49 protein-coding genes and 4 pseudogenes (1 of these 53 cut by a window edge) are annotated in these 56533 nt (G+C 60.8%); 32 read left to right on the forward strand and 21 right to left on the reverse strand.

The annotated features are described in order from the left end of the window. Positions 1–359: 359 nt before the first annotated feature. Positions 360–989: a response regulator transcription factor gene (locus tag KW838_RS27510; RefSeq protein ID WP_007978139.1), complete on the reverse strand. Its 630-nt coding sequence runs from the start codon at positions 987–989 to the stop codon at positions 360–362. A gap of 259 nt (positions 990–1248) precedes the next feature. On the opposite strand from KW838_RS27510, the gene hpaC reads away from it, so the two are divergent. Next, on the forward strand, positions 1249–1761 hold the full coding sequence (gene hpaC, locus KW838_RS27515) for a 4-hydroxyphenylacetate 3-monooxygenase, reductase component (RefSeq protein ID WP_008002569.1): 513 nt from the start codon (positions 1249–1251) through the stop codon (positions 1759–1761). Between the two features lie 473 nt (positions 1762–2234). Then, positions 2235–2531 (forward strand): DUF6124 family protein, encoded by a 297-nt coding sequence (locus KW838_RS27520; protein WP_218504159.1) that lies wholly within the window; start codon positions 2235–2237, stop codon positions 2529–2531. Positions 2532–2791: 260 nt separating this feature from the next. Here the strand turns inward: KW838_RS27520 and KW838_RS27525 are convergent, their stop codons facing one another. Continuing rightward, positions 2792–4357 carry an aldehyde dehydrogenase (NADP(+)) gene (locus KW838_RS27525; protein ID WP_218504257.1) on the reverse strand — a complete coding sequence of 522 codons (1566 nt, stop codon included), beginning with the start codon at positions 4355–4357 and terminating at the stop codon, positions 2792–2794. Further along, positions 4357–4989: an isochorismatase family cysteine hydrolase gene (locus KW838_RS27530; protein WP_218504160.1), complete on the reverse strand. Its 633-nt coding sequence runs from the start codon at positions 4987–4989 to the stop codon at positions 4357–4359. The genes KW838_RS27525 and KW838_RS27530 overlap by 1 nt, the downstream gene beginning before the upstream one ends. 99 nt (positions 4990–5088) lie before the next feature. Between KW838_RS27530 and KW838_RS27535 the strand changes: the two genes are divergently transcribed. After that, entirely contained in the window at positions 5089–5583 is a 495-nt protein-coding gene (locus KW838_RS27535) for a helix-turn-helix domain-containing protein (protein WP_218504161.1), read from the forward strand. A 163-nt stretch (positions 5584–5746) separates the two neighbouring features. Next, positions 5747–6199, forward strand: coding sequence for a cupin domain-containing protein (locus tag KW838_RS27540; RefSeq protein ID WP_218504162.1), 453 nt, complete (start codon positions 5747–5749; stop codon positions 6197–6199). 187 nt (positions 6200–6386) lie between these two features. Here the strand turns inward: KW838_RS27540 and KW838_RS27545 are convergent, their stop codons facing one another. Then, entirely contained in the window at positions 6387–6806 is a 420-nt protein-coding gene (locus KW838_RS27545) for an organic hydroperoxide resistance protein (RefSeq protein WP_218504163.1), read from the reverse strand. Between the two features lie 186 nt (positions 6807–6992). Then, positions 6993–7877, reverse strand: coding sequence for a LysR family transcriptional regulator (locus KW838_RS27550; protein ID WP_218504164.1), 885 nt, complete (start codon positions 7875–7877; stop codon positions 6993–6995). 216 nt (positions 7878–8093) lie between these two features. Here KW838_RS27550 and KW838_RS27555 point away from each other — a divergent pair, with 216 nt between their 5' ends. From KW838_RS27555 to KW838_RS27580, 6 genes are all read left to right on the forward strand, one after another. Next, positions 8094–9491 (forward strand): MFS transporter, encoded by a 1398-nt coding sequence (locus tag KW838_RS27555; protein WP_218504165.1) that lies wholly within the window; start codon positions 8094–8096, stop codon positions 9489–9491. 157 nt (positions 9492–9648) lie between these two features. Continuing rightward, the gene (locus KW838_RS29740; protein WP_218504166.1) at positions 9649–11652 is read left to right on the forward strand and encodes an aminotransferase class I/II-fold pyridoxal phosphate-dependent enzyme; all 2004 of its coding nucleotides are present in this window, start codon (positions 9649–9651) and stop codon (positions 11650–11652) included. A 27-nt stretch (positions 11653–11679) separates the two neighbouring features. Further along, entirely contained in the window at positions 11680–12462 is a 783-nt protein-coding gene (locus KW838_RS27565) for a transporter substrate-binding domain-containing protein (protein WP_007999835.1), read from the forward strand. 170 nt (positions 12463–12632) lie between these two features. Further along, complete coding sequence (locus KW838_RS27570) at positions 12633–13346, forward strand: ABC transporter permease (RefSeq protein ID WP_007977785.1); 714 nt, start codon at positions 12633–12635, stop codon at positions 13344–13346. A gap of 18 nt (positions 13347–13364) precedes the next feature. After that, positions 13365–14063, forward strand: a complete 699-nt coding sequence (locus KW838_RS27575; RefSeq protein WP_015095644.1) for an ABC transporter permease subunit — start codon at positions 13365–13367, stop codon at positions 14061–14063. Then, positions 14063–15067, forward strand: a complete 1005-nt coding sequence (locus KW838_RS27580) for a DMT family transporter (RefSeq protein ID WP_104447603.1) — start codon at positions 14063–14065, stop codon at positions 15065–15067. Before KW838_RS27575 ends, KW838_RS27580 begins: the two co-directional genes overlap by 1 nt. Here KW838_RS27580 and KW838_RS29680 read toward each other — a convergent pair. Continuing rightward, positions 15023–15508: pseudogene (locus KW838_RS29680) on the reverse strand (TetR family transcriptional regulator C-terminal domain-containing protein); the annotation flags it as partial. The gene KW838_RS27580 and the pseudogene KW838_RS29680 overlap by 45 nt on opposite strands. Positions 15509–15679: 171 nt before the next feature. Here KW838_RS29680 and KW838_RS27585 point away from each other — a divergent pair. Continuing rightward, positions 15680–16696 (forward strand): succinylglutamate desuccinylase/aspartoacylase family protein, encoded by a 1017-nt coding sequence (locus KW838_RS27585; RefSeq protein ID WP_218504167.1) that lies wholly within the window; start codon positions 15680–15682, stop codon positions 16694–16696. Positions 16697–17078: 382 nt separating this feature from the next. Here KW838_RS27585 and KW838_RS27590 read toward each other — a convergent pair whose 3' ends face one another. Further along, positions 17079–17432: a DUF6124 family protein gene (locus KW838_RS27590; RefSeq protein WP_218504168.1), complete on the reverse strand. Its 354-nt coding sequence runs from the start codon at positions 17430–17432 to the stop codon at positions 17079–17081. Positions 17433–18042: 610 nt separating this feature from the next. On the opposite strand from KW838_RS27590, the gene KW838_RS27595 reads away from it, so the two are divergent. The 3 genes from KW838_RS27595 (at position 18043) to KW838_RS27605 (ending at position 21576) form a co-directional block, all read left to right on the forward strand. Next, a complete protein-coding gene (locus KW838_RS27595; protein ID WP_218504169.1) occupies positions 18043–18504 on the forward strand; it encodes a hypothetical protein in 462 nt (153 codons plus the stop codon). Between the two features lie 719 nt (positions 18505–19223). Next, the gene (locus KW838_RS27600) at positions 19224–20852 is read left to right on the forward strand and encodes an RNA-directed DNA polymerase (RefSeq protein ID WP_218504170.1); all 1629 of its coding nucleotides are present in this window, start codon (positions 19224–19226) and stop codon (positions 20850–20852) included. Further along, positions 20815–21576, forward strand: coding sequence for a hypothetical protein (locus KW838_RS27605; RefSeq protein ID WP_218504171.1), 762 nt, complete (start codon positions 20815–20817; stop codon positions 21574–21576). Before KW838_RS27600 ends, KW838_RS27605 begins: the two co-directional genes overlap by 38 nt. Positions 21577–22004: 428 nt before the next feature. Here KW838_RS27605 and KW838_RS27610 read toward each other — a convergent pair whose 3' ends face one another. Continuing rightward, positions 22005–23024 (reverse strand): FRG domain-containing protein, encoded by a 1020-nt coding sequence (locus tag KW838_RS27610; RefSeq protein ID WP_218504172.1) that lies wholly within the window; start codon positions 23022–23024, stop codon positions 22005–22007. Positions 23025–23495: 471 nt separating this feature from the next. On the opposite strand from KW838_RS27610, the gene KW838_RS27615 reads away from it, so the two are divergent. After that, on the forward strand, positions 23496–24821 hold the full coding sequence (locus KW838_RS27615; RefSeq protein ID WP_218504173.1) for a hypothetical protein: 1326 nt from the start codon (positions 23496–23498) through the stop codon (positions 24819–24821). Positions 24822–25017: 196 nt separating this feature from the next. Continuing rightward, a pseudogene (locus KW838_RS27620) lies at positions 25018–26358 on the forward strand (IS1182 family transposase). 276 nt (positions 26359–26634) lie between these two features. On the opposite strand, the gene KW838_RS27625 reads toward KW838_RS27620, so the two are convergent. The 9 genes and pseudogenes from KW838_RS27625 to KW838_RS27665 form a co-directional block, all read right to left on the reverse strand. Beyond that, positions 26635–27426, reverse strand: a complete 792-nt coding sequence (locus KW838_RS27625) for a PDZ domain-containing protein (protein ID WP_218504174.1) — start codon at positions 27424–27426, stop codon at positions 26635–26637. A gap of 335 nt (positions 27427–27761) precedes the next feature. Then, entirely contained in the window at positions 27762–28529 is a 768-nt protein-coding gene (gene phnE / locus KW838_RS27630; RefSeq protein ID WP_218504175.1) for a phosphonate ABC transporter, permease protein PhnE, read from the reverse strand. After that, entirely contained in the window at positions 28526–29353 is an 828-nt protein-coding gene (locus KW838_RS27635; RefSeq protein ID WP_095967569.1) for an ABC transporter permease, read from the reverse strand. The genes phnE and KW838_RS27635 overlap by 4 nt, the downstream gene beginning before the upstream one ends. After that, positions 29347–30144 carry a phosphonate ABC transporter ATP-binding protein gene (locus KW838_RS27640; RefSeq protein WP_218504176.1) on the reverse strand — a complete coding sequence of 266 codons (798 nt, stop codon included), beginning with the start codon at positions 30142–30144 and terminating at the stop codon, positions 29347–29349. The genes KW838_RS27635 and KW838_RS27640 overlap by 7 nt, the downstream gene beginning before the upstream one ends. Further along, on the reverse strand, positions 30141–30992 hold the full coding sequence (locus tag KW838_RS27645; protein WP_102702713.1) for a putative selenate ABC transporter substrate-binding protein: 852 nt from the start codon (positions 30990–30992) through the stop codon (positions 30141–30143). Before KW838_RS27645 ends, KW838_RS27640 begins: the two co-directional genes overlap by 4 nt. A gap of 270 nt (positions 30993–31262) precedes the next feature. After that, positions 31263–31505 (reverse strand): annotated as a pseudogene (locus KW838_RS27650) (PLP-dependent transferase); the annotation flags it as partial. A 134-nt stretch (positions 31506–31639) separates the two neighbouring features. Beyond that, positions 31640–31834: pseudogene (locus KW838_RS27655) on the reverse strand (PLP-dependent transferase); the annotation flags it as partial. Between the two features lie 122 nt (positions 31835–31956). Continuing rightward, positions 31957–33135: a PLP-dependent aspartate aminotransferase family protein gene (locus tag KW838_RS27660; RefSeq protein WP_218504177.1), complete on the reverse strand. Its 1179-nt coding sequence runs from the start codon at positions 33133–33135 to the stop codon at positions 31957–31959. After that, positions 33132–34508, reverse strand: coding sequence for a pyridoxal-phosphate dependent enzyme (locus KW838_RS27665; RefSeq protein WP_218504178.1), 1377 nt, complete (start codon positions 34506–34508; stop codon positions 33132–33134). The genes KW838_RS27660 and KW838_RS27665 overlap by 4 nt, the downstream gene beginning before the upstream one ends. Before the next feature lie 274 nt (positions 34509–34782). Here KW838_RS27665 and KW838_RS27670 point away from each other — a divergent pair, with 274 nt between their 5' ends. The 7 genes from KW838_RS27670 (at position 34783) to KW838_RS27700 (ending at position 43284) form a co-directional block, all read left to right on the forward strand. Next, the gene (locus tag KW838_RS27670) at positions 34783–36144 is read left to right on the forward strand and encodes an NAD(P)/FAD-dependent oxidoreductase (RefSeq protein WP_173900871.1); all 1362 of its coding nucleotides are present in this window, start codon (positions 34783–34785) and stop codon (positions 36142–36144) included. After that, positions 36144–36554 carry a RidA family protein gene (locus tag KW838_RS27675; protein WP_003201555.1) on the forward strand — a complete coding sequence of 137 codons (411 nt, stop codon included), beginning with the start codon at positions 36144–36146 and terminating at the stop codon, positions 36552–36554. Before KW838_RS27670 ends, KW838_RS27675 begins: the two co-directional genes overlap by 1 nt. Positions 36555–36564: 10 nt before the next feature. Continuing rightward, a complete protein-coding gene (locus tag KW838_RS27680; protein WP_218504179.1) occupies positions 36565–37239 on the forward strand; it encodes a DUF1028 domain-containing protein in 675 nt (224 codons plus the stop codon). Further along, positions 37232–38401, forward strand: coding sequence for an acetylornithine deacetylase (gene argE / locus KW838_RS27685; RefSeq protein ID WP_218504180.1), 1170 nt, complete (start codon positions 37232–37234; stop codon positions 38399–38401). Before KW838_RS27680 ends, argE begins: the two co-directional genes overlap by 8 nt. Positions 38402–38436: 35 nt before the next feature. Then, complete coding sequence (locus tag KW838_RS27690; RefSeq protein WP_015095629.1) at positions 38437–39477, forward strand: ABC transporter substrate-binding protein; 1041 nt, start codon at positions 38437–38439, stop codon at positions 39475–39477. A gap of 1227 nt (positions 39478–40704) precedes the next feature. Continuing rightward, positions 40705–42120 carry a cytosine permease gene (locus KW838_RS27695; protein ID WP_218504181.1) on the forward strand — a complete coding sequence of 472 codons (1416 nt, stop codon included), beginning with the start codon at positions 40705–40707 and terminating at the stop codon, positions 42118–42120. Between the two features lie 123 nt (positions 42121–42243). Beyond that, positions 42244–43284, forward strand: a complete 1041-nt coding sequence (locus tag KW838_RS27700; protein WP_256358989.1) for a GGDEF domain-containing protein — start codon at positions 42244–42246, stop codon at positions 43282–43284. Between the two features lie 182 nt (positions 43285–43466). On the opposite strand, the gene KW838_RS27705 is transcribed toward KW838_RS27700, so the two are convergent. The 4 genes from KW838_RS27705 to KW838_RS27720 form a co-directional block, all read right to left on the reverse strand. Further along, positions 43467–43826 carry a cupin domain-containing protein gene (locus tag KW838_RS27705; RefSeq protein ID WP_218504183.1) on the reverse strand — a complete coding sequence of 120 codons (360 nt, stop codon included), beginning with the start codon at positions 43824–43826 and terminating at the stop codon, positions 43467–43469. A 13-nt stretch (positions 43827–43839) separates the two neighbouring features. Beyond that, positions 43840–45237, reverse strand: a complete 1398-nt coding sequence (locus tag KW838_RS27710) for an FAD-binding oxidoreductase (protein WP_218504184.1) — start codon at positions 45235–45237, stop codon at positions 43840–43842. Between the two features lie 70 nt (positions 45238–45307). Beyond that, positions 45308–46582, reverse strand: coding sequence for a glycosyltransferase (locus tag KW838_RS27715; RefSeq protein WP_218504185.1), 1275 nt, complete (start codon positions 46580–46582; stop codon positions 45308–45310). 99 nt (positions 46583–46681) lie between these two features. Further along, the gene (locus KW838_RS27720; protein ID WP_015095624.1) at positions 46682–47614 is read right to left on the reverse strand and encodes a GntR family transcriptional regulator; all 933 of its coding nucleotides are present in this window, start codon (positions 47612–47614) and stop codon (positions 46682–46684) included. Between the two features lie 309 nt (positions 47615–47923). On the opposite strand from KW838_RS27720, the gene KW838_RS27725 reads away from it, so the two are divergent. From KW838_RS27725 to KW838_RS27765, 9 genes are all read left to right on the forward strand, one after another. Continuing rightward, on the forward strand, positions 47924–48979 hold the full coding sequence (locus KW838_RS27725) for a spermidine/putrescine ABC transporter substrate-binding protein (protein ID WP_102702764.1): 1056 nt from the start codon (positions 47924–47926) through the stop codon (positions 48977–48979). A gap of 82 nt (positions 48980–49061) precedes the next feature. After that, positions 49062–49922, forward strand: coding sequence for an ABC transporter permease (locus KW838_RS27730; protein ID WP_056727353.1), 861 nt, complete (start codon positions 49062–49064; stop codon positions 49920–49922). Continuing rightward, positions 49919–50725, forward strand: coding sequence for an ABC transporter permease (locus tag KW838_RS27735; RefSeq protein ID WP_218504186.1), 807 nt, complete (start codon positions 49919–49921; stop codon positions 50723–50725). The genes KW838_RS27730 and KW838_RS27735 overlap by 4 nt, the downstream gene beginning before the upstream one ends. Then, the gene (locus KW838_RS27740) at positions 50718–51797 is read left to right on the forward strand and encodes an ABC transporter ATP-binding protein (RefSeq protein ID WP_007976116.1); all 1080 of its coding nucleotides are present in this window, start codon (positions 50718–50720) and stop codon (positions 51795–51797) included. The genes KW838_RS27735 and KW838_RS27740 overlap by 8 nt, the downstream gene beginning before the upstream one ends. Before the next feature lie 32 nt (positions 51798–51829). Next, the gene (locus KW838_RS27745; protein WP_218504187.1) at positions 51830–53113 is read left to right on the forward strand and encodes a glycosyltransferase; all 1284 of its coding nucleotides are present in this window, start codon (positions 51830–51832) and stop codon (positions 53111–53113) included. After that, positions 53106–53474 carry a cupin domain-containing protein gene (locus tag KW838_RS27750; RefSeq protein ID WP_053161121.1) on the forward strand — a complete coding sequence of 123 codons (369 nt, stop codon included), beginning with the start codon at positions 53106–53108 and terminating at the stop codon, positions 53472–53474. Before KW838_RS27745 ends, KW838_RS27750 begins: the two co-directional genes overlap by 8 nt. Before the next feature lie 166 nt (positions 53475–53640). Then, the gene (locus KW838_RS27755; RefSeq protein WP_007976122.1) at positions 53641–53985 is read left to right on the forward strand and encodes a cupin domain-containing protein; all 345 of its coding nucleotides are present in this window, start codon (positions 53641–53643) and stop codon (positions 53983–53985) included. Positions 53986–53990: 5 nt separating this feature from the next. Beyond that, positions 53991–55058 (forward strand): aminoglycoside phosphotransferase family protein, encoded by a 1068-nt coding sequence (locus KW838_RS27760; RefSeq protein WP_218504188.1) that lies wholly within the window; start codon positions 53991–53993, stop codon positions 55056–55058. Then, on the forward strand, positions 55045–56533 hold the 5' portion of the coding sequence (locus KW838_RS27765) for an aldehyde dehydrogenase (protein WP_218504189.1). 20 nt of this gene lie beyond the right edge of the window; 1489 of the gene's 1509 nt are visible here — the first part of the coding sequence; its start codon is at positions 55045–55047; the stop codon falls past the right edge of the window. The genes KW838_RS27760 and KW838_RS27765 overlap by 14 nt, the downstream gene beginning before the upstream one ends.

Here is a 56533-nt window from a genome sequence, read left to right on the forward strand (position 1 = left end):
GAACACAAAGCCTGTGTACGGCCGGGATCAAAAAATGTGGGAGCGAGCTTGCTCGCGATGGCGTCGTGTCAGTCGCCTTCAATTTCGGATGTGCCGGCCTCATCGCGAGCAAGCCCGCTCCCACAGTGGATCTCCAGTGAACACAAAGCCTGTGTACGGCCGGGATCAAAAAATGTGGGAGCGAGCTTGCTCGCGATGGCGTCGTGTCAGTCGCCTTCAATTTCGGATGTGCCGGCCTCATCGCGAGCAAGCCCGCTCCCACAGTAGATCTGCGGTGAACACAAGATCTGTGTACGGCCGGGATCAACCTGTGGGAGCGAGCTTGCTCGCGATGAGGCCCGACGGCGAATACAAAATGCTCAGTGCCGCACCGGCTCATCCACCGGCAAATGCAGCACCTCGCGCACCAGCATGGCGATGCTGGTCACGCCCATCTTTTCCTTGATCTTGGTGCGGTGCACGTCAACGGTCTTCACGCTGATGTTCAGCTCCCGCGCGATCACCTTGCTGGCCTTGCCATCGATCACCAGCATCAACACTTCCCGCTCACGGCTGGTCAGCAACGCCAGTTTGCCCTGCAGGTTCTGACGCTGTTGCTGATCGGCTTGGGCGTGCACGGCGGTCTTCAGCGCGGCCTGGATGCGGTCGATCATCTGTTGCGGGTTGTAGGGCTTCTCGACGAAGTCCAGCGCGCCGTTCTTCATCGCCGTGACCGACATCGGAATGTCGCCATGGGCCGAGACGAAGATGGTCGGCAAGGTACTGCCACGCTGGTTGAGGATTTCCTGCAACTGGAAACCACTGGTCTCCGGCATGCGCACGTCGAGCACCAGGCAGGCGGGCTGCCTGGGGTCGTATTGGCTGAGGAACTCTTCGGCGCCGGCAAAGCACTGCGCCTGCACGCTGACCGACTCCAGCAACCAGGCCAGGGAAGTGCGCAGGTCCTTGTCGTCGTCAACGATATAAACAATCGGTTTGCGGGTTTCCATCGGGGCTGCCACGAAAGTTTTCTAATTATTGTTTTCGCACGCGAACGCGCGGCACGCATCGGCTCGTTTTTCTGGAGCCTGTAAGCAGAATACCCACTGTGGCCGGCCCTTGCGATAAAGAAACCACCTAGTCGACTAGCGGAAACCCAACCTCGCCATGGGGATCGTCAGAATGGTTGTGCCGCGCCCGCAGCCTTAGTCTTGTTCCATCACCTACGGGCCGCAAGATGGCGGTCCTCCTGAAGGAAGGGGCATCGACATGGCCGACCTGAGCCAGCAGCAAATCGACTTTCGCAACGCCATGGCGCAGCTGCCTGCGGCGGTGAACATCATCACCACCAACGGCCCCGGCGGGCGCTGCGGCATCACCGCCAGCGCCGTGTGCTCGGTGACCGACTCGCCGCCCACCGTGCTGGTGTGCGTCAACCGCAACAGCGCCACCCACGACGTGTTCCGCACCAACGGCCACCTGTGCGTCAACGTGTTGTGTGGCGAGCAGGAAGAACTGGCCCGACACTTCGCCGGCATGACCCAGGTGCCGATGGCCGAACGTTTCGCCTGGGACCTGTGGGACGACGGCGCGGCCGACGTGCCGGTACTGCGCGATGCCCTGGTGCAGCTCGAAGGGCGCATCAGCGAGTGCAAGGAAGTGGGCTCGCACTCGGTGATGTTCGTGGAGCTGACGAAGGTCGGCGTGCGCGAACCACGCGACAGCCTGGTGTATTTCAACCGCCTGTTCCATCGCCTGGAGCATGCTGGCGCGCATTGCTGATAGACCGCGTTATCGTTCAATCGCGAGCAAGCTCGCTCCCACAGTGGATTTGAGTCGAACACAGATGTTGCGTTCGCTGAAAGTCCCTGTGGGAGCGAGCTTGCTCGCGATGGCGGTGCCAGTTTGGAATGCTTGTTTAACGGCTGTAGGAGTAACTTCCTGCAAGCTACAAAACCTTGCGGCATTGCCTACAGCTACGCCAGAATCCGCCGGCTTGTGCGCCTTGAGGTCCATCGGTAACTTGATTCGCGTCACTGATTTCCAGTGATCGGGTTTAGCAGCCCGTGGTGACACGAGGCGCATTGGCAGTCCACACAGTCAGGTATTTCCCATCCCTGCACTTGATGGCAGCTGTGCGCAGGGCGCCCTCGGGCGCGCCGGTTTCGTGTCTCCCCGGTCTGCTAACCTGCGTACAGCCGCCACCCTTCGTTTAGCAGCGAATCGGTGACGGCTCCAGTTCTGGAGACCGAACGATGTTGAAGGTTACCCCTGATCCACCGCAAGACGACGTTTGCCCAAACCCGGCCCTGCACATCATGGCCACCCCGCACAAACCCTCCACACTGTTCACCATCAACCCCGACATCGACACCGAAACCCTGCTGGCCCACGCCTGCGAATCGCTGGCCTCGGCGAGTGTCATGGCCAATGACCTGGCGGGCTTCCTGGAAGGCACGCACCGCAACACCCTGCTGGGCATCGCGCAAGTGATCATGCTGGGGGAGTTGGCGGTGAATCGGGCTTTGGATCAGGTCGATCGGCCCGGCTAACCACTGAACACTGTGGGAGCGGCGGTGCGGCGATCCGACTTGCTCGCGGTGTGTCAGTCAACATTGATGTTGGAAGTGATGGCCTCTTCGCGAGCAAGCTCGCTCCCACAGGTTTAGTGGGTGTACGCAGTATTTGTGGACTACCGAATCTACTGTGGGAGCGGGCTTGCCCGCGAAAGCGGTAGTTCAGCCACCGATGATGTTGGCTGTGCCGGCCTCTTCGCGAGCAAGCTCGCTCCTACAGGGTTGACGGTATGGCGCTAATGACCGTCGACAAGACGCGGCAACCCCAAGGGATTGCCCTCGCGCAAAACCTCCGGCAACAAGGCATCCGGAAACCCCTGGTAAGCCACCGGGCGCAGGAAGCGTTCGATGGCGGTCATGCCCACCGAGGTGAAGCGACTGTCCGAGGTGGCCGGAAACGGTCCGCCATGCACGGTGGCAAAACATACTTCCTGTGGATGAGCAAAGGCGTTGACCACGATGCGCCCGGTGCGTCGCTCCAGGGTTGGCAGCAGGCGACGGGCCAGTGGCAGGTCGTCCTGTTCAAGGTGCAGGGTCGCGCTGAGTTGCCCCTTGAAAGCGCGCGCTACCCGCAACAGCTCTGCTTCATCCCGGACCTTCACCAGCAGCGCGGACGGGCCGAATACCTCCTGGGAAAGCGCCGGCTCGGCGAGAAAATGTTCGCCATCGACTTCGAACAGCGCCGAACGGCCATCGACTTCAGCGGTGGCGCTCGAGCCCACGGCGACGAGGCGGGCGCCGGCGTTTTCCAGGGTGCGCAGCCCGTTCAGATAGGCCCCATGGATGCCCGGTGTCAGCATCGTGCGCGCCGGTGCTGCGCTCACGCGTTGGCTCATGGCGTGGCGCAGTGCTGCAAACCCAGCGCCCTCGACGGCCAGCAGAATCGCCGGCTTGAGACAGGCTTGCCCGACGTTGACCAGCATGCGCTCGACAAAGCCATCGCCAATCGCCGCGCCGCGTTCGGCGAGTGCCCGGGGCAGAATGAAGGTCGGGTTGACGCTGGTCATCTCGGCGAAGACCGGAATCGGCTCGGGACGCAATTGCGCGCGCCGATACAGCGCCATGCCACCCTGTTCGGAACCGGTGAAGGTCACGGCCTTGATCAGCGGATGATCGACCAGCGCTTCGCCGATGGCATTGCCGCTGCCACGCACCATGGAGAACACGCCTTCGGGCAATCCGCTGTCTTGCACCGCCTGGCGGATCGCCCGGGCCTGGATTTCCGAGGCGCCGGGATGCGCGTTGTGCGCCTTGAGAATGACGGTCGATCCCGCCGCCAGCGCCGACGCGGTGTCGCCACCGGCCACCGAATAGGCGATGGGGAAGTTGCTCGCACCGAAAATCGCCACCGGGCCGATGGCGATTTTTTGCAGGCGATGATCCATGCGCGGGCGTGGCTGGCGCTCGGGTTGCGCCGGGTCGATGGCCAGTTGCAGGAAACGCCCCTTGCGCACCACATCGGCGAACTGGCGGAACTGGGTGGCCGCCTTGATGGCCTCGCCTTCCAGTTGCGCCTCGGGCACGCCGGTTTCCAGGGCGGCCCGTGCCGCCAGCGCCGCGCGAACGCGGTCGAGGTTGTCGGCGATGCGTTCGAGAAACGCCGCCCGCACGGCGAGCGAGGTATGGCTGTACACATCGAATGCTTCATCGGCCAGGTTCGCCGCCCGGTCGACATCGGCCACGCTACCCAGCGCGAATGCCGGTTCAATCGGCTGGTTGGTCGCGGGATTGAGCGCCTTAAGAGTGCCTTCGCTGGCGCTGACTTCACGGGCGCCGATCAGCAGGTTGCCGGTCAACTGCATCACGCACCTGCCTGTGCCAATGCGGCAACCAGTTCATCGGTGGTCAGGATGGCGTGGGCGAAGGTCGGGCCGTTCAGCTCATGGGCCGAATGCATCATCTCCGGCTTGAAGGCCGCGGTCGCGTCCCGTACCAGGGTGACGTGATAGCCGAGTTCCTGAGCGTAACGGGCGGTGGCCTCGATGCAGGTGTTGGCCAGCAGGCCGACGATGATCACGTGGGTGATACCCTTTTGCTTGAGGCGAAAATCCAGGTCGGTATTGGCAAAGCCGCTGGAGCCCCAATGTTCCTGAACGATGATGTCGCCGTCCTGCGGCGCGAAGTCGGGGTGCCATTCGCCGCCCCATTCCCCGCGTGCGAAGTGGTGCATGTGCATGATCTTGCACTGGGTGGGGCTTGGGTGATCCCAGTTTTCGTAGTCGCCTTTTTCCCAGCGGTGGTGCGGTACGATGACCACCGGAATGTCGAGCCCGCGAACGGTGCGATCAAGCGTACGCAGGTTGTCGAGCAGGCCGACGCCCTTGGCAATGGGCTCGATCAAGGGGTAGATCTTTCCGCCTTCCGACAGGAAATCGTTGTAGGGGTCGACCAGCAGGTAGGCCGTCCGATCAAGAGGGTAGGTGGCGTTGGACATGGCGGTGCTCCGCAAGATAATCCGTGGATGATGAAGTGTAGTTGCCAGCAATTCACGTAGATATGATAATCATAGTAACTAGGCAAGAGGCAATACCGCATGTCGGTGAAAGCAACCGTTTCTGAAACCCTGTGCCCGATTTCCCGGGCCGAAGCCGTCGTCGGCGACCGCTGGACGGTGCTGGTCCTGCGTGAGTTGTTCATGGGCAGTCATCGCTTCGATGAAATCCAGGCGCAGACCGGCGGTACGCCGCAAATGGTCGCGGCGCGCTTGAAGAGCATGGAGGCCGACGGGCTCCTGGAGCGACGTGCCTACAGCGAACGGCCCAAACGCTACGAATATCACCTCACGGAAAAGGGCGATGCGTTCTACTCGGTGGTGCTGGCGCTGCGGGCCTGGGGCGAAACCTGGTGCAAATCGCCCGGGGAAGATTTGGCGGTGGTCTATACCCACCGCAGTTGCGGCGAGCCCGCCGGCCTCGGTCCGCTGTGCGCCCATTGCGGGCAGCCCTTGCGCCGCGCCGACCTGATCAGTGAACCGAGTGCCGCCTATGTCGCCGAACGCAGCGCCCGGCGCGAAGCGTTCAAGGCCTAGCGGCGGGTTTGTATCGGCAGGTATCCGCAACGCCCGCCGTTACCCGGGCATACAAAACCGGGGTTTCCAGACACCCTGGCGATACACGGCGGCCTTCAAATGCAACCACCGGCACCGTGTCATTTTCGGCGCGGCTGGCCAGGGTTCAACTGGAGGAAAGGCAATGTTGCGTATCAACACCCGTCACACCATCGGCAAGCTGGGCATTGCCCTGGCCGCCGCAGGGCTTGCGACCTTCGCGAGCTTCTCTCAAGCCCAGGAAACACAGGCGGCCCCGGCGATGAAAAGCTGGCAGCAGGGCCTGCATCGCACCGACCTGGTACGCGAAGACCTGGGCGCCGCCGACCGTGAAGTCACTCAGGTGCTCGTGGACTTCGACCCGGGCGTGGTCTCGCCCAGGCATGCTCACCCTGGCGTAGAAGTGGCGCACGTGATCAGCGGTACCTTCGAGTATCAGCTGGAAGGGCGGGCACCGGTGACGCTCAAGGCCGGTGATTCGTTGTACATCCCCGAAGGCGTCGCCCATGTGGCGAAGAACGTGGGCCAGGACAAGGCCTCGGAACTGGCCACCTACATCGTAAAGAAAGGCCAGCCGCTGCTGATCCTCAAGGAGTAGATGAACTGTGGGAGCGAGCTTGCTCGCGATGGTCTCGAGAGCGCTGTGTTTAACCAGGAAACACGCGTTATCGTTAACGACCATCGCGAGCAAGCTCGCTCCCACAACAACAACAACAACGATTGCGGTGTTCAGTAAGCCTGGCCTGACCGGTATCAAGACGTCAGGCCAGGCTTTTCCGCGTCGATCAAACCAGATTGATCTCGACATCGATATTGCCGCGGGTCGCTTTGGAGTACGGGCAAGTCTGATGCGCCAGTTCCACCACACTGCGTGCGATGGCCGGGTCCAGGCCCGGCAGGCTGACATTCAGGCGGGCTTGAAGGAAGAAAGCGTTTTCGGACTTGCCCAGATCTATTTCGGCATCCACCGCAACATCGCTCGGCAAGGCCACTTTCAGCGCGACGCACGCCTTGCCCATCGCCCCGATGAAACAGGCCGACCAACCCGCCGCCAGCAGTTGCTCAGGATTGGTGCCGGCACCCGAAGCGCCGGGAGGCGAAAGCTTGATGTCCAGGCGTCCATCGGTGCTGCGCGCCTGACCGTCGCGGCCGCCGGTGGTGTGGGTCTTGCCGGTGTACAGCACGGTATCGATTGCATTGATCATGGTGGTATTTCCTGTCAGTGGGTCGCGGGAATGCTCGGAAAACCTGCGCTTTCCGATGCGCCCCACTGTTTCATTTCCATGTAGTGCCCATATGTCCTGAACCTGGGGGATGTGTATCGCTGTGTAAGGTGGCCGGGGGGACATACAGTTCGATACAAAGCGCTGGAATGCGCGCGGCGCCTGAGTTTATTGACTGCAAACCTCCCACACACAACCGCGCAGCCAGCGATGGGCCGGGTCGGCGTCCATGCGCGGGTGCCACAGCATCGACACCGTGATCGGCGGCGTGGGGAAGGGCAACGCAAAGCAATGCATGCCCTGGCACAGGTTGCCGACGTGCCGCTGCGGCACGCTGGCGACCAGGTCTGAAGCCCGCGCCAATGCAATCGCGGACGAAAAACCGGCGACAATGGTGATGATCTCCCGCTTCAGCCCCAACTCAGTCAAGGCGTCGTCCATGACGCCTTTTTCGTGGCCCCGGCGTGAAACCAGGATGTGCCGGGCCTCGGCATAACGCACCGGTGTGACTTCACCCTGAGCCAGTGGATGACCCTCGCGCACGACGCCAATGAAGCGGTCGCGAAACAGCATCCGGGTCCGCACTTCCGGGCTGGTGGATTCACCGATCACGCCGGTCTCCAGGTCCACCGAACCGTCGCGCAGCAGGGTGCTGTCCTTGTTCAGCTTCTGCACGAAGTTCAGGCGGACACCGGGCGCCTCGCGGTGGATGCGGGCTATCAGTGGCGCGCCGAAATTTTCCACGAAGCCATCGCTGGTGCGCAGGGTGAAGGTGCGTGCCAGTTGATCGAGGTCAAGTGCCTCGGCGGGGCGCAGGACGGATTCGGCGTCCTGCACGAGCACGCCGACGCGTTCACGCAGCTCCAGCGCCCGGGGTGTGGGAACCAACCCGCGTCCGGCCCGCACCAGCAACGGATCGCCCGTGGTTTCGCGCAACCGCGCCAGCGCCCGGCTCATGGCCGACGGGCTCAGGCGCAATCGCTGCGCGGCGCGGGCCACGCTGCCTTCCTCCAGTAACACGTTCAGGGTGATCAGCAGATTCAGGTCGGGCATGGAATGGGTTCCTGTGGGAGCGGGCTTGCTCGCGAAGGGGCCATCAGCCTCAACATCAATGTTGGCTGACACACCGCTTTCGCGAGCAAGCCCGCTCCCACACTGGGTTGTGGGTGGGTAGCGTCTGGTGCATGTATTCAGTGCAAACGCTGCGTCTTCCGCCATGTTATGGCTGGGCTTAGGCTCGGGACAACCTGTTTGCGGAGTCGCGAGAAAATGAAGTCGATATCTATTCGAGGCGCGCTGGCCAGCCTGTCGCTGTCCATGCTGCTGTCATCCCTGGGCACGAGCATTGCCAATGTCGGTTTGCCGACACTGGCCGCCGCGTTTTCGGCCTCTTTCCAGCAAGTGCAATGGGTGGTGCTCGCTTACCTGCTGGCGATCACGGCGCTGATCGTCAGTGCCGGGCGGCTCGGCGACATTGTTGGTCGTCGGCGTTTGTTGTTGATCGGAATTTGTGTGTTTACCGTCGCTTCAGTCCTGTGCGCCGTCTCATCCGGTCTCGGGTGGCTGATTGCCGCCCGGGCCCTGCAGGGCATCGGCGCGGCCATCATGATGGCGTTGACCCTGGCGCTGGTGAGCGGGGCGGTGCCCAAGGAAAAGCTGGGCAGTGCGATGGGCCTGCTCGGCACGATGTCGGCGATCGGCACCTCGCTCGGCCCGACCTTCGGCGGTTTCTTGATTGCCAATTCGGGATGGCAGGCGATTTTTCTGCTCAATGTGCCCTTGGGTGTTTTGGCGATGGGGCTCGCGCAGCGTTTTCTACCGAAAGATGACCCTGAGAAAAGGGCGGATCGAGCGGGTTTCGATGTCCTCGGCACCCTGGTATTGGTCCTGACGCTGCTGGCCTATGCGCTGGCGATGACCCTCGGGCGCGGCTTTGCTCCGCTGAACCTGGCACTGCTGCTGGTGGCCGTGGTGGGGGCGGCCGTGTTTTTGTTCGTCGAGCGCACCGCCGAGTCACCACTGGTTCGACCGGCGATGTTCCGCAATTGGCAACTGAGCGCAGGTTTCGCCATGAGCCTGCTGGTGACGACCGTGGTCATGGCCACCCTGGTGGTGGGACCGTTTTATCTCACCGGCGCACTGGCGCTGAATGCAGCGAGCGTGGGCCTGGTGATGTCGACGGGGCCGCTGGTCGCCGCACTGGCCGGGGTCCCGGCGGGTCGATGGGTCGACAGATTGGGCGCACATCGATCCGGCACGCTCGGATTGCTGGCCATGCTGACCGGCGCTGGCATCCTGCCCGCCGTGCCGACGGGCTTTGGCGCGCTCGGCTACATCGTGCCCCTGGCGGTCATGACCGCCGGTTATGCGCTGTTCCAGGCGGCCAACAATACCGCCGTGCTGGCGGACATCACGCCGCAAGAGCGCGGCGTGGTCTCCGGTCTGCTCGGGTTGTCGCGCAATCTGGGCTTGATCACCGGCGCTGGTGTGATGGGCGCCGTGTTCGCCTTCGGCACCGCCAGCCACGATGTTTTGCAGGCGCCACCTGAGGCCATCGCGCAGGGGATGCGCTTGACCTTTGTGGTGGCGGCGGGGCTGATCTGCATCGCCCTGGCGATTGGCGCGGTCAGCAAAATCGTTTCACGTCGCCTGATTGCGTCGTGCTGAAAAACGGCGCGACTGTCGTGAAAACGACCTGTTTGCGCTGAACGCGAAGCCTTGTGAGTTTTCTGTTGAACGAGTGTTCAGTCTGGACTATGTTGAGGGCCACCTTCCCCCGGCTGGTTGCGGGCTTGCGTTTCTTCAATTCGAACGAGGCACTGGCATGCGGTTTTCACCCTTTGTAGAGCGGATCAGTGGCCAAGGCGTTGCCGCCTGGGATATTCACTACGCGGCCAACGCGGCACAGCGCAACGGCGAGGACGTGATCATCCTCAGCGTCGGCGACCCGGATTTTCCCACCCCGGATTTCATCACCGATGCCGCCATCCACGCCTTGCGCGAAGGGGATACCCACTACACCGAAATCGCCGGCCGCCAGGCCCTGCGCGAAGCCATCGCTGGCCGCTACAGCCAGTTGATCGACCGCGAACTGCAGGCGTCCAACATCATTCTCACCGCCGGTGCGCAGAACGCCTTGTTCGCCACCTCGATGTGCCTGCTCGGTGCCGGCGACGAAGTGATTGCCTTCGACCCGATGTACGTCACTTACGAAGCCACGCTCAAGGCGTCCGGCGCCACGCTGGTGCGGGTGCCCTGTGCGGCGGATTCGGGGTTCCGCCTCGATGCCGCCGTGTTGGCCAAGGCCATCACCCCGCGTACCCGGGCGATTTTCTTCTCCAACCCGAACAACCCCACCGGTGTGGTACTGGGTCGCGAAGAGCTGCAAGCCATCGCCGATCTCGCCATCGCCCATGACCTGTGGGTGGTGGTGGACGAGGTCTACGAGAGCCTCGCCTACGAGCGCGAACACCTGAGCCTGGCGGCGTTGCCGGGCATGGCCGAGCGCTGCGTGGTGATCGGCAGCCTGTCGAAATCCCATGCCATGACCGGATGGCGCATCGGCTGGGTCGTGGCCAACGAAGCCCTGGTCAACCATGTCGAAACCCTGGTGCTGAGCATGCTGTACGGCTTGCCCGGGTTCGTCATGGAAGCGGCGCTCAAGGCCGTGCAGTCCCATGATGAAGTCACCCACGGCATGCGCGAGATCTATCGCCGGCGCCGCGACCTGGTGGTGTCCGGCCTGGCCGATTGCCCGGGCATCAGCGTGCTCAACCCGGACGCGGGCATGTTCGTGCTGGTGGACGTGCGCGGCACCGGCCTGACCTCGCTGGAATTCGCCTGGCGCCTGCTGCGCGAGGCCGGTGTCTCGGTACTGGATGCCGCGGCATTCGGTGAGCCTGCCCAGGGTTTTGTGCGGCTTTCGTTCACCCTCAGCGAAGAACGACTGGCCCAGGCCTGTCAGCGTATTCGCGGCTTTGTCCAGGTACTCAACGGCGAAGCGCCGAGGCCGGTGATCGGCACGGTGACCAGTACCGCCACCGTCGAACCGGCCGCGGCCAGGACCATGATCGAGGTCGATCGCCTGCACAAACGCTTCGGCAATATCGAAGTGCTCAAGGGCGTCTCCCTGACCGCCCGCGAGGGCGAGGTGATCTCCCTGATCGGTGCCAGCGGCTCGGGCAAAAGTACCTTGCTGCGCTGCATCAACATGCTCGAAGTGCCGGACCAGGGGCGCATCCTGGTCGATGGCGAAAGTATTCACCTCAACCAGAATCGTCCCGGCGCACCGCTGGTGTCGGACGCTAAACAGCTGGTGCGTATCCGTTCCAGCCTGGGCATGGTGTTCCAGAACTTCAACCTCTGGCCCCATCGCACGGTGCTGGAAAACCTCATCGAAGCGCCGACCCAGGTCCTGCGTGAAAGCCGTGCGGAGGCCACCGAACGGGCCGAAGCCCTGCTCGAACGCGTCGGGCTTGCGGCCAAGCGCAACGAGTACCCGGCGTTTCTCTCCGGGGGACAGCAACAACGGGTGGCCATCGCCCGGGCCCTGGCCATGCGGCCCAAGGTCATGCTGTTCGATGAACCCACCTCGGCACTCGACCCGGAACTGGTCGGGGAAGTGCTGCGGGTGATCCGCTCCCTCGCCGAAGAAGGCCGGACCATGATCCTGGTGACTCATGAAATGGCTTTCGCACGCGATGTCTCTTCCAAAGTCGCCTTCCTGCATCAAGGGCTGATCGAGGAAACCGGTTCGCCGGACGAAGTGTTCGTACACCCACGCAGCGAGCGTTGCCGGCAATTCGTCAACGCTCATCAGACTCGCTAACTCATCATAAAAAGACGGGAAAACAACATGGGAAATCGACGTTTTGCAAACTGGTTGACCGGTGCAGCCTGCGTACTGCTGGCCGGCATGAGCGCGGCTCAGGCACAGCCCATCCGTTTCGCGGTGGCCGCCGAACCCTATCCGCCGTACACCGAAAAGCAGGCCAACGGTGAGTGGAAGGGCTTTGAAGTCGACCTGATCCACAAGCTGTGCAGCGAAATGAAAGCCGATTGCGAGATCAAGGAAGTGGCGTGGGACGGCATCATTCCGTCGCTGCTGGCGAAGAAGATCGACGTGATCTTTTCCTCGATGTCGGTGACCGAAGAACGGGAAAAACAGATCGCCTTCAGCAAGGCCTACTACGATTCGGCGATTGCCGTCGTCGGCCCGAAAGAGACGTCGGTGAAGAAGTACCCGGATGACCTCAAGGGCAAGATCATCGGCGTGCAGAACTCGACGGTGAGCGCCAGCTACCTGAAGACCTACTACGAAAAAATCGCCGACGTTAAGTACTACGACACCCAGGACTCGGCCAACGCCGACCTGATTGCCGGGCGCATCGACCTGATGATGGCCGACGGCACCGCCATGGCTTCGTTCGTCAAGACCCCGGATGCCAAGGACCTGGCCTACCTAGGCACCGTGCCCTATGACCCGATCTTCGGCAAAGGCGTAGGCGCCGGCCTGCGCAAGGACGACACCGAACTCAAGGCGAAACTCGACAAGGCCATCCAGGAGTTGCTGGCGAGCAAGGACTACGACGACCTCTCCCAGAGCTACTTCGGCACCAGCGTGAAGCCGGCGTTCTGATGACGGGCTAAACGCAAGTCCTGAGGAAAAGCAGATCCCTGTGGGAGCGAGCTTGCTCGCGATAGCGGTGGTTCAGTCAGCATTGATATTGACTGGCATGGCCTCATCGCGAGCAAGCTCGCTCCCACAGAATCCGGCGGTGTGTTCATGACCGCATACTGGAGACTGATATGCCGGCAATGTTCGATCTGATCAATTTCACCGAACAGGGATGGGGCAGTGCGCTGTTGAAGGGGCTCTGGATGACCCTGCAGATTTCCGCCGGGGCCTTTGTTCTCGGGCTGGCCATCGGGCTGGTGGTGGCGTGCCTCAAGCTGGGTGCGCCGAAGCCGATTGCAGCGCTGATGCGCGGCTACACCACTTTGTTCCGCGCGGTGCCGGAGTTGCTGCTGATTCTGTTGCTGTACTACGTCGGCTCCATGCTCCTCAATTCGCTGATGACCAAACTCGGGTACGGCGTGGTGAACGTCAGCGGTCCGCTGGCGGCCATCGTCGTGCTGGGGCTGGTGCAGGGCGCCTACGCCTCGGAGATTTTCCGCGCGGCGATCCAGGCGATTCCCTTCGGCCAGATCGAAGCGGCCAAGGCGTTCGGCCTCAACGGTTTCGGTCTGTTCCGCCGGGTCACGCTGCCGATCATGGCGCCATACGCCATGGCCGGGATGGCCAACCTGTGGATCAACCTGATCAAGGACAGCGCACTGATCAGCGTGGTCGGCACCAACGAGCTGCTGTACACCGCCAAGCAAGGCGCGGGTTCGACGCGCCACTATCTGTTGTTCTACCTCACGGCTGCCGCGCTGTACTACGCGGTGACCTTGGCGTCGAACTATCTTTCGGGACGGTTGGAGCGACGCATTCGTCGCTGGATGCCTCTTGTTGACTGAACCGGCAGAGAGAATGAAATGATTCCAGCGTGGATAGTTGAATACGGGGCACTGTTAGGCCGGGGGCTGCAAACCACCCTCATCATTCTGTTGGTCTCCAGTGTGTTCGGTTACCTGCTGGCGGTGCTGGTGGCGCTGGCGCGGATCTCGAAAAACAAGGTGATCGCCAAGGTCAGCCTGTTCTATACCAGCGTCACGCGCGGCACGCCGTTGCTGATCCAGATCTACATCTACTACTACGGGCTGGGCAGCCTGTTTGCCCAGTTCCCGCTGATTCGCGGCAGCTTCCTCTGGCCTTACCTGCGCGATGGCTACTGGTACATCGTGTTCGCCCTGGTGGTGTCGATGGGGGCCTATGTCGGCGAAGTGATTCGCGGTGGCCTGCTGGCGGTGCCCAAGGGTGAGATGGAAGCCGCGTCGGCCTTTGGCATGACCGCGCGCCAGTCGTTGCTGCGGGTGCGCTTGCCCCGGGCCCTGCGCCTGCTGTTGCCGACCCTGGCGGGGGAAACCGTGATGCTGCTCAAGTCCACGGCACTGGCCTCGACCATCGCCGTGATCGACCTGCTCGGCGCCGCCAACGTGGTCCGCGCGCAAACCCTGCAAGTGTACGAGCCCCTGTTGCTGGTGGCCGGTGTCTACGTCTGCCTGACCTTCCTGATCGAGGCGCTGTTTGCCTTCGCCGAGCGGCGCGGAACGCCTGTGCGCAGGTCGGCCTGATGAGTTCGTCCAACGTCGACCGCTCGCTGCAGGGCATTGGCCTGTGCACCCTGGGCTACGCGTTCCTGTCATTGCAGGATGCAGTCATCAAGTGGCTGGTGGCCGATTATTCGGTGGTCACCATTCTGTTCTGGCGCGCCGCCGTGGTGGTCGTGGCCGTGCTGCTGGCGGGACGTTCGCGCGTTATCCAGCGCGCCTGGCATTCACCGAGCCGGCGCCTGCTGGTGGTGCGCGGCTTGCTGTCGATTGTGGCCTGGGTGCTGTACTACACGGCGGCCCGGGACCTGACCCTGGCCGAGATGACCACCCTGTATTTTTCCGCGCCGATCATGGTCACGGTGCTGGCGGCGGTGATCCTCAAGGAGCGCGCCAGCGGCTGGCAGTGGTTCAGCCTGATCGTCGGATTCGTCGGGGTGGTCATTGCCTGTCGCCCCGACCACATGACCGAGCCGTTGCCGATCGTCCTGACCCTGCTGGCGGCGATGTGCTGGGCGTTCACTTACATCCAGCTGCGTCAGGTGGATGACCAGACCTCCGTGCTGGAACAGATGCTGATCACCAACGTGGTGTTTGTGATTTGCATGGCGGTGGCCCTGCCGTGGACCTACACACCTTCGCCGACACCGGCCTGGCTGGGCATGCTCGGCGCCGGGCTGGTGGGCGGCATCGGCCAGTTCCTGCTGTTCGCCAGTTTTCGCCGCGCCACCGCGACCTTGCTCGCACCGTTCGAATACACCGGCTTGATCTGGGCGTTTGCCCTGTCGAGCCTGGTCTGGGGCACGTTGATGGACACGTCACTGATGATCGGCGCCGGGTTGATCGCCGTCAGTGGCACCCTGGCGATGATCTTCGGCCGGCACCCGTCACAGGACGTCGTCGGTGCTGAATGCTCCGTGACGCAGCCCCTTTATCCAGCAACGGCAGATATGCAGTCCGTTGGCGGCGCTGAAGGTCTCGGGGTTCAGGCACCACTCGAGCCAGAGACCGTCGAGCATCGCCGATAGGCCGATGGCGGCCAGGCGCGTGTCGTGAATCACGAAGCCTTCGCTGGCCGCCAGGCCGTCGAGCAACTGGCGGATCAGATCGAGGTAGGCACGGTAGCTTTTTTCGTGGGACTGGCTGACGTGCTCGGAGTGACGGATCAGGCTCCAGAACACCACCCACACCCCGAGCAGTTTCGGGTCCATGACCCTGGGTGAAAACGAGCCTTCCAGAAAGGCATCGACCTTCTGCGCAGGTGTCTGTGCCTGTTCGATTTCCTGGAGCAGGGCAGTGGTCAGTTCGCTCGCGAGCCGCTGGTAGGTGTCGGCGATCAGTGCCTCGATGCTGCCGAAGTGATGGTTGAGCAAACCCACGGACACCCCGGCTTCGGTGGCGATGCGCCGCACGGAGATCCCGGCGTGACCGTCGCGGCCCAGGCAGCGCAGGGTGGCGGCCACCAGCATTTCGCGGCGGTCTTCGGGTTCGGCGCGACGGTTTTTCGGGGCATCGGTTTTCACAAGGCTGTCCCTGGATGAGCTTCCACGCTGTCGAGCTTAGTTGAACACCTGTTCAATCACCAGCCTCGACAGCCGCGATACAGCGTTTTTCAACGGTCATGACAGGAGGGAAAACCAATGCCGCAGGATATTTCGTTCAGTGTCAGCAACAACAACGGCGATGCCGTGCGGGTCGGCGCCTGGCGCTATGCCGGCGACGGCAGCGGGCCGAACGTGCACCTGCAGGCCGGGGTGCATGCCGATGAAATCGCCGGGATGCTGGTCCTGCATGTGCTGATGCAACGGCTACAGATCGCCGAAGCCCAGGGCCGGCTCAAGGGCCAGGTGACCGTGGTGCCACAGGCCAATCCACTGGGCATCGGCCAGTTTCGCCAGGGCCGGATACTCGGGCGTTACCACGACGCGACCGGGCACAACTTCAATCGCGCGTTCGACCAGTCGGCGGCCATGGCGCGACCTTCGACCTGCGTCCAGCAATGGCAAAAAAAACTGGTGCAACTGGCCGCCCCGGCCGACGTGATGCTCGACCTGCACACCGATGACGAGGCCCTGCCGTACCTCTACGTGCACCGCCGTTTCTGGCCCCGCGGTCGCGAACTGGCGGCGGCGATGAAGATGGACGTGGCGATCATCTGGGATGACGGCGGCGACGGTTCCTTCGAAGAAACCATCATCGCCCCATGGATACGCGACGGCGTCACAGCAGGGCGCATGGCCGCGACCCTCGAGCTGCGCGGGCAGGGCGACGTCAACGACCGCTTCGCCGAGTCGGATGCCGAAGGGCTGTACCACTGGCTGTGCGCGTTCGGCGTCATCGATGAGCCTGTGGCGCCGGCGGACTGGCCTGTCGAGGCCGTGGAAATGGGCCACATGGAAACCCTCATCGCCCCGCAACCCGGCGTGCTGATCTTCGAAAAAGAGCTGGGGGATTTCGTCGAAGAAGGGCAGCGCTTTGCCCGGATCCTCAGAACCCCGGGCGACCCGACTTCCGAAGTGGTGCTGCATGCCGAACAAGCGGGGCGCCTGGTCACGCGCTATCGCGACCGACTGATCGCCCAGGGCATGGGCGTGGCGAAATTCACCGGCAGCCGGGTGTCGCGTCACTGGAGCGGCGGCTTACTCGACCCGAACTAGCCATCCCCCAACATCAAACACACACCCTGTGGCGAGGGGGCTTGCCCCCGTTGGGCTGCGAAGCGGCCCCCGCTTTTCTCCAGTCAAATAGTGCAGTCAGGTTCTGCGACGGCTTCGCCGCCGAACGGGGGCGAGCCCCCTCGCCACAAAGCCGGTGTTAGCTCCAGAGTTAGCGTCCACCAATGATCCAGTGCGATCTATGTGTTGTTGCGCCAATTGAGCCTGCCAACATTTGTGGCGAGGGAGCTTGCTCCCGCTGGGCTGCGAAGCGGCCCCCGCTTTTCTTCAGTCAAATAGTGCAGTCAGGTTCTGCGACGGCTTCGCCGCCGAGCGGGAGCAAGCTCCCTCGCCACAGGGTCAGCGTTCGCCACAGAGTCAGTGTTTATTCACGCGGATCAATCTGATCCAACACCCGATTCGCCGTAATCTCCGCCAGCATCACACTATTTGAAATCCCCAACAGGGCATTGCGCGACCCACCATCCAGATGATCCACCAACTGATGCACCATCACATCGACCGAGGCCAGCGTCTCGACCAGATACACCATCAGCGTTTCGGTATCGGCCTCGGGGTCGACGGTAAACAGAGTGCCAGGCGTGCGCGGTGCGGCTTTGATGTCGGCGGTGGAGGGGACGTGGAACGCGGATTCGGCGGCTTCGTTGAGCCTGTTTGAATCGGGTTCGCAGGGGGATGTCGGATCGGTGTCCGGCGGGTTGGGGGTGACCTTGAACATTGGCTCTAACCTCATATGAGTGAGGCTGCAACCAGCTCGCGACTAAACGAAAAGGAGGCAGCTGTGCACAGGTTAGTCGACCGATGAGCCAAGAAATCGGCGCGCCGAAGCGCCCTGCGCACAACCGCCATCAAGCGCAGGTATGGGATACCTGATTGATAGATATATTGTGCGTCTTGACATCGACGGGCGACTAAACCCGATCACTGATGAGCAGTGACGCGAATCAAGTTACCGAGTGGCCCCAAGGCGCACAAGCCGGCGGATTCTGGCGTACCCGTAGGCAACGACGCAAGGTCTTGTAGCCCGCCGGAAATACCCTACAACCTTTTTAAACAAACGCTCTTGGGCAATCCCGAGCGATCCCCACGCAAGCAAAAAACATCCCCGGTCAACCGAATACCAGCTTTCGTGTATCGCTGTGTATCAGCGCACGAAATCCGACTACAACCCTACAAAACCCACTCATCACGGATACAGCCCGGATACACCACTGGGGCCAAATAGACCTGCCAAAGCGAGAAGCACAACGCAACTCGCAACCAGGTTCATCAACCCTTGTGGTACGACCAAAAGTGGTCCCGCCACGTCATTGATCCGGAGTATCAACATGTCTCGTATCCAGTCGAACAAAACCCGTATTGGCCTGATCGCTGTAGCACTGGTCGGCGGTATCAACTTCGCATCCTCCGCCTTTTCCGCCGAAGCCTTGCCTCAGGGCTATCAACTGGCCTCCGCCGAGAAGACCAGCGAAGGCAAATGTGGCGAAGGCAAGTGCGGTGCCGGCGAAGCCAGCGCGCAAAAGACCCAGGCCGAAGGCAAGTGCGGTGAAGGCAAGTGCGGCGACGCGTCTTTCGCACGCACCGACGCCGACCACGACGGCCGCGTGTCACTCAAGGAACTGCTGGCCGTGGCGCCCAAGGGCACAGAGGAATTCAAGGCGATGGACACCAACGGCGACGGTTTCCTGTCCGAGGGGGAGGTGTACAAGTTCCGCACCAACCAATACACCTCCAACGGCAAGAAAGTGCCGACCGAGTTGTTCACCAAGTTGAGTCAGGCTAAAGACTGATCAGCCGCAAACGAAAAACCCTTCCTGCGTTAACGCGCAGGAAGGGTTTTTTTCCGTGGGCAGTACTGGTTTGGTTGTCAGGTGCGGAATTGCACTCTACTGGACCACCGGTTGCATCGGATTTGACCAGCAGGATTTGTAACTATGACCGGCAGAGAACGGCCAATCGTGTTGAAAAAGTCGACCATGGTTTCCGCAGTAGAAAAGTACGCGTCCGAGATTGAAATCTTTACTTTCGGCAGAGGCTTCCGGACTCGGATTTCACGTGTCAGTGTGCAAAAAAAGCGTTTTAACCAGTCAATGACCAGGCTGTTTGGGCGAACCGACTTCTTCAACAGAATCGGCCAATAGCGGCCACACCGAACAATTACTTTCGCTTTGCGCTAACGTGACGCACACAATCGCCGAGTCAAAAATCCTTGTACCTTGTCAGCTCCTACCGTTAAGCGCTTTATAGCGCTCATTAATTGTTTACGCATCCATTAGCCCAGACCTAGACCTGCGGCGCCAGTGCGACAGCCTGGAATAGGCTTTTCACCAGAACAATGACGGTGATCCTGTTCACTCATCAGCGGAAAGCGCAAAGCTGACTTCAGATCGCTGCGTACGCCACGAAGCGTCTATCGACATGCACCGGGCGTGCTGAGATGATCGCTGGATGAGGGAATGTCGGTGCACTGAGCCCGGCTAACAAAAAGTCGTCGGCCGGGGAAAAGGACATGTCTGAAGTAACACTGGAGCATTTTCTGCGTGCAGCAGCTGATATCGGAGCGCACGGTGACAACGACACTCTACCCTTCGATGTCGACACGAATTTCGTTTCAGCTAAGCAAAATGAGCTAGCAGAGGTTGCTTTCGGTTTTTCGGAGGAGCTTCGCAAAGACGGTGCGTCCAACAGTAAGAACAAAATTGCAGCGTTAACCGTATTCAGCGAGCGCCTTTTGGTCGCAACCGGTGCTTCAGGATTCAGGGTGACTACAAAGCTCCACCCGTTTTGGAGCATTTATTTCAACGGACTCGGTGTAGCTATCGCAGATATGTTAGAGCCGAAACGTGATCAGCGAACGTTCTCATACAGGTTTCAAGCGGAGGGTGGGTCTGAGCTATTCGACCGAGGCTCATCTTGGAGAGTGTTCAGAGAGGAAACGTCGAAAGAGGCTGCGCTCGCTCCCAAGGGGACAGTAGTTGTCCAAACCGACATTTCAAGCTTTTACGAACACATCTCGCATCATTACTTAGAAAACCTCATCGATGACCTGTTCCCGGATGGGAGGGTCGGTAACCAAATCACCGCACTGTTATCAAAATTTTCAGCGGGGCGTTCCTTCGGATTACCTGTTGGCGGACAGTGCTCGCGAATTCTGGCGGAGCTGTTTTTGAACTCTGTCGACCATCGAATGACGCATGACGGCTTACGTTGGTACCGGTATGTTGACGACTATGTGCTCATTGCAGATTCGAATTCCGCCGCCTACGCAGGACTAGCATTTTTATCACACGCACTCGCGGACTATGGGATTACGCTAAATAAATCGAAAACTATAATGATGACAGCTAAGCATTATGAGGAGTACGTTACTACTCAGCTTGGTGGGGACGATACCAACGCCGGAATTTTGAGACATATCGACCTACATTATGACCCTTATTCTGATAACCCAGAGGGGGATTATGAGTCGCTGAAAATGACTGTCGAAAATCTAGACGTTCAGAAATTGCTCGGTAACGAATTGCAAAAGTCGCTCCCGGATAATTTCTTGATCACCCAAATAGGTAGGACCCTGAAGTTCCATAGCCCACTCGTAGCCTTGCAACTCGCGTCGACGCTACTGGAGCCGAATAACTTACATGCCTTTCGCGCTTCGTGGTCAACCATCATGCGAGGTGTGGCTAACCTTAGAGCTGGCGCGGAATATGAGGAAATCCACTCCGATCTGGATGCGGTGATCGATAGAGTGGCTGTCCACTCTGCTCATTTACTGCAAGCTGAGGCCAGCTTGTTGCACTACCTACGGGGGCTGAAATTTGTTAAAACTCCAGCCAGAGCTGCTTTCGTCCAAAGAACCTATCAATACAATTCATCCCACACAGTCAAAAGAGCGTGCATAGACTGCTGGCGGTTATGGAAAGACAGGTCCGGTTTCAGTTCTGTCTCAAGCCGATGGAGTGAAATCAACGCTGAATGTCAGAGACTGACATGGCTTGCAGCCGAGTCCTTTGGAGACCAGGGGGATGGCCTGCGTCGCCAGATGGGGCCGAGCCTGGAGCAATCATGGAGGCTAGGAATAGAGCGCCAGGATCGCCCGACCTTTGCCGGTCTATATCGGAGCTGGTGCGATGACAAGTAGTGCAGGACGTGATCCCAGAACGATTGCTCGAAATATTCCCGGGATACTGAATGCTATTTTTCCAGGACTAACGCCAGGCATCGTGTCCTTTTATAACAAGTCGGCTATCGCTTGTTCAGTGATTGTCGTGCCAGCAGAAGCGATACAAGCAAGTGAACTGCAAAAATCGCTCCTATTCGAGCTGGCCTTTGCCGTCGGTGAGCAGCTCGTCCTTGGTAACAATCCGACGTGGGGTGAATGCGTTGCCACCGCTACAGGCAGGCAAAGCAGGTTCTTCGATGCAATCAGCCCATCGGAAATTTCTGAGAATGATCAACGTATCGCCCGGCGCGTAGCTAACAACTTGGTGACTATGGTCAAGCAGGTAGCCACTGATTGTAACTCGACTTATGGCGCGGCGCCGGTGATACCCGGCTTTCGCTGGATCGCCTCCGGAACCGGCGATTTTTTTGCCGGGTCGACGCTAATCGAGGTGAAATGCATAGCCGGTAATTTCTCCGCTGCCGATTATAGGCAAGTCGTTATGTACTGGCTGTTGAGCTATGCGGCTGCTGTAGAGACGGGAAATGATGAGTGGAGGTCGTGCGTCTTGATGAATCCGAGAACAGGCAAGCTCGTGAACATTGATTTTGATGAGTTCATCCACCTCACCGGCGGCGGCCGAAGCAAGGTGGAGATTCTTCAGGCATTTACTGCGACCCTCACTGATATCCAGAAATTCTAGTTCTATCGGCTCTTCACTGACCTCCGGCGACCAACACAACTCCGTCCCACTGATTATTTCTCGCGAGAGCAGGGAGCTCCGGATGGCAGTCGGTTCAGGTTGCAGCAGGGTGAGTGCGCGCTGAGTCCTTAGAGAGACGCTGTCTTACCTATCTGCGAAGCAGGACTACTGAGATGCACTCGGGTTGGTCATCCCCGCGAGTGGAAGTCCAGGGAGGACGTGACATACAGCCAAATACTCACAAAGGTCGTGAATGGACCTGTCCCTCCACACTTCCGCCTTGATCAAAAGATCCTCAAGGACGGTAGGAGTGGCTAAAGGCGAACGTCCGCTTCTGGCCATAGCTGCCGCTCGCGGACGACTGCATTCAGCCGAAGCCGTTCTTGAGAGTTCGGTGGCGTGGTATTCGGAATACTTGACGCTTACGATTAGAGGCGCTCATCCGTCCGCTTACGGGTAAAATGCGTCCGCTCATTTATTTCCCGTGTTGCCCCCTCGTAACCCGGAAAGAGCCTTGATGGGCCATAGCCTAGGTCTCTGAGGTAGCGGGCTACCTTCTCAGCCTCGGTGTTTGCCAAAGTTACCTTGAGGAGCATATGGTCAATGCCGGTGAAATTTAGTGACGCAAAGAATTCTTCAATCTGTTTCTCCAACCCTTGATCGGCTCGGTTCAAAATATACGGCACGTTACTGACCAGGGATTTGATACTGCCTGGCTGGCTAATCCAATGCGTAAACAGTCCTTGTTGCGCAGCTAAGTTTGCATTTCCTTCATATGGTGGAGTTACAAACTTCAACGGAAACTCAGGAAAGGGTACGGACATCGGCTCTAACTTCGCGGCTTCATAAACTTGATGCAATGTTCCCACTGCCTCCGTATTGAGCCCCCATATACAGAGATTGCCTTCGCGCTTGAATCCTGAGTCCCGTCCCTCCAGTTTGGGGAGGGTTGCAAAAAAAGCGGCTATAAAAGGATTGTAACTCCAATCGAGTAAGCGAGTTGGTACACCATAATGCTGTGCCAATGCAGCAGCTTCCAACATGTCATCTGGTAGCCAAACTGCATCTTCAATCCAGTTTGTCATGGTGGTGAATTCAGTTTTTTTATAGTGGAGGTTGCGTAACGTCTTTGAGGCTGGTACCGGAAGCCCATGCATGTCAGCTTGCCGATAAAAATCTCTAATGAGTTGGTACTCGACTAGTGCCAATATGTAAGGTGAATTCGTATGCTCTGGATGAGTCTCCAAAAAAAGGTTCATCTTTTTTCGCATTTCTTGCCGCGCGTCTTCTCTCAGTGCAAACGGGATCAGCGCATGATCGGCATTTCGCTGCCCTCGAAAAATATAATTTTTGAAATCAACATCTGCATGTTGTGCAGACCATGGCACTAAAAAATCCATGAACTCTTCTGCTGTGTCGAGGTGGCGAGCGTAAATAAGCTTGCTCATTCGATTTCCTTATCAAGGGGTCATTTATGAAGTTGTAGTGCCATCAATGCTAGCGTTCAGTGGTAACGGAGACAAGCAATCCTGATGGAAAAACAACGCCCAGCGGATAGCCCTTCTTTTTCGATTTACGCCAGACTGCGCGGATTCATTACCTGCCTGAGAGACGTCTATTGGCCACTTTCTGCCTGCGCCGACAGGCTGAAAGCGACCCAAAGCGAACACCCAAGCTCAATGTTGACTCGTGCATCCGGCCCTTATTGCAGCGCACTCCTGGCAATCCCTAGCCATTTCTCTCCATTGGGCCTGAGTTTTGAATGCAGGGTGCCAGAGGTACGACCTGTACCGTAACGAATTTGTGATCCTTCGCAGCCATCTGGCAGTATCGATCGCCCGCCAAATTCGCCATACTCGTTAACGCCTTGAGGGCCACTCTATGAGTCACTTTGAATATAGGAAAGCAGGTCATACGGAATGAAATTTCTTGACGATATAATGCAGTCAATCTCTGGAAGCACGAAAACAAAAGTTGAAGATCCATTTATTGGCGCATTCATAGGGTCATGGATAGTCTGCAACTGGAGTCATTTGGCAATCCTAATATGGGGTGATGGAACCGCCGCAGAACGAATTAATGCTCTTAGCAAGTACTTTAAAGAGACCGACATAATTGGATTAAATACAATACTTATAATCCCTGCATGTATGGCGCTGTTATTCTTGTTTGCTTTTCCTTGGGTATCACTCGCACTGAAATCGATACAAAAATTTGCCAATGAACGTTTGCATCAGCAAGCCATATCAATCGAGATCGGCAAAGTTAAGCAACAGGAATTACTGAATAGACAAAAGCTGTTGGCAGATCCTGATAAGAAATTTTTGGAGCAAAACGTCCAATTAGAGATTGACCGTAGAAAAGAAATAATCGAACAATTGAAACTCAGAAGTGTAAGGCTGAAAGAAAAAGCCGAAGCGGCTATAGCCTCAGCGGCGGAAGCCAAGAGCCGAGCGAGTCAAGCTGAGTTAGAAGAAGAGAAAAAACAGAAAAATGCTACACTTGAACGACAACGGTTTAATGTGGCAAGTGCTCAGCTAAAATCAGCACAGGCATCAAATCGTTTTCCATCATCTTACAACTTTATGCTGGCAATCGAAGAAAGCCTGAAAGCAGATGGTGTTCAATTGTCTTTAGCTGGGCTAGGTGAGATCGTAGCGATGACTTTTGGCTACGAGAACTTTCACACTTTAGTTCATGACGAAAACTTTAATAACGAAAGGCTGTCACAAGTTCTATACATCTACTACGACCCTAAAGAGTTTGCTTCAAGCCTCGAAACGATCGCGCAACACGAAGGAACCGATAACGAGGATCTAGGGCCCGACCTTCTATTTGATCATGTGATATCAGTCTTCGAAAACCTAGGATATAAATTACTAACCGTGGATCAAGTAGAGGAGATTTGTAGAGATTTCTGCGAAGATCTTAAATATGATTTGCTTAATAGTGATGAGTTCTCAGGTCCCATCGCAGAATCTGATACAATCTTCGACGAAATTGAAGTTGGCGATTTGGACTCTATTATATTTAATGATGGCTTTAATGTTACTTTTACTGGTTCAGCAAGCGGCTCTCATAGAAGGGACGATGATATTCCCGGTCGCGATATTGGATTCAATATAGGAATTAAAAATACTGTGCTGCTCGGCACGAAAGCTTTAGGGGAATTTGAGCTTGGTGAAGTGTCGGCTAGCTTGACTGACTACGATTATGAGGGCGAAGACGAAGCTGGTGCACCTTAGATATTACGCAAATTGACTCCAGGCAGTCGGGGGCATTCCGTGAGAATCCCCTCCGACTTTGTCTTCAGTAAGTGTCCGCTTTTGGCCGACTCTGTTGAAAAAGTAGCTCCCCTGTCTGGCCTGCGGCAAAATCTCTACATTGGCCAGCAGGAAAGCACGCAGCATGATGTGACAGTTATCGAGTGGGCAGGAACGACTGTTTTACTCGTTCAACCTTGAAGATCACTTCCCAGCCAATCACCTTCTGCGCAGCATCGATCGGTGTCTCGATCTGAGTGACTTGCGCCATTACCTCGCCGATTTTTACAGCCCAATTGGGCGACCCTCGATTGACCCTGAGCTGATGATCCGCATGCTGATCGGAGGCTATTGCTACGGTATTCGCTCCGAGCGGCAGCTGTGCGAAGAGGCCCATTTGAACCTTGCGTATCGCTCGTTCTGCCGGTTGAGCCTTGAAGATGAAGTACCCAATCACTCGACCTTTTCCAAAAATCGACACGGCCGCTTTCGGGACAGTGATCTGTTTCGCTGGTTGTTCAATGAAGTGCTGCGTCGCTGCATGGACGCAGGCCTGGTTAAAGGCGAAGGATTTGCCGTGGACGCCAGCATCATCAAAGCGGATGCGAGTCGGCAGCGCGGCATACCGGGTGATGAACAGGTCAACTGGAGCGATCCGGCCCTGAGCAGCCGCACCGTGCGTAAGTACGTTGAAGGTCTCGATGAAGAGGCTTTGACCGAAAGGCTACCGAAGCGCATGTCGCTGAAGGATCCTCAAGCTCGCTGGACCGCTGCTCCAGGCGGCCCAGCTTTCTATGCATACTCCACGAATTATCTGATCGATACCGAGCACGGCGTCATCGTGGATGTGGAACCCACACCGGCTCATCGAACCGCAGAAGTCTAGAGCACCAAGACGATGATTAATCGGATCGCAGCGCAGTTCGACATCAAGCCAGAACGCCTCATTGGCGACATCGCTTACGGCACAGCGCCGATGCTAGGCTGGATGGTGGAGGAAAAAGACATCGAACCGCATGTGCTGGTGTGGGACAAAACTGAGCGCAAGAGCGACAGCTTTTCGAGTAACGATTTCCACTGGAATGAAGAGACCGAGCAATACCACTGCCCAGCCGGCAACGTATTACGCAGCGAATGGCGAGCCTTCAAGAACGAGCGTTCACACGTCACAAAAGCCAACACCATCATCTTCCGATCCAGGCAGACCGACTGCGTAGCGTGTCCGATGAAAGCCAAGTCCTGCCCGAACACTTCGATTCGCAAGATCGTCCGCAGCGTCCATGAAGCCGCTCGTGATGTGGTTCGGCGCATTGCAGTAGCACCAGCTTATCAGCGCTCTCGCCACGAACGTAAAAAGTTCGAAATGTTGTTTGCCCACCTCAGGCGCATCCTGAAACTGGATCGCTTGCGACTATGTGGCATGAATGGCGCGACCAATGAGTTCACGCTGGCCGCCGCGGTGCAGAACCTACGACGGCTGGCCAAATTTACATCTCAGGGGCCACCCGTCAAAGGATAGGTGCGCCTGCACTAAGCAAAAAACCTCAAACTAGTCCAATAACCGAGCAGCAAAGGCCAACGAAGGGCCGAAAAATCACTCAATGTGGTGAGTAGGTTCTCCGGTGGTGGTCGTGTCTGAGTTCAGGCGATCTGAAAATCTGACTTTTTCAACAGAATCGGTCGTTCACTGCCGTTCATGGCCACGATACATGGTGGTTAAACCTGACGTAAATGGCTGGTCAGTTCGATTGCAAACGGGAGAGTAAACCTGTGCAATCACCACATGGGCCTTGAGCTAAGGTATTGTTAGTTTCTTTATTATGGATTTGTCATTACGGATCAGCATGACGTCGACCGACTTTCCTTGACGGGCGCGTACAAAATCGGCAACGTTGGGGATTTGGTCAACGGAAAGGTTATCAGCTTTAAGAATTGTATCTCCAGGAAGCAGATCCGCTTGATAGGCAGCAGAACCGCGCACAATGGAGGTAATCACAACAGCACGCTGTGTGCCAAGAGCTTGAGCTTCCGCAGTAGTAGGTGCGCGGAAATGCAGTCCTAAGGGCTGGTTGGTCCTGACGTAGTACGTGGCGGTCTGAAAATAGCTATCCCGACTAACTTGGATCGCAGTCCATTGTTGCCCAGAAACAGTCGCATACGAAGAGCCATATGCAGTGGCTGATCCTCCATAGTTATTGTAAGCAGTCGCTTGCCCATAACTAGTCACAGTTTGCTGAGTGGGAAGTGATACCGGTACAGCTTGGGTGTTGGTGCGCTGGTAAATGGGTTCGTAGTAGACCACCAGATCAGCACCAACTTTCCGACCTTGCTCAATTGCTTTCTGCTGTGTCGATAATTCGTCGCTGAACATACTAAACCCAAGTGCTTCAAAGCTATTTTCATAGTACGTCTGAACGTCCTGGACCGGGTTTGTGCCGAGCGCCAGGGTCGGCTCCGCAGGAGCGGGAGCGGTTCGATAGGCGGCGATATATTCCGGATCAGAAAGTGACTTGTAGCTTTTGGCGTAGGGGTTTGCGCAACCAGCTAGAGCGAGGAAGCCAACGATCATCAATACGTTCTTGATCACAGCCATTTTCCCTATGAGCTATTTGATAGATGCCGCTTGTTCGAGAGCAGACCGAGCCTAGAGCGTCGTCTAGCTCGGTGGCAAGGAAATCCTCTAAAAAATCAAAAGCTGTGCAACTATGAGGCTTTTGAGGGTGTACCGTTACGGTGGTAGTTGTAGAGCGTGGAATTAAATGTAGACCCGAGCAGCTGCTTCTGGCTGTTTTTGACTATCGCCAACCGACAGCAATGGGTCGTTTTCTGCCGATCATAGCCATAAAACGCGTTAGTCAACTCCTTACAAATGGTTTCGTAGCTCGAACGCCATCAGCTGATCAAATCCATCCACCCCCCCCATCAAGCCTTAACCCAACGCTGCCGACTCCAACTACTCAACCCATCAACAGCAAACACCAGCACCAACATCGCCAAAATCACCGTACTAGCCTGAGCCTCCTGAAACAGGCTAAGGCTGACATAAAGCATCTGCCCCAACCCCCCAGCCCCAACAAACCCCAACACGCTGGCAATGCGAATGTTGTTCTCCCAGCGGTACAAAATGTACGCCAGCAGCTGCGGAAACAGGTTAGGCAAGGTGCCGTAACAGAAGGCCCAGACAACATTACCGCCCTGCAATCGAATGGCTTCGGCAGGTTGCGGCGGGGTGTTTTCCAGCGCTTCGGCGAACAGTCGACCGAGTACCCCGGTGGTGTGCATGGCCAGTGCCAGGGTGCCGGCGTTCGGGCCGAGGCCGGCGGCCAGTACCATCAGCGCGGCCCACACCAGTTCGGGAATGGCGCGCAGGCCATTGAGCACAAGTCGCGACGCGCTCTGCAGCAGCCAGCCGAAGCGTCCGGCCGCCGGCAGCGCCAGCAGCAGGCCAAACACTGCCGCGAGCAGGGTGCCGAGGGCGGACATTGCCATGGTTTCCACGGCGCCACGGCCGATGGCTTGCAGGTGGCCGGCGCTCAGGTCCGGGCTGAGAAAGCGCAGCACGTAGGCGCCCATCTGCTTCAGGTTTCCGCTGCCTGTCAGTTCGCCGAGGTCGATGCCCAGGTAGCGGAACGAGGCGACGACTGCGGCGCCGATGCAGAGGATCAGCAGCAGGTTGATCAGGCGATTCATGCGAACCTCCAGCGCAGCAGGCGGCTGATCTGGTCGGCGAACAGCACCAGGACGAAGAAGGTCAGCAGCATGCTCGCCACTTCACCGCCGGCGAACATGCGCAGTGACAGGTCGATCTGCTGGCCCAGTCCGCCGGCGCCGACGAAGCCCATCACCACCGAGGCGCGAATCGCGCATTCCCAGCGGTACACGGTGTACGACAGCAGCTCCGCCGCGACATTGGGCAGGATGCCGTAGCAGAACGCCGCCAACCGGCCACTGCCGGCTTGCAGCAGTGAGTGGGCGGGGCGCTGGTCGACCGATTCGAAGATTTCCGCGTAGACCTTGCCCAGCATGCCGCTGTAGGTGATGGCGATGGCCAGCACCCCGGCCGTTGGGCCAAGGCCGACGGCGCGCACGAACAGCAGGGCCCAGACGATTTCCGGCACGCTGCGCAGGAAGATCAGCAAGCCGCGCACCGGCCAGCGCAACAACCGGCCCAGGGCGCTCGGGCGACCACCGCGCGAGGCGGCCGACAGCGACAAGGCGCGGCTGGCGAGCAGGCTGGCCGGCACGGCCAGCAGCAAGGCGAGGGCCATGCCGGCGGTGGCGATGGCCAGGGTCTGCAAGGTGGCTTGCCACAGCAGCTGGAGGAACTCTTCGCCATGGGCCGGCGGCCAGAAGGCCGAAACGAAACGGCCCATTTCACTCTGGCTGTCGGCCTTGAGCAGCACGCCCAGGTCCAGTTCGCTGAAGTGGATGCCGGGCCACAGCAGGGCCAGCGCCAGCAGACTGAGCAGCAGGCGGGGCAGGGTGGCCGGGTCTCGTGTATCGCGCGTCAGCATCGGGGAATCTGCAGGCTCAAGGGCGCCACCGGAGCGGGCGGGGATTGCAGTTGCTCGTTGGCGTAGAGCCGGTCGAGCAAGTCCTGGTCGATGTCGGCAGCGGGAAGATCGAAGAGGATCTGGCCGTCGCGCAAACCGATGATGCGCGAGAAGTTGCTCAGCGCCAGCTCCACCGCATGCAGGCTGGCGACCAGGGTCACCTTGTGTTCCCGGGCGTGGCGGCAGAGGATCGACAGGGTGTGCCCGGCCAGCACCGGGTCCATCGCCGATACCGGCTCATCGGCCAGCAGCACGTCGGGGGCCTGGTACAGCACGCGGGCAATGCCCACGCGCTGCAGTTGGCCACCGGACAATTGCTGGCACTGGGCGAACAGCTTGTCGCCCAGGTCGAGTTTGACCAGGGCCGCGCGTGCGCCGGGCACATCCACCGGATGCAACAGGCTCAGCAGGCTTTTGGCAAAACCCCACTGGCCCAGTTTGCCGGCCAGCACCGCCGTGACCACGCGCTGGCGCGGTGGCAGTGGCGGTGCCTGATGCACCAGGCCGATGCGCGCGCGCAGGCGCTGGCGCTGTCGGGCGCCGAGCTGCCAGGCTTGCTCGCCGAGCACTTCGACCGTGCCGCTGCCGGGGCGCAGGGCGGTGGCCAGCAGGTTCAGCAGGCTCGACTTGCCGGCGCCGGACGGGCCGATGATCGCCACCTGCTCACCGGCGCTGATGTGCAGGTCGATCTCATGCAGCGCCCGCACGCCCGTGTCGTGGGTGAGGCTGACCCGGTTCAGATGCAAGGTCATTTCAGCAGGTCGGCAGCGCGCGCGGCTTCCTCGATGCCCTTGTAGTTCTCAGGCTTGGTCTCGATGAAGCGGCTGGCGGCCTGCAGGTCGAGAATCGCCTTTTGCTCCGGGTTGGCCGGGTCGAGCGCGAGGAAGGCGGCCTTGATTTTCTCGGCAAGGGCCGGGTCGAGGGTGCCGCGCACGGTCCAGTTGTAGTCGAAGTAGGCTGGCGTGGTGGCGAAGACCTTGACCTTGTCGGTGTCGACCTTGCCGGCCTTGACCAGTTTTTCCCAGACGCTGGCGTTGAGCACGCCGGCATCCACTTTGCCCGCCTGAACCCAGGCGACCGTGGCGTCGTGGGCGCCGGAGTAACCGACGCGGCTGAAATAGGTTTCCGGCTTGATGCCGTCCTGCAACATGAAATAACGCGGCATCAGGCTGCCGGAAGTCGACGAGACCGAGCCGAAGGCGAACGATTTGCCCTTGAGGTCGGCCAGGGATTTGACCGCTGGATCGGCGGTAATGAATTTGCTGGTGAACTGGGCATCCTGCTCACGCTGTACCAAGGGAATGGCATTGCCGGTTTTCAAACGCGCCTGCACGAAGGTGAAACCGCCCAGCCAGGCCATGTCGATACGGTCGGTGGCCAGCGCCTCGACCACTGCCGGGTAGTCGGACACCGGTACGAACTCGACCTTCATGCCCAGTTGCTTTTCCAGGTATTCGCCCAGTGGCTTGAACTTGCGCAGCAATTCGGTGGGGGCTTCGTCGGGAATGGCGCTGACCTTGAGGGTCTCGGCAGCCTGTGCCAGCAGGGTGGAAAGGGACAGGGTCAGGCCGACGGCCATAGCCAGGGTACGTTTGAGCATGGAAGTTCTCCGGTTCAATAGCGGAAAAATGTCGATGCGCCCCGCACAAGCTGATTGCTGCACGACGCTTCGTGAGGGTAGACGAAAACGGCGCGATTATAGGGGCTACGGCGTACTTGACCAGCCTGCAACATGAGAGATGCGCAAAACCTGTGGGAGCGAGCCTGCTCGCGAATGCGGTATGTCATTCAACATTGATGTTGACTGAACTGACGCTTTCGCGAGCAGGCTCGCTCCCACAGGGTTACGGTACTCAGGACTTTGGACAACTCACATCCGCGCCAACGCCTGCGCCAGGTCCGCGCGCAAGTCTTCGACGTCCTCAACCCCCACCGACAACCGCACCAGCCCATCGCCAATCCCCAGCTCTGCCCGGGTATCGGGCGGGATGGTGGCGTGGGTCATGATCGCCGGGTGTTCGATCAGGCTTTCCACGCCGCCCAGGCTCTCGGCCAGGGCGAAGATCTGCACGTTCTCGAGGAAGCGTTTGGCGCCGGCCAGGTCGCTGTTGAGATGGCGCAAAACCTGTGGGAGCGAGCCTGCTCGCGAATGCGGTATGTCATTCAACATTGATGTTGACTGAACTGACGCTTTCGCGAGCAGGCTCGCTCCCACAGGGGGTTACGGTACTCAGGACTTTGGACAACTCACATCCTTGCCAACGCCTGCGCCAGATCCGCGCGCAAATCCTCCACATCCTCAACCCCCACCGACAACCGCACCAACCCATCACCAATCCCCAGCTCTGCCCGGGTATCGGGCGGGATGGTGGCGTGGGTCATGATCGCCGGGTGTTCGATCAGGCTTTCCACGCCGCCCAGGCTCTCGGCCAGGGCGAAGACCTGTGGGAGCGAGCCTGCTCGCGAATGCGGTATGTCATTCAACATTGATGTTGACTGAACTGACGCTTTCGCGAGCAGGCTCGCTCCCACAGGGGGTTACGGTACTCAGGACTTTGGACAACTCACATCCGCGCCAACGCCTGCGCCAGATCCGTGCGCAAGTCCTCGACATCCTCAACCCCCACCGACAACCGCACCAACCCATCGCCAATCCCCAGCTCTGCGCGGGTATCGGGCGGGATGGTGGCGTGGGTCATGATCGCCGGGTGTTCGATCAGGCTTTCCACGCCGCCCAGGCTTTCGGCCAGGGCGAAGATCTGTACGTTTTCGAGGAAGCGTTTGGCACCGGCCAGGTCGCTGTTGAGGTCGAGGGAGATCATCCCGCCGAAACCACGCATTTGCCGCTGGGCCAGTTCGTGCTGCGGGTGCGAGGGCAGGCCGGGGTAGTAGACCCGGGAGACTTGCGGCTGGCGCTCCAGCCACTGCGCCAGCTCCAGTGCGTTGCTGCAATGCCGTTCCATGCGCAGGGCCAGGGTCTTCACGCCGCGCAGGGTGAGGAAGGCGTCGAACGGCCCGGCGATGGCACCCACGGCGTTTTGCAGGAAGCCCAAACGCTCGGCCAGTTCGGCGTTCTGCCCGACCACGGCGATGCCGCCGATCACGTCGGAGTGGCCGTTGAGGTATTTGGTGGTCGAGTGCAGCACGATGTCGAAACCCAGTTCCAGCGGACGCTGGATCCACGGGCTGGCGAAGGTGTTGTCGGCCACGCAGATGATGCCGCGCGCGCGGCAGGTGCGGGCGATGGCGGCGAGGTCGGTGAGGCGCAGCAGCGGATTGCTCGGGGTCTCGACCATGACCATGCGGGTGTCGTCCTGCAGGGACGCCTCGAACGCCGCCAGGTCGGTCAGGTCGACGAAGCTGAAGCGGTGCCCGGCGCTGCGCTGGCGCACCTTGTCGAACAGGCGGAAGGTGCCGCCGTACAGGTCGTTGCCGGAGACGACGTGCGAACCGGCATCGAGCAGTTCAAGCACCGTGGAAATGGTCGCCAGGCCCGAGGCGAAGGCAAAGCCCCGGGTGCCGCCTTCGAGGTCGGCCACGCAGCGCTCCAGCGCCCAGCGCGTCGGGTTGTGCGAGCGCCCGTAGTCGAGGCCCTTGTGCACCCCGGGGCTCTGTTGCAGGTAGGTGGAGTTGGCGTAGATCGGCGGCATCAAGGCCCCGGTGGATGGGTCCGGCGTTTGCCCGGCATGGATCACCCGGGTGGCGAAGCCCTGAGGCGGGGCGTTTTTGTCCTGTTGACTCATGGCAGGGATCTCCGCAAGTGGTTGAGCATGTCGGTTCGGGTAATCAGGCCGTGGAAGCCCGAGGCATCCTGGATGATCGCCACCAGGCCACGGCCCAGCTCTGCCTCCAGTTCCGCCAGGGTGGCAGCAGGGGACAGGGTCTGCAGTTTGTCGGTCATGGCGCTGGCCACGGTTTTACGGAAGTGCGCAACGTCCTCGTGCACCCCCAGCAGGATGTCGGACTCGTCGATCACGCCGACCAGTTGCTGACCCTTCACCAGCACCGGCAGTTGCGACACGTCCGCCAGACGCATGCGCTGAAACGCGGTGAGCAGGGTGTCGTCGGGGCCGACGCTGATCACCCGGCCATCCTCGAAACGCCGCGCGATCAGGTCGCGCAGGTCGCCGTAGTGCTTGCGTTGCAGCAGGCCCTGATCGTTCATCCACTGGTCGTTGTAGACCTTCGACAGGTAACGCGTACCGGTGTCGCAGACAAAACTCACCACCCGTTTCGGCGCGGTTTGTTCGCGGCAGTAACGCAGCGCCGCCGCCAGCAAGGTACCGGTCGACGAACCGCCGAGAATGCCTTCGGCGCGCAGCAACTGGCGGGCATGGTCGAAGCTTTCCTCGTCGCTGATCGAATAGGCGTGGCGCACGCTCGACAGGTCGGCAATCGACGGGATGAAGTCTTCGCCGATGCCTTCCACCGCCCAGGAACCGGGGGTGGGGAGGGTCCCACCACGGCTGTATTCGGCCATCACCGAACCGACCGGGTCGGCCAGGACCATTTCCAGGTCCGGCTGCACCCGTTTGAAGAAGCGGGTCAGCCCTGTGAGGGTACCGGCCGATCCGACGCCGACGACGATGGCGTCCACATCATGCTGGGTTTGTGCCCAGATCTCCGGCGCGGTGCTGCATTCGTGGGCCAGGGGGTTGGCCGGGTTGTTGAACTGGTCGGCGAAGAACGCATCGGGAATTTCCGCCGCCAGCCGCGCGGCAACGTCCTGGTAGTACTCGGGATGGCCCTTGCCGACATCGGAGCGGGTGATGTGCACCTCGGCGCCCATGGCCTTGAGGTGCAAGACCTTCTCGGTGGACATCTTGTCCGGCACCACCAGCACGACGCGATAGCCCTTGGCGCGGCCGACCAGGGCCAGGCCCAGGCCGGTGTTGCCGGCGGTGGCTTCGACAATGGTGCCGCCGGGCCTGAGGCGGCCGTCGCGTTCGGCGGTGTCGATCATGGCCAGACCGATGCGGTCCTTGATCGAACCGCCGGGGTTCTGTGATTCGAGTTTGAGAAACAGCGTGCAGGGACCGGTATCGAACCGGCTGACGCGTACCAGCGGGGTATTGCCAATCAGTTCGAGTACGGCAGGACGGGAATAGTCGGGCATGTCATCACTCCTTGCGTGAATCCGCACTGGATGGACAGCAATCCGCGCCGGGTCTTCGCGCCGGTCGCGGGCAATGCATCGCTTGGACCATAGGCCGGGATCGGGTCGACCGCAACCTCGCACGGCCAGCCGGTCACCTCGACGCTTTTTCCTCGCCAGCAACCACAAAAAACATAATTTCGCTATTTCCCGGCTCCGAACAGAATGCGGCCAACACCCCGATACCGATAGCCGCAGCAGAAGAACAACAGTGATCAGAATCGAGGCGGCAGCCATGACCGACCTGAATCAAACCACCTTTCAGAAGTGCACAGCCATGACAGTTGATAAAACCGTAATTGATACGCTTGTTGTTGGCGCCGGCCAGGCCGGCGTGGCCATGAGTGAACACCTGAGCAAACTCGGTGTGCCCCACCTCGTGCTGGAGCGCAACCGTATCGCCGAAGCCTGGCGCACCGGCCGCTGGGATTCGCTGGTGGCCAACGGTCCTGCCTGGCACGACCGCTTCCCGGGCCTGGAATTCGACGGCCTGGACCCGGACGCCTTCGCCGGCAAAGAGCAGGTGGCCGAGTACTTCGAAGCCTATGCCCGCAAGTTCAACGCGCCGATCCGCACTGGCGTTGAAGTCAAGAGCGTACAACGTAATGCCGACCGTCCGGGTTTCACCGTTGAAACCTCTGATGGCGTGATCGAGGCCCGCCACGTGGTGGTCGCCACCGGCCCGTTCCAGCGTCCGGCCATCCCGCCGATTGCCCCGCCAATGGCCGGCATCAGCCAGATTCACTCCGCCCAGTACTACAACCCGCAGCAACTGGCCGAAGGCGCGGTGCTGGTGGTGGGCGCCGGTTCTTCGGGCGTGCAGATCGCCGATGAGCTGCAACGTTCGGGCAAACAGGTCTACCTCTCGGTCGGCGCCCACGACCGTCCGCCGCGCGCCTATCGCAACCGCGATTTCTGCTGGTGGCTGGGGGTGCTGGGCGAGTGGGATGCCGAGGCCATGCAACCGGGCAAGGAACACGTGACCATCGCCGTGAGCGGTGCCCGTGGCGGCCACACCGTGGACTTCCGGCGCCTGGCGCATCAGGGCATGACCCTGGTCGGCCTGACTCAATCGTTCAATGGCGCTGTGGTCAGTTTTGAAAACAACCTCGCCGACAACATCCGCCGGGGCGATGAAAACTACCTCGCGCTGCTCGACAAGGCCGACGCCTATATCGAGCGCAACGGCCTCGACCTGCCGCTGGAACCGGAAGCCCGGGCCATGCTGGCCGATCCGGATTGCGTGACAAACCCAATCCTGGAACTGGACCTGCTCAAGGCCGGCGTGACCACGATCATCTGGGCCACCGGTTACTCCACCGACTACAGCTGGCTGAAGGTCGATGCCTTCAAGGAAAACGGCAAGCCACAGCACCAGCGCGGCGTGTCGGCCGAGCCGGGGGTGTATTTCGTCGGGTTGCCGTGGCAGTCCCGTCGTGGCTCCGCGTTCATCTGGGGCGTTTGGCACGACGCCAAGCACATCGCCGATCACATCGTTAAGCAGCACACCTATTTCAACTATCGGGATGCGACCCAGCGTCAAGCCGACGCCGCCCGTGCACCCGTTCAGAAAGCCAGCCTCATGGGAGTTCGTTAATGCCTACTCATACCCGCATCCGCATGTTCAACACCAAAGACACCTACCCGAACCAGACGCTGGACAACGATTTGTGCCAGGCCGTGCGCGCCGGCAATACCGTGTATGTCCGTGGTCAGGTCGGCACCGATTTCAACGGTCAGCTGGTGGGCCTCGGTGATCCGCGCGCCCAGGCCGAACAGGCCATGCGCAACGTCAAGCAATTGCTTGAAGAAGCGGGCAGCGACCTGAGCCACATCGTCAAGACCACCACCTACCTGATCGACCCACGCTATCGCGAGCCGGTGTACCAGGAAGTCGGCAAGTGGCTCAAGGGCGTGTTCCCGATTTCCACCGGCCTGGTGGTCAGCGCCCTCGGCCAGCCGCAGTGGCTGATGGAAATCGACGTGATTGCCGTTATCCCTGAATAAGGACTTCGCCATGACTTTTTCCATCGTGGGTCGCTGCGCCGAGACCGGCCAGTTGGGCATTGCCATCAGTTCTTCGAGCATCGCCGTCGGCGCGCGCTGCCCCTGGCTGCGTGCCGGGGTCGGCGCGGTGTCGAGCCAGAACATCACGCTGCCGGCCCTTGGCCCGCAGATCCTCGATGAGCTGGCCAACGGCTCGGCGCCGCCCCAGGCGCTGGACCACTCGTTGACCCGCAACGGCTACAGCCAATACCGCCAGGTGGCGGTGGTGGATGCCCAGGGTCGCACGGCGGTGTTCAGCGGCAACCATGCACTGGGCATCAACAACGCGGTGGCCGGTGACCAGTGCGTGGCGGCCGGCAATCTGCTGGCCAACAGTGGGGTGATCGAGGCGATGGTCGCGGCCTTCGAAAACAGCGAAGGCTGCCTCGCCACCCGCCTGATGAACGCCTTGCAGGCCGGGCAGGATGCCGGCGGTGAAGCGGGTGCGGTGCACTCGGCGGCATTGTCGGTGGTCGGTGACCTGACCTGGCCGATTGTCGACCTGCGGGTGGATTGGGCCGATGAAAACCCGATTGGCGAGCTGGGCAAACTCTGGACGGCCTACGAGCCGCAATTGCAGGACTACCTGACCCGCGCGCTCAATCCGACCCTGGCCCCCGCGTATGGAGTGCCCGGCGATGAGTGAGTTGCGCAGCCGCGCCATGCTCGCGCGGTTGATCGGGTTCGCCACGGTCAGCCGCGACTCGAACCTCGAGCTGATCGAGTTCGTGCGTGACTACCTGCACGGGCTGGGCGTGGATTGCGAACTGATCTACAACGCCGAGCGGACCAAGGCCAATCTGTTGGCCACGGTCGGCCCGAGCGTGGCCGGCGGCATCGTGCTGTCCGGTCACACCGACGTGGTACCGGTGGACGGCCAGGCCTGGACGGTCGAGCCGTTCAACCTGAGCGAGGCGGGTGGCAAGCTGTACGGTCGCGGCACTGCGGACATGAAAGGCTATCTGGCCTCGGTGCTGGCCGCCGTGCCGGTGTTTCTCGCCAGCCCTTTGAAGCGCCCGGTGCATTTGGCGTTTTCCTATGACGAAGAGGTCGGCTGCCTTGGCGTGCGCGGTTTGCTGGAGGTGTTGCCCCAACGCATCCCGGCACCGGCGTTGTGTTTGATCGGCGAGCCGACCGAGCTCAAGCCGGTGCTTGGCCACAAGGGCAAGCTGGCGATGCGTTGCCACGTGCGTGGTGCGGCCTGTCATTCGGCCTATGCGCCTTATGGGGTCAATGCCATCGAGCAGGCCGCGCGCCTGATCGGTCGGCTGGGCGACATCGGCGCCACCCTGGCCCGGCCACCGTTGCACGACAAGCGCTTCGACCCGGCGTTCTCGACCGTGCAGGTCGGCGTAATCCAGGGCGGTACGGCGCTGAACATCGTGCCGGCGGACTGCCGTTTCGATTTCGAGATCCGCGCCTTGCCGGACTTCGCTCCGCAAGTGGTCGTCGATGAGCTGCAGGACTACGCCGAGCACACATTGCTGCCGGCCATGCAGGCCGTGGACACCGATACCGCGATCCGCTTTGAAAAAATCTCGGCCTATCCGGGCCTGGCGACACCCGCCGACAGCGCCGCCGCCCGGCTGATTGCCGAGCTGTGCGGCAGCGATGATTTCGGCACCGTGGCCTTTGGCACCGAAGGCGGGCTGTTCAATCAGGCCGGGATTGCGACCGTGGTCTGCGGTCCCGGCAGCATGGACCAGGGGCACAAGCCCGATGAATTTGTCAGCGTCGATCAGATGGCGGCCTGTGACCGCCTGATGGATCGCCTGGCGGCTTACTTGAGTGAATCCGAACACCCATAACAACAGCGGGCCGACCAGCCCCGAGGAAGCGATCCATGTCCAGATCCTTGCGTTGCAGTGTTCCGTTTGCCCTGGCGTTGTTGAGTGCCAGTGTGTGGGCGGCCCCCCAGGACCTCACCGTGATTTCCTTCGGTGGTGCTACCAAACAGGCCCAGGATAAAGCCTACTTCCAGCCCTTCAACGCCAGCGGCGCGGGCAACATCATCGCCGGTGAGTACAACGGCGAGTTGTCGAAGATCAAGGCCATGGTCTCGGCCGGTCACACCAGCTGGGACGTGGTGGAAGTCGAAAGCCCCGAGCTGTTGCGCGGCTGCGAGGAGGGCCTGTTCGAGAAGCTCGATGCCGGGCGCTTCGGTGATTCGGCGAACTTCGTGCCCGGTGCGCTGACCGAATGCGGGGTGGCCACTTACGTCTGGTCGATGGTCATGGCCTACGACCAGAGCAAACAGGCCAAGGCGCCGCAATCCTGGGCGGACTTCTGGAACGTCGCGGACTTCCCGGGCAAGCGCGGCCTGCGCAAGAGCGCCAAGTACACCCTGGAAATCGCGCTGCTGGCCGACGGTGTCAAGGCGGACGACGTGTACAAGGTCTTGAAAACCCCGCAAGGCGTGACCCGGGCCTTTGCCAAGCTCGACCAGATCAAGCCGAACATCCAGTGGTGGGAGGCGGGCGCGCAACCGGCGCAATGGCTGGTGGCCGGCGACGTGGTGATGAGCGCGGCCTACAACGGCCGGATTGCCTCGGCGCAGAAGGAAGGCATGAAGCTGAGCATCGTCTGGCCGCAAAGCCTGTACGACCCGGAATACTGGGCGGTGGTCAAAGGCACGCCGAACAAGGCGTTGGCGGAAAACTTCATCGCGTTCGCCAGCCAGCCGCAGACACAAAAAGTCTTCTCGGAAAACATCCCCTACGGGCCGGTGCATCGCCAGACCTTGCCGTTGCTGCCCAAGGACGTGCAGGAACAACTGCCAACCGCCGAGGCCAACCTGGCCGGCGCACGGGCGGTGGACGCAGAGTTCTGGGTCGACCATGGCGAAGAGCTGGAACAGCGCTTCAACGCCTGGGCTGCGCGCTAACCCAGCAACCCCATAACCCCCTGTGGGAGCGAGCCTGCTCGCGAAAGCGGTATGTCAGTCACATCGATGCAGGATGTGCCGCCGCCTTCGCGAGCAAGCCCGCTCCCACAAAAAACAGTGCGATACCTCGGGTTTGTGCAGTGGTGATGGTAGTCAGTTAAAACGCAGGACCCTGTGGGAGCGAGCCTGCTCGCGAAAGCGGCATGTCAGTCACGTGGATGCTGGATGTGCCACCGCCTTCGCGAGCAGGCTCGCTCCCACAAAAAACAGTGCAATACCTCGGGGTCGCGCAGTGGTGATGGTAATCAGGTAAAGCACAGAACCCTGTGGGAGCGAGCCTGCTCGCGAAAGCGGCATGTCAGTCACATCGATGCTGGATGTGCCGCTGTCTTCGCGAGCAAGCCCGCTCCCACAAAAAACAGTGTGATACCTCGGGGTCGCGCAGTGATGATGGTAGTCAGGTAAAGCACAGACCCCTGTGGGAGCGAGCCTGCTCGCGAAAGCGGTATGTCAGTCACATCGATGCTGGATGTGCCACCGCCTTCGCGAGCAAGCCCGCTCCCACAAAAAACAGTGCGATACCTCGGGTTCGCGCAGTGGTGATGGTAGTCAGCTAAAACGCAGGACCCTGTGGGAGCGGGCTTGCTCGCGAAAGCGGTATGTCAGTCACATCGATGCTGGATGTGCCGCCGCCTTCGCGAGCAAGCCCGCTCCCACAAAAAACAGTGCGATACCTCGGGGTCGCGCAGTGGTGATGGTAATCAGTTAAAACGCAGGACCCTGTGGGAGCGAGCCTGCTCGCGAAAGCGGTATGTCAGTCACATCGATACTGGATGTGCCACCGCCTTCGCGAGCAAGCCCGCTCCCACAAAAAACAGTGCAATACCTCGGGTTTGCGCAGTGGTGATGGTAATCAGTTAAAACGCAGGCCCCTGTGGGAGCGGGCTTGCTCGCGAAAGCGGTATGTCAGTCACATCGATGCTGGATGTGCCACCGTCTTCGCGAGCAGGCTCGCTCCCACAGGGATTTCGTTGTTCGGAATTTTATTGGTTTTTCCTGCTGATAAATGGCCATTACTGCGCAATCTTTTTTAAGGTTTAAAGGCACAAATTAACTAATTTTCCTCCCCGCGCTCTTTGTCCATGATCGCCTCCAACAAGAAATGCGCCGTCCCGTCTGCGCACACCGAAGTACGAACACGTACTCATCCTTGCCTTGGAGTTCGTCATGTCCACCACCGCTTCATCCGCCCCGCTCATCGAGAAACACACGATCGGGTATGTCCCTCCTGAGGATCGCCACGGAAAGGTCAAAGATCTGTTCACCCTGTGGTTCGGCGGCAATATCGCGCCGTTGCCCATCGTCACCGGTGCGCTCGGCGTGCAGTTGTTCCACCTGAACCTGGTCTGGGGCATTGTCGCGATCATCGTCGGCCACCTGGTCGGTGGTGTGCTGATGGCGCTGCACTCGGCGCAAGGCCCGCAGATGGGCATTCCACAGATGATCCAGAGTCGCGCGCAGTTCGGTTCCCTGGGGGCGTTGCTGGTGGTGGTGATTGCCGGCGTGATGTACATCGGCTTCTTCGCCTCCAACATCGTCCTGGCCGGCAAGTCGTTGCATGGCGTGGTCGAGAGTGTGCCGGTGTCGGTGGGCATCGTCCTCGGCGGCCTCGGTTCGGGGATCATCGGCATCATTGGCTACCGCTTCATCCACGTGCTCAATCGCATCGGCACCTGGGTGCTGGGCCTGGGCATCGTGCTGGGCTTCGGCTACATCCTGACCCACGTGCAGACCGATGACTTCCTCACCCGCGGCAGTTTCAACATCTCCGGCTGGCTGGCCACGGTGTCGCTGGCAGCGCTCTGGCAGATCGCGTTCGCGCCGTACGTGTCCGATTACTCGCGCTACCTGCCGAAGGACGTCAAGGTCAGCTCGACCTTCTGGGCGACCTACCTGGGTTCTTCACTGGGCTCGATCCTGTCCTTCGTGTTCGGCGCCGTCGCCGTGCTGGCCACGCCCGTGGGCATGGACACCATGGACGCGGTGAAGCTCGCCACCGGTGCCATTGGCCCGTTGATGCTGGTGCTGTTCCTGCTCAGCGTGATCAGCCATAACGCCCTGAACCTGTACGGCGCGGTGCTCTCGGTGATCACCTTGCTGCAAACCTTCGCCCACCGCTGGATTCCGACCGCGCAGAGCCGGGCGGTGCTGTCACTGATCATCCTCGCCGGTTGCTGTGTGGCGGCCATCGGCGCCTCGGCGGATTTCATCGGGCACTTCGTCGACCTGGTGCTGGCGTTGCTGGTGGTGCTGGTGCCGTGGACCGCGATCAACCTCATCGACTTCTATGCCATCCACAAGGGTGACTACGACATCGCCTCGATCTTCCGCGTCGACGGCGGCATCTATGGCCGCTTCAATCCGCAGGCGCTGTTGGCCTACGCCATCGGCATCGTGGTGCAGATTCCGTTCATGAACACGCCGATCTACACCGGCCCCGTGGCGGTGCATATCGATGGCGCGGATCTGTCGTGGCTGGTGGGCTTGATCGTCACGACGCCGCTGTACTACTGGCTGGCGAACCGCGATACCGCGTATCGTCGCCGGCAGAACGTGGCGGGTCTGATGTCGGGCAACATATAAAGGACGCTGGAACAGGCGTACCGGGTTGAAATGAGGCTGTAATTCGGGATAGCCGTTTGTCGGGCGTATGGTTATGCTCAGCGAGCCTGCCAATCGCCAATGATAAACAACCACAGTGAAGCCATGAGCCAATCCGACACGCGTGCGACTGTTCTAGCGCTGTATCCAGAAGACTCCCGTGAGGCAGCGGCGTTGCTCAAGCAGGCAGTGCCGCTGATGGTTCGTCACAACATTCCGCCCAACCCGGTGCACTACGCGCTCTGGTACACCTACAGCAAGGGCCAGGAGCCGGAACTCAACCGGCACCTGGACCGGGTGGTCAACGATTTCGACGCTTTCCCGCCGGAGTCGGCAGCCAGGCTGTTTCGCGAATACATCATCCGCGACGAACTGGCGGACGCCCGTTCCGGGCAGCAGGACGCGATCAACCTGGTCGACGACATGGAGCGCGATGTCTCGCGCAGCGTGAAGGGTAACCAGAACTTCCAGGCCAGCCTTGGCCAGTACCTGCAAATGCTCGAAGAGCCGACCAGCGAGCGCTTGCCAAGCATCCTGATCCAGCTGCAACAGAGCACCCGGCTGATGCAGGGGCAGCAGGAACACTTCCTCGCCCAGTTGCAGTCGGCGCAACACGAGATCAAAAGCCTGCGCGACAAGCTGGAGCGCGCCCAACTGGCCGCGACCCTCGATGGCCTGACCGAATTGCTCAACCGCACCACCTTCAACCGCAAGCTCGAGCAGGCGATGAACAACGCGGCGTCCGGCGTGGCGCTGGTGATGCTGGATATCGACCACTTCAAGCAATTCAACGATCAGTACGGGCATCCATTGGGGGACCGTGTTCTCCAGCATGTTGCCCGGGTGTTGCGTGAATCGCTGTCGGGCGAAGCGTTCGCGGCGCGTTACGGCGGCGAGGAGTTCTGCGTGGTGCTCAAGGACTGCCCGGACCTGGCGGCTGTGGGTGCGTTTGCCGAGCGCCTGCGCCTGAAAATCCAGTCGCTGCGGGTCAAGGCCCGGGGCACCGATACCGTGCTGGACACCATCACCGCATCGTTCGGCGTGGCCCATGCACAACCCGGCGACACGCCCGAAAGCCTGCTGACCCGCGCCGACGACGCGCTGTACCAGGCCAAGCGCAATGGGCGCAACCAGGTACGGCAGTAACACCTTAAAGGACGAACCACCGGCACCTGTGGCGAGGGAGCTTGCTCCCGCTGGGTCGCGCAGCGGCCCCAAAACCTGATCATTCAGGTAGCACCGAGCAAACGGGGTTTGCGACTGCTGCGCAGCCGAACGGGAGCAAGCTCCCTCGCCACAGGTTGTTTGTTGCTCGTTCCATCGAGCGGTTAGCCGAGGATGAAGTAGACCTTGCGCACCGGGGTGAGGTTTTCCCAGGTGCCCTGGAATCCGCTGGCGACCACGAAGGAATCGCCGGGGCCGAATGTGCGCGCGACGCCTTCGGCATCGGTCAGGCGCACCGTGCCCTCGAGAATGTGACACAGCTCATCGTAATCGCACTGGCAACGCTCCCGGTGCGGTCCCGCCTCCCAGATGCCGGCCACGGCGTTTTTCCCGGGCGCCACAAAGTGCCGCCAACTCTTGCTGCGATAAGGCGCGTCGACCACGGCCAGGTCGTCGATTTCGGTTTCACGGGGGGCAAGCTCACTGGCGAAGTCGATGACGTGCCGGGGCAGGGCTGTGGACATGTTGGTCTCCGGATCAGGAATCGAAACCGATGCCAAAGGCATCGAAGGTCTTGAGCAGCAGGTCGCGGTGACCGTCGCGGTCCTCCCGCGCCAGAGAGCGCTGGGCCAGTTTCACGCCGACATAACGCAACGGCTCGGGCGGAAAGCGGAACGGCGCCTTGGAGGTCATCAGCAACTCCGTTCGTTCGGTGCGTTCACCGGCCAGCAGGTCGAGCATGTTCAACGCGGCAAAACGGCTGGCCGATACCCCTTGCCCGGTGAAGCCCAAGGCATAGGCAACGCGGCCCTGATGTTCACAACCGGTGAACATCGTGGTGCGTGCCGAGGTGTCGATGATGCCGCCCCAGGCATGGCTGAAGCGCACATCGCCCAGGGCAGGGAAGGTCTGTTGAAACTGTTCGGCCAGGCGCTGGAAGCTTTGCGGGCGCTGGGTCAGGGCTTCGTCGCGGCGCCCGCCGAAATGGTAGATGGCATCAAAGCCGGCCCAGAGAATGCGGTTGTCGGCGGTCTTGCGCAGGTAGTGGAACTGATTGCCGGAATCGGCGATGCCGTAACGGCCGGTCCAGCCGATGGCGGCCAGTTGTTCATCGCGCAGGGGCTCCGTGACCAGCGAGTAGTCGTAGACCGGGATCACGCTTGAGGCCAGATGGCCGAGCAACGGCGGGGCGATGTTGGTGGCGAGGGCGACTTGCCCGGCGATGATTTCGCCGTCGGCCGTGCGCAGGCGCAGGCTGTCGTTGCGGGCCTCCAGTTGCAGCACCGGGCTGTTTTCGAACAGCCCGATCCCTTGTTCAAGGCAGACGCGGCGTAGCTCGGCGGCCATTTTTGCCGGGTTGAGCAGGGCGTAGTTGGGTTCGAACAGACCTGCCACGTAGGCCGGGGAGTCGAGTTTCTGTGCCAGTTGAGGGCCTTCCAGCCACTCGCAGTCAATGCCGAACCGCGCGTAGTTACGTTGCATGGCGCGCAGTCCGTCGACTTGCCAGGGCTGGCTGGCGACGTTGAGTTTGCCCTGGCGTTCGAACTCGACCTGCAGGCCGAAGCAATCCAGATCGGCCGCCAGCTCATCGAGGTTCTGCCGGCCCAGGCGGATCAGTTGCTGCGCTTCATCCGGCCAACGCTTGAGGGCGTTGGACACGCCATGGGAAATGCTCGGTGCGCAGAACCCGCCATTGCGTCCACTGGCCTCACCGCCGCAACGACGGGCCTCGATGATCGCGATGCTCAGCCCGGGGTTGCGCTGGCGTGCCAGTAACGCCGTCCACAATCCGGTGAATCCGCCACCGACCACCGCCAGGTCGCATTGCTCGGTTGCGCTGACGGAAGGTGCGGCGGGCGGAGGGGTGACGGTGTCCTGCCAGAAGGGATGGGGCAGGACGTGGTCGAGCGCATCGAGACGCGGTGGGGCATTCATGCTGAAACTCCGGCGGTGTGTCGGGCAGCGACGATTGCGTTCGGTTGCCCGACAGTTTTTGTTGTTATGGCTAGAGGTCTAGGATCGCGCGGGCGGCAATGTCGGTGCCGCGGGTCGCCTGCATGCGCTCACTGAACGAGGCGAGGCGTTGCTTCATCGGTTGGTCGGCCAGCAGTTGTTCGAGGGCGCCGGGCAGGGCGGCCAGGGGATCGGCGAAGCGCGGCAGGTAGCGGCCGACGCCGACTTCCTCGGCGCGGGCGGCGTTGTCGTGACCGTCCCAGCAATACGGAATGATCAGCGACGGCAAGCCGAAGTACAGCGCCTCGCAGAAGCTGTTGTTGCCGCCGTGATGGATGAACACATCGCATTCCTTGAGCACGGCCGGCTGGGCAAACCAGCTGTCGAGGTACACGTTGTCCGGCACGGTGGTGTACATGTCGCGGTAGGCGCCGACGTTGACCAGGAAGCGATAGGGCAAGGTCTCGATCGTGCTGATCAGGCGTTTCATCATCCCGGTGTCGGCGGCGCCGAGGCTGCCGAAGCTGAGGTAGATCAGCGGTGCGTCGTTGTGCCGTGGAAAGTCCGGGACGATGTACGGCGCTTCGCGGCGTACGCAGCCGTCGAGGTAGACGTAGCGCTGCGGGTCGAGCGGCTGCCGGCGTTCATAACGCACAGGCGTCGGCGACAGCAGCAGGTTGAGCCAGGGTGAATCGGTGAGGAACTGCCCCGCCGGACAGGGCGCCGTATGGTTGCCGAGGAGAAACTGCGAAAAGCGTTCATGGGCCGGTGCGACCGCTTTGAGGTAGTGCTCGGAGTAACGCTCGCAGGCTTCGGTGTCACTGGCCAGGCAGCCGGAGAGGTACGGTGGAACGGCGGCATCCGGCAGTTCGGTCTCGGCGCAGGACACCACCCGCACCCAGGGGCAGCCGGCGTTGGCGATGGCCGGGAACATCACCACGTTGTCGAGCACGATCACGTCGGGCTTGAGGCGGCCGAGCAACTGCTGCAAGGGTTTTTCCGCTTCGATGGCGGTGTCGATGATGGCTTCCCAGGCGGGCGCCACGTAGCTGTCGATCTGCGCCAGCGGGGTCTGGTCGAAGTAGGGAATACTGCGCTCGATGAAGCGTTCCCAGTAGTGCTGGTGTTCCGCCGCCGACAACGGGCTCACTTGCGGAATCGGGTATTCGTCGAAGCCGTACTCGGCGAACAGCCCCTGGAAATGCTCGTGGCAGATGAACACCGGCCTGGCGCCCAGCTCACGCAGCGACTGAGCGATACCAATGCAGTTCAAGGCCGCGCCGAAACTGGCTTCCGGAAACAGGGCGATCAGTTTTTGTTTTTGCATGGCGAGGACTGTCCATGGCGGGTCAGACCCGCCGCTCCTGAAGGTGTTTTTGATGCTGTCTTATTTTCAAAAAAAAATCATCATGTTTTTGCGTGGCGCTTAACGGCGTCCAAACAGATGGCTTTGCGGAATGCCCCGGTTGGCGGTTTGCGGGCGTTGCGCGGCGCTCAGGCGCAGGTGCAGGCGCAGCAGGTCGGCGGCGATCTCCATCTGCCCGCGTTCGATCTGCGCGATGATTTGCAGGTGTTCGCGCAGGGCCTCTTGCAGGCGGTGCACGCTGACCGATGGCAGCAGGTTCGGCAAGCGGCGCAAGCCCTGATGCTGGAGCAGGGCGTCGCTGATGAATCGGTTGCCGCAGCTCTGGGCCAGCAGTTCGTGGAAGCTGATGTCCAGCTCGCGAAACTGCTGCAGATCGAAGTCTTCCACGGGGCGGGCGAGCAGGCTTTGCATGGCGCTGCGCAACAGCGCCAGGCGTTGCGGGTCGGCGTTGAAGCTCGGGCTGAGCAAGGCTTCGGGCTCGAGGATCAGACGGAATTTCAGGCTTTCTTCGAGGGCGGCCAGGCTGTTCAGCGACGGACGAAACAACCAGGACTGGCCGGGGCCGCGCTCGATGGCCTGGCTTTCGCTCAGTTGCTGCAAAGCCTTTTGCGCCGCCGGCCGGCCGATGTCGTAGCGGCGCATCAGTTCGCTGATGCTGATGCTGTCGCCCAGGCGCCCGGCCATGCGGTCACGCAGCACCGAGGCGGCCAGTTCTTCTTCCTCGGCCTGGGGCAGGGCGGCGTTGAAGGCCTGGCCCGCCGGCGATGCCAGCAATCGGTAGCCCTTGCCGGCTTCGTGGCTCAGCAGGTTTTCTTCCAACAGTACTTTCAGCGCGCCGCGAATCAGCGTGCGCGACACCTGGAACGTGCGCGCCAGGGCCTGTTCGGCCACCGGGTCGCCGGCCACCAGGCCGCTTTCCTGGGTGTGCTCCAGAATTCGCCGGGCGAGTTCCAGGTGGTTGGTGCGGGGTTTTTTCTCGGCTGTTGTGCTCAAGCGTCTTATCTCGGTTCGGTCGCTGGCGAATCAGGTGCTCATCTTATGCCATGCGCCGCTCAATGGTCCTGTGGTAACGCGCATTCCTCTGTAGGAGTTGCCGAAGGCTGCGATCTTTTGATCTTGTTTTTAAAGATCAAGATCAAAAGATCGCAGCCTTCGGCAGCACCTACAGGGTGAGGAATCGGAAAAAGGCGTTGACATCTTTTGATACTGGTCCTAATTTCTAAAAAAAAACACCAGCAATCGTTTCTCGTTTTGCCGTACTGCCTTCGAACACAACAATAAACAATCGTCGGGTGAGTATTTATGAGCAAGCTGAATGATCTTCTGTGCGCGGGATTGGCCGTTTCCCTGGCGATCGCCTCACAGGCTGCAAGTGCGAAAGACATGGTGATTTCCATCTGGGACGGCTACATGGCCCCGGATGCGCTGGAGAAGTTCAAGGCTGCCAGCGGTGTGGAGGTCGACAAGGCGCTGCACGCCACCAACGAAGAAATCATGGGTAAGCTGATGGCCTCCGGCGGTGAAGGTTACGACGTGGTGTTCGTCTCCTCGCCCTTCGCCGAAGTCCTGCACAAGCAGGGGCTGCTGGCGGACATCGATCCGGTCAAAGTCCCCAACCTGAAAAACCTCTACCCCGAAGCCACTCACCTGGAATATGACCAGGGCAACCAGTTCTCCGTGCCTTACACCTGGGGCACCACGGGCATCTGCTATCGCTCCGACAAGGTGACGCCGGCGCCGCAAAGCTGGAACGAGCTGCTTAACCCGAGCGATGCCCTCAAGGGCAAAGTGACGATGCTGGCCACCGACCGCTGGATGCTCGGCGCCGGTTTCCTCGCCAAGGGCTGGTCAGTCAATGACAGCGACCCGGCACAGATCGCCGCGGTTCGCGACCAGTTGATCGCCACCAAAAAACGCATTCTGTCCTTCGACGACACCACCTTCTATTCCAAGCTCGCTTCCGGCGAATCGCTGATGGCCCACGCCTGGGACGGCTGGTGCAACTACGGCACCCAGGCCAACGCGGCGATCAAGTTCGTGGTGCCCAAGGAAGGTTCCGACCTGTGGGTGGACACCATGGTGGTGCTCAAGAGTTCGAAGCACCAGGACCAGGCCTTCAAGTTCATCAATTTCATGCTGGCCAAGGAAAACCACGCCTGGGTCGCTGAAAACATCCTCTACAAAGTCCCCAACCAGGCGGCCATGGCCGGGTTGTCCGCGGACCTGCTCAAGCAATACCCCAACCTGACCATCGCCCCCGCCGAGCTGCTGAAAATGGAGCAATTGCGCGACCTGGGCGGCACCACGCAAAAGGCCTACACCCGCGCCGTCACCGAAATCATGGCGGCGCAGAACTAACGCCACGTCGATCCGAGGCATGCCCGGCATGCCTCGCCACGCTCGCAAGCCGCCTCTGTCCTGAGGCGGGAGGATAGGGTTAATGAGTGCTTTGCATGCTGACAGGCGTCTGTCGGCCTGGCTTCTTGCGCCCGGCTTTGGCTGGCTGCTGATGTTCCTGGTGATTCCGTGCCTGCTGGTGCTGGTCTACAGCTTCGTCGAACGCGGTGCCTACGGTGGCATCGACTGGTTGTTCACCTGGGAAAACTATCAGCGCGCGTTCGATCCGCTGTACCTGGGCATCCTGCTCAAGTCGGCGAAAATCGCCGGGCTGGCCACGGTGTTCGCGGTGTTGATCGGCTACCCGGCAGCCTATGCGATTGCCCGGGCGCCACGGCGGCGCCAGGCGGTGTACCTGTTCCTGGTGATGCTGCCGTTCTGGAGCAATTACCTGATCCGCACCTACGCCTGGATCGTCCTGCTCAACCGCGAAGGCCTGATCAACCGTCTGCTGCAAATGCTCGGCTACAGCGGCGAACCCATCAGCCTGCTGTACACCGAGTCGTCCGTGGTGTTGGGGCTGGTCTACAACTACATCCCCTTTGTGATCCTGGCGATTTTCTCGTCGCTGTCGCGGATCAACAACGAACTGTGGGACGCCTCGAAAGACCTCGGCGCCTCGGGCTGGATGACCTTTCGCCGGATCATCCTGCCGCTGAGCGTGCCGGGTATCGCCGCCGGTGCGGTGTTTGTCTTCGTGCTGAGCATCGGCAACTTCATTACCGCCGACCTGCTGGGCGGCAAGCAGGTGCAGATGGTCGGCAACCTGATCTATTCGCAGTTCCTCACGGCGCGGGACTGGCCGTTCGGTGCGGCGCTGAGCTTCTTCCTGATCGCGATCATGTTGATCCTGTTGTTCATCCAGGCCCTGGTGGCCCGTCGTGCAGAAGGGGCGCGCTCATGAGTCAGCCACGTTCTGTCAGCGCCACCGTGCTGGGTTCGCACCTGGGGCTGGTGTACGCCTTCCTTTATATACCGATCCTTGTGTTGATCCTGCTGTCGTTCAACAAGTCCGGGTTGCCCACCGCCTGGGGCGGCCTGTCGCTGAAGTGGTACGCGGCGCTGGCGCACAACACGGCGATCCTGTCGGCGGCGCTCAACACCCTGATCGTCGCCTTGTCGGCCACCTTCATTGCCTGTGTGCTCGGCACGTTCCTCGCGCTGGGCATCGAGTTGCGCCGCAAGGGCAATGACAAGGGCCAGGTGGTCGACACCTTGCTGATGGCGCCGATGATCATTCCCGACATCGTGCTGGCGATTGCGCTGCTGAGCTTCTTCAACCTGCTCAAGGTTGGACTGGGCCTGCACTCGATCATCATCAGCCACGCCGTGTTCAACATCGCCTTCGTCTGCGCGGTGGTGCGCACGCGGCTCAAGCACTTCGACTATTCGATCCTCGAAGCTTCGATCGACCTCGGCGCGAGCTGGTTCACCACCTTCCGACGGGTGCTGCTGCCGGTGATTTTCCCCGGCGTGCTGGCCGGTGGATTGCTCTCGTTCACCCTGTCAGTGGACGAATTCATCATCGCCTTTTTCAACTCAGGCTCCGGCCAGGCTTCGACCACGTTGCCCATGCAGATCTACGCCATGATCCGCTTCGGCGTCACCCCGGAAATCAACGCTCTGGCGACGCTGGTGATGCTGGTCAGCATCACCGCGCTGCTGGCTTCGCAGCGTCTCAACAAGGCTCCTCGCACCCATGAATAATTCATCTGCGGTATTGATCCTGGACAAGGTCAGCAAGTCTTATGGCAACGGCCTGGCGGTCAACGAGGTGTCGCTGAGCATCCGCGAGAACGAGTTCTTCGCGCTGCTCGGGCCGTCCGGCTGTGGCAAGACCACGCTGCTGCGCATGCTCGCCGGTTTCGAGACCCCCAGCGGTGGCTGCATCTACCTGGACGGCAATGACATCTCGCCGCTGCCGGCCAACAAGCGTCCGCTGAACCTGATGTTCCAGTCCTATGCGCTGTTCCCCAACATGACCGTGCGCAAGAACATCGCCTACGGCCTGGAAATGGAGCGCCTGCCCGAAAGCGAAATCCGCCGGCGGGTCGATGAGGTGCTGAGCACTGCGCAGCTGGGTGAGCTGGCCGAGCGCAAGCCCGATCAGCTGTCCGGCGGCCAGCGTCAGCGGGTGGCACTGGCCCGGGCGCTGGTCAAGCGTCCACGGGTGCTGCTGCTCGACGAGCCCTTGGGCGCCCTCGACAAAAAACTACGGGAAAAGATGCAGCTGGAACTCAAGCGCCTGCAACACGAAAGCGGCATCACCTTCATCATCGTCACCCACGATCAGGAAGAAGCGCTGGTGATGTCCGATCGCATGGCGGTGCTCGACGGCGGCAAGGTGTGCCAGTGCGGCAGTCCGTCGGAGCTGTACGAGAACCCCAACAGCCGGTTTGTCGCCAACTTCATCGGCGTCAGCAACCTGCTCGAAGGCGTGCGCTCGGGCCAGCATTCGGTGCGCGTGAATGGCCAGGAGTTGAGCGTGGAAACCGACGCGCCGCTGGTGTCCGGCCAGTCCGTCGCCGTGGTGGTGCGCCCCGAGCGCCTGCAAGTGCTGACGGAGCAGGGCAGCGATTGCCCGAATCAGGTCAGCGGAAAAATCGTCGAAGTCGCCTACCACGGCCTGGACACCAACCTGCACGTGCAGACCGCCCTCAGCGACAAACCGCTGATCGTGCGCGTGCCGTCCTCACAGTTTGAATTCGCCCATTTTGCAATCGACACGACCATCCGGCTGGGCTGGCAGGCCCGGCATGCCCGCGTATTGACACGCTGAACAATAAAAAGACCAGGCAGGAGCAGCACTCGATGAAACAGAAAGTGATCGCATTCTTCCCCGAAGCCGCCTACGGCCCGGCGCTGAACTCAGTGGGTATCGCCCAGGCGTGTGAAGCCCTGGGCCATAAGGCGGTGTTCCTCACCGACCCGGGCATGAGCGGTGTCTACGCCGGTTATGGTTTCGAGGAGCACATGGTCAACATGTCGGCACCGATGCCGGCCGAAGAAATGGCCCGCTACTGGGTCGACTTCATCAACGGCCACATCCCGAATTTCCGCAAGTCGCCGCTGGAGCAGATCGACAACTACGTCAAGGAGTGCTGGGCGGCCATCGTCGAAACCGCCAAGTGGGCGCAAAAGGACCTGCCGGCGGTGCTGGACAAGGTCAAGCCCGACCTGATCTGCGTCGACAACGTGATCCTGTTCCCGGCGATCAAGCAATACGGCAAGCCGTGGGTGCGGATCATTTCCTGCTCGGAAAACGAGATCGAAGACCCGGATATCCCGCCGCACCTGTCGGGCATGAGCATCGACGACAAGGCCGGCCACGCGCAATTTCGCCAGCGCTTCGAGGAAGTGGTGGGGCCGATCCACGAGGACTTCAATCGGTTCCTCCAGGCCCACGGTGAAGCGCCTTATCCGCTGGGCACCTTCTTTGAAGCCTCGCCCTTCATGAACCTGCTGCTGTACCCGGACGCGGTCAAGTTCGACCGCCGCAATCCGTTGCCGGCCGAGCGTTTCCATTACCTGCAAGGCTGCGTGCGCCACGACACGCCGTACGAAATTCCACCGTTCCGCGCCCACAACGACAAGCCGCTGCTGTACGCCAGCTTCGGCAGCCTCGGTTCCGGCGATGTCGAGTTGCTCAAGCGCCTGATCGAGGCGGTAGGCAAGCTGCCTTACCGGGCGTTGTTCAACGTCGGCGAGCACCTCGACGAATACACCGACCTGCCGGACAACGTGCAGATTTCCAACTGGTTCCCGCAGCCGTCGGTGATCGCCCAGGTCGACGCGGTGATCCATCACGGTGGCAACAACAGCTTCACCGAGTGCCTGTTTTTCGGCAAACCGGCGATCGTCATGTCCTACGTCTGGGACGGCCACGACAACGCCATGCGCGCCGAAGAAAGCGGCCACGGTTTCAAGCTCGACCGCTACGAATGGAGCGAAGAACAGCTCGCACAAAAACTCCACGCCTGCCTCAACGACGAGGCCATGCGCCAACGCCTGCAGCGCACCAGCGCGCAGATGCAATCCCGCAAAGGGCCGCAAGACGCGGCCGCGATTCTCGACAAGGTGCTCAACGATGCCTGATTCATCCACCACGGCGGGTATCACGCCGTACCTCGAAGCCGTCAGCAGCCGCACCGACCTGGTGGACTGGGGCGTGCAGAGCGACGCCGTCGAAGGCGTCTCGCACTCCAGCGGCCGCTTGCTGTTCAAGGGCCCGAACAACAGCCCGGAAACCGGGTTGTGGGTCTGCACCCCCGGGCGCTGGCGGCTGTCGATTCCCCGGGACGAGCTGTGCCACTTCATCGCCGGGCACGCCACTTACCGCAACGACAACGGCGAAGTGATCGAAGTACGGCCCAACACCCTGGTGCTGTTCCCGGCCGGCTGGACCGGTGAATGCGACGTCCGGGAAACCTTGCGCAACGTGTACATGCTGGCTTGAGCCTGCCCTTTGTGGGAGCGAGCTTGCTCGCGATGGCGCAATAACATTCAGCATCAATGTTGACTGACCCGCCGCCATCGCGAGCAAGCTCGCTCCCACAAGGATCGCGGTGTTCCAACCCTTATCTGATCGGCATTGGGCCAACGGAATTTTTTGGAGAAGATGAATGACTACCCCGTTTCTGTACGACCCGCTGAGCATCACCGACGTCAAGGATTGGGGTGTGATCCCGACCATGCTCGAAGGCGAATCCCGTGTTTCCGGCGTGGTGCTGCACAAAGGCCCCGAAGGCCAGTCCGAATGCGGCATCTGGATCTGCACCCCGGGCAAGTGGTTTTGCCATGTCACCAGCGACGAGTTCTGCCACTTCCTTGAAGGCCGCTGCACCTACGTCCACGAGTCCGGCGAAGTGATCGAGATCAAGCCTGACACCGCCGCCTTCTTCGGCAAGGACTGGAAGGGTGTGTGCACCGTCCACGAGACCATCAAAAAGGTCTACATGATCCGGTGACTGCCATGACAGATGCACTGGCGTCATCGCCAACCCGTGAAGACCAGCGCGCCGCCTTTCTGGCACGCGCCGGTTTCGCTGGGGCCCCGCTGGTGGCCTTGCCGGCGGATGCTTCGACCCGGCGCTATTTCCGCCTGGACGGCGCCGGCCTGTTGCTGATGGATTCGCCGCCCCAGAGCGAACCCATCGGCCCCTTTGTGCGCATCGCCCGGCAGTTGCAAGGGCTGGGGCTGTCCGCGCCGGCCTTGCTGCAAGTAGATGAAGTGGCGGGGCTGGCGCTGATCGAGGATTTCGGTCACGACACCTACACCCGGCTGCTGCTGGCCGGGCATTCGGAGTCGGCATTGTATCACCTGGCGGTCGATACGCTGGTGGCCTTGCATCGCGCAGCGCCCGCGGCGGAACTGGCGCCTTACGACGCGCAGCGACTGGCGGACGAGTGCGCGCTGTTCATCGACTGGTACGTGCCTTTACTCGTCGGCAAAGAGGCGGCACAGGGTCTGCGCGAAGAGTATCTGGCGCTGTTCGCCGAGGCTTGTGGTGACGTTGCCCAGCGTCGCGAAGCCCTGGTGTTGCGCGACTTTCACGTCGACAACCTGATGCTGCTGCAAGGCCGCGAAGGTGTCGCCGCCTGCGGCTTGCTGGATTTCCAGGACGCCCTGGCCGGGGCGGCGGCCTATGACCTGATGTCGCTGCTCGAAGACGCCCGGCGCGATGTGCCCGAGGCGTTGCGTGAGGCACTGATCAGCCATTACCTGTTGCAGCGCCCGGAGCTGGACGCGTTGCGTTTTCTCGAAGACTACCGGCGCCTGGCCGCCCAGCGTCACGCCAAGGTGCTGGGGATTTTCGTGCGCCTGGCCGGCCGTGACGGCAAGCACGGTTACCTGGCGCACCTGCCGCGCACCCTGGATCTGTTTGTCCGCGCCCTGGAGGCCGAGGCCTTTGCGCCCCTGCGCCAGTGGCTCGACCGGCATGTGCCGGGCTGGCGAGAAGAACTGCCCGCCACGACCCTGGCGATATTGCGTCAAACCCCTTATCGATTGGTTCAAGGATCATCCCATGGCCACTTTTAACAGCGATTCTGCCTTGCGTTTCATCAACCCCGAGTTCCTGCCGCTGAGCGATGGCCGCGTGCGCCAGGTGCTCGATCCGGCGACCCTGCAACCGGTCGGGCAAGTCGGCGTGTGTGGCGAAGCCGATGTGCAAGCCGCCATCGATGCCGCCACCGCCGCGCAAAAACAATGGCGCCTGGTGGATGCCAAAAGCCGCGCCGCGCGCCTGCATCAACTGGCCAATGCCATCGAGCAGAACCTGGCGTGCAACCGTGAAGTCGCACGCCTGATGACCCTGGAGATGGGCAAGCCATTCCCCGAGGCCATGGGCGAACTGGCCAACTGCGCGCCGATCTTTCGCTACTACGCGGAAATGGCCCGGGACGATGCCGGCAAGGTCGCCGGCACCACGCAGATCGGTTCCTTCCAGCACGTGCGCTACGAGCCCTATGGCGTCAGCGTGCACATCATGCCGTTCAACTTTCCGATCCTGCTGATGTGCTGGACGGTCGCCGCGTCGCTGGCGGCGGGCAATGCCTGCCTCATCAAGCCGGCGGAAGCGACGACCCTGTGCACCCTCAAGTTCATGGAGCATTTCCGCGCGTTGTTGCCGGGACTGGTGTCCTGTGTGCCGGGCGATGCGGTGACTGCGCAGCTGCTGGTGCAGTCGGCGCAGACCCACGCGGTGGCCTTCACCGGCAGTGTCGCGGCGGGCAAGGCGGTGGCCGTGGCCTGTGCCGAACGGATGAAGCCTTGCGTCATCGAGGCCGGTGGCAGCGATCCGTTGATCATCTCGAGGCATGCGCCGCTGGATGTCGCAGCGGCGGGTGCAGTGACGGCTGCATTCCATCTCAGTGGGCAGATCTGCACGTCGGCCGAGCGCTTGTATGTCGTGGACGAGGTGCATGACGAATTTGTCGCGAAGTTCGCCGAGCGCACCCGCGCCCTGCGCATCGGCCATGGCCTGGAGCGCTCGGAGATCGGGCCGATGGTCAGCGAAGCGGCCCGCAATAAAGTCATGCGCCTGGTCGATGACGCCGTGGCCAAGGGCGCGAAAGTGGTGTGTGGCGGGCGGATTCCACCCCAGCACACGGTCGGCTGGTTCTATGAGCCGACCATCCTCACCGGCGTGACCGGTGACATGGCGATTCTTCAGGAAGAGTGCTTTGGCCCGGTGGCGGCGATCTGCCGGGTCAGCGATTTCGATGAGGCGGTGCGGCTGGCCAACGACTCGCCGTTCGGCCTCGGGGCCTCGCTGTTTTCCACGGACCTGGCCGAAGCCATGGAGGCCGCCGAGCGGCTCGAGGCGGGGATGGTCTGGGTCAACAATCCGCTGATCGACAACGATGCGCTGCCGTTCGGTGGCTGGAAGATGTCCGGCCTTGGGCGTGAGCTCGGGCGTCAGGGGCTGGAAGCGTTCCGCCGCTCGAAAATGGTCATCATCGATCACCAGCCGAAGATTCAGGACTGGTGGTATCCCTACGCCGACGATGTGT

It is taken from the genome of Pseudomonas sp. PDM27, from assembly GCF_019219205.1.
Lineage (GTDB): Bacteria > Pseudomonadota > Gammaproteobacteria > Pseudomonadales > Pseudomonadaceae > Aquipseudomonas > Aquipseudomonas laurylsulfatiphila.

What these genes read in the sequence shown, in the direction of transcription:
- KW838_RS27510 (WP_007978139.1), bottom strand. Translation starts at nt 989, where the DNA reads ATGGAAACCCGCAAACCGATTGTTTATATCGTTGACGACGACAAGGAC.
- hpaC (WP_008002569.1), top strand. Translation starts at nt 1,249, where the DNA reads ATGGCCGACCTGAGCCAGCAGCAAATCGACTTTCGCAACGCCATGGCG.
- KW838_RS27520 (WP_218504159.1), top strand. Translation starts at nt 2,235, where the DNA reads ATGTTGAAGGTTACCCCTGATCCACCGCAAGACGACGTTTGCCCAAAC.
- KW838_RS27525 (WP_218504257.1), bottom strand. Translation starts at nt 4,357, where the DNA reads ATGCAGTTGACCGGCAACCTGCTGATCGGCGCCCGTGAAGTCAGCGCC.
- KW838_RS27530 (WP_218504160.1), bottom strand. Translation starts at nt 4,989, where the DNA reads ATGTCCAACGCCACCTACCCTCTTGATCGGACGGCCTACCTGCTGGTC.
- KW838_RS27535 (WP_218504161.1), top strand. Translation starts at nt 5,089, where the DNA reads ATGTCGGTGAAAGCAACCGTTTCTGAAACCCTGTGCCCGATTTCCCGG.
- KW838_RS27540 (WP_218504162.1), top strand. Translation starts at nt 5,747, where the DNA reads ATGTTGCGTATCAACACCCGTCACACCATCGGCAAGCTGGGCATTGCC.
- KW838_RS27545 (WP_218504163.1), bottom strand. Translation starts at nt 6,806, where the DNA reads ATGATCAATGCAATCGATACCGTGCTGTACACCGGCAAGACCCACACC.
- KW838_RS27550 (WP_218504164.1), bottom strand. Translation starts at nt 7,877, where the DNA reads ATGCCCGACCTGAATCTGCTGATCACCCTGAACGTGTTACTGGAGGAA.
- KW838_RS27555 (WP_218504165.1), top strand. Translation starts at nt 8,094, where the DNA reads ATGAAGTCGATATCTATTCGAGGCGCGCTGGCCAGCCTGTCGCTGTCC.
- KW838_RS29740 (WP_218504166.1), top strand. Translation starts at nt 9,649, where the DNA reads ATGCGGTTTTCACCCTTTGTAGAGCGGATCAGTGGCCAAGGCGTTGCC.
- KW838_RS27565 (WP_007999835.1), top strand. Translation starts at nt 11,680, where the DNA reads ATGGGAAATCGACGTTTTGCAAACTGGTTGACCGGTGCAGCCTGCGTA.
- KW838_RS27570 (WP_007977785.1), top strand. Translation starts at nt 12,633, where the DNA reads ATGCCGGCAATGTTCGATCTGATCAATTTCACCGAACAGGGATGGGGC.
- KW838_RS27575 (WP_015095644.1), top strand. Translation starts at nt 13,365, where the DNA reads ATGATTCCAGCGTGGATAGTTGAATACGGGGCACTGTTAGGCCGGGGG.
- KW838_RS27580 (WP_104447603.1), top strand. Translation starts at nt 14,063, where the DNA reads ATGAGTTCGTCCAACGTCGACCGCTCGCTGCAGGGCATTGGCCTGTGC.
- KW838_RS27585 (WP_218504167.1), top strand. Translation starts at nt 15,680, where the DNA reads ATGCCGCAGGATATTTCGTTCAGTGTCAGCAACAACAACGGCGATGCC.
- KW838_RS27590 (WP_218504168.1), bottom strand. Translation starts at nt 17,432, where the DNA reads ATGTTCAAGGTCACCCCCAACCCGCCGGACACCGATCCGACATCCCCC.
- KW838_RS27595 (WP_218504169.1), top strand. Translation starts at nt 18,043, where the DNA reads ATGTCTCGTATCCAGTCGAACAAAACCCGTATTGGCCTGATCGCTGTA.
- KW838_RS27600 (WP_218504170.1), top strand. Translation starts at nt 19,224, where the DNA reads ATGTCTGAAGTAACACTGGAGCATTTTCTGCGTGCAGCAGCTGATATC.
- KW838_RS27610 (WP_218504172.1), bottom strand. Translation starts at nt 23,024, where the DNA reads ATGAGCAAGCTTATTTACGCTCGCCACCTCGACACAGCAGAAGAGTTC.
- KW838_RS27615 (WP_218504173.1), top strand. Translation starts at nt 23,496, where the DNA reads ATGAAATTTCTTGACGATATAATGCAGTCAATCTCTGGAAGCACGAAA.
- phnE (WP_218504175.1), bottom strand. Translation starts at nt 28,529, where the DNA reads ATGAATCGCCTGATCAACCTGCTGCTGATCCTCTGCATCGGCGCCGCA.
- KW838_RS27635 (WP_095967569.1), bottom strand. Translation starts at nt 29,353, where the DNA reads ATGCTGACGCGCGATACACGAGACCCGGCCACCCTGCCCCGCCTGCTG.
- KW838_RS27640 (WP_218504176.1), bottom strand. Translation starts at nt 30,144, where the DNA reads ATGACCTTGCATCTGAACCGGGTCAGCCTCACCCACGACACGGGCGTG.
- KW838_RS27645 (WP_102702713.1), bottom strand. Translation starts at nt 30,992, where the DNA reads ATGCTCAAACGTACCCTGGCTATGGCCGTCGGCCTGACCCTGTCCCTT.
- KW838_RS27660 (WP_218504177.1), bottom strand. Translation starts at nt 33,135, where the DNA reads ATGAGTCAACAGGACAAAAACGCCCCGCCTCAGGGCTTCGCCACCCGG.
- KW838_RS27665 (WP_218504178.1), bottom strand. Translation starts at nt 34,508, where the DNA reads ATGCCCGACTATTCCCGTCCTGCCGTACTCGAACTGATTGGCAATACC.
- KW838_RS27670 (WP_173900871.1), top strand. Translation starts at nt 34,783, where the DNA reads ATGACCGACCTGAATCAAACCACCTTTCAGAAGTGCACAGCCATGACA.
- KW838_RS27675 (WP_003201555.1), top strand. Translation starts at nt 36,144, where the DNA reads ATGCCTACTCATACCCGCATCCGCATGTTCAACACCAAAGACACCTAC.
- KW838_RS27680 (WP_218504179.1), top strand. Translation starts at nt 36,565, where the DNA reads ATGACTTTTTCCATCGTGGGTCGCTGCGCCGAGACCGGCCAGTTGGGC.
- argE (WP_218504180.1), top strand. Translation starts at nt 37,232, where the DNA reads ATGAGTGAGTTGCGCAGCCGCGCCATGCTCGCGCGGTTGATCGGGTTC.
- KW838_RS27690 (WP_015095629.1), top strand. Translation starts at nt 38,437, where the DNA reads ATGTCCAGATCCTTGCGTTGCAGTGTTCCGTTTGCCCTGGCGTTGTTG.
- KW838_RS27695 (WP_218504181.1), top strand. Translation starts at nt 40,705, where the DNA reads ATGTCCACCACCGCTTCATCCGCCCCGCTCATCGAGAAACACACGATC.
- KW838_RS27700 (WP_256358989.1), top strand. Translation starts at nt 42,244, where the DNA reads ATGAGCCAATCCGACACGCGTGCGACTGTTCTAGCGCTGTATCCAGAA.
- KW838_RS27705 (WP_218504183.1), bottom strand. Translation starts at nt 43,826, where the DNA reads ATGTCCACAGCCCTGCCCCGGCACGTCATCGACTTCGCCAGTGAGCTT.
- KW838_RS27710 (WP_218504184.1), bottom strand. Translation starts at nt 45,237, where the DNA reads ATGAATGCCCCACCGCGTCTCGATGCGCTCGACCACGTCCTGCCCCAT.
- KW838_RS27715 (WP_218504185.1), bottom strand. Translation starts at nt 46,582, where the DNA reads ATGCAAAAACAAAAACTGATCGCCCTGTTTCCGGAAGCCAGTTTCGGC.
- KW838_RS27725 (WP_102702764.1), top strand. Translation starts at nt 47,924, where the DNA reads ATGAGCAAGCTGAATGATCTTCTGTGCGCGGGATTGGCCGTTTCCCTG.
- KW838_RS27730 (WP_056727353.1), top strand. Translation starts at nt 49,062, where the DNA reads ATGAGTGCTTTGCATGCTGACAGGCGTCTGTCGGCCTGGCTTCTTGCG.
- KW838_RS27735 (WP_218504186.1), top strand. Translation starts at nt 49,919, where the DNA reads ATGAGTCAGCCACGTTCTGTCAGCGCCACCGTGCTGGGTTCGCACCTG.
- KW838_RS27740 (WP_007976116.1), top strand. Translation starts at nt 50,718, where the DNA reads ATGAATAATTCATCTGCGGTATTGATCCTGGACAAGGTCAGCAAGTCT.
- KW838_RS27745 (WP_218504187.1), top strand. Translation starts at nt 51,830, where the DNA reads ATGAAACAGAAAGTGATCGCATTCTTCCCCGAAGCCGCCTACGGCCCG.
- KW838_RS27750 (WP_053161121.1), top strand. Translation starts at nt 53,106, where the DNA reads ATGCCTGATTCATCCACCACGGCGGGTATCACGCCGTACCTCGAAGCC.
- KW838_RS27755 (WP_007976122.1), top strand. Translation starts at nt 53,641, where the DNA reads ATGACTACCCCGTTTCTGTACGACCCGCTGAGCATCACCGACGTCAAG.
- KW838_RS27760 (WP_218504188.1), top strand. Translation starts at nt 53,991, where the DNA reads ATGACAGATGCACTGGCGTCATCGCCAACCCGTGAAGACCAGCGCGCC.